General features: G+C 43.3%; 52 protein-coding genes and 1 tRNA gene. 29 read left to right on the forward strand and 24 right to left on the reverse strand.

Annotation, left to right across the window (positions count from 1 at the left end):
* Positions 1 to 664 (reverse strand): transketolase family protein (locus L1D31_RS20945; protein ID WP_275666194.1); only part of this gene is annotated, 664 nt, incomplete at its 3' end.
* 82 nt (positions 665 to 746) lie between these two features.
* On the reverse strand, positions 747 to 1,697 hold the full coding sequence (gene tal / locus L1D31_RS20950) for a transaldolase (protein ID WP_239838917.1): 951 nt from the start codon (positions 1,695 to 1,697) through the stop codon (positions 747 to 749).
* Between the two features lie 453 nt (positions 1,698 to 2,150).
* Between tal and L1D31_RS20955 the strand changes: the two genes are divergently transcribed.
* Entirely contained in the window at positions 2,151 to 3,131 is a 981-nt protein-coding gene (locus L1D31_RS20955) for a sugar-binding transcriptional regulator (protein WP_239838918.1), read from the forward strand.
* Between the two features lie 50 nt (positions 3,132 to 3,181).
* Here L1D31_RS20955 and L1D31_RS20960 read toward each other — a convergent pair whose 3' ends face one another.
* Positions 3,182 to 4,081 (reverse strand): LysR family transcriptional regulator, encoded by a 900-nt coding sequence (locus tag L1D31_RS20960; RefSeq protein WP_239838919.1) that lies wholly within the window; start codon positions 4,079 to 4,081, stop codon positions 3,182 to 3,184.
* A 117-nt stretch (positions 4,082 to 4,198) separates the two neighbouring features.
* On the opposite strand from L1D31_RS20960, the gene L1D31_RS20965 reads away from it, so the two are divergent.
* Both L1D31_RS20965 and L1D31_RS20970 read left to right on the forward strand, forming a co-directional pair.
* Complete coding sequence (locus L1D31_RS20965; protein ID WP_239838920.1) at positions 4,199 to 4,489, forward strand: antibiotic biosynthesis monooxygenase; 291 nt, start codon at positions 4,199 to 4,201, stop codon at positions 4,487 to 4,489.
* Positions 4,489 to 4,908 (forward strand): RidA family protein, encoded by a 420-nt coding sequence (locus L1D31_RS20970; RefSeq protein WP_038164812.1) that lies wholly within the window; start codon positions 4,489 to 4,491, stop codon positions 4,906 to 4,908. The genes L1D31_RS20965 and L1D31_RS20970 overlap by 1 nt, the downstream gene beginning before the upstream one ends.
* Positions 4,909 to 4,971: 63 nt before the next feature.
* Here L1D31_RS20970 and L1D31_RS20975 read toward each other — a convergent pair whose 3' ends face one another.
* Genes L1D31_RS20975 through moeA form a run of 3 tightly spaced genes read right to left on the reverse strand, consistent with a single transcriptional unit; the run spans position 4,972 to position 7,850 of the window.
* Complete coding sequence (locus L1D31_RS20975) at positions 4,972 to 5,799, reverse strand: sulfurtransferase (protein ID WP_239838921.1); 828 nt, start codon at positions 5,797 to 5,799, stop codon at positions 4,972 to 4,974.
* Between the two features lie 54 nt (positions 5,800 to 5,853).
* Positions 5,854 to 6,603: a molybdopterin-synthase adenylyltransferase MoeB gene (gene moeB / locus L1D31_RS20980; protein ID WP_239838922.1), complete on the reverse strand. Its 750-nt coding sequence runs from the start codon at positions 6,601 to 6,603 to the stop codon at positions 5,854 to 5,856.
* A gap of 11 nt (positions 6,604 to 6,614) precedes the next feature.
* A complete protein-coding gene (moeA, locus tag L1D31_RS20985; RefSeq protein WP_239838923.1) occupies positions 6,615 to 7,850 on the reverse strand; it encodes a molybdopterin molybdotransferase MoeA in 1,236 nt (411 codons plus the stop codon).
* A gap of 262 nt (positions 7,851 to 8,112) precedes the next feature.
* Here moeA and folE point away from each other — a divergent pair, with 262 nt between their 5' ends.
* Both folE and dbpA read left to right on the forward strand, forming a co-directional pair.
* On the forward strand, positions 8,113 to 8,766 hold the full coding sequence (gene folE / locus L1D31_RS20990) for a GTP cyclohydrolase I FolE (RefSeq protein WP_239838924.1): 654 nt from the start codon (positions 8,113 to 8,115) through the stop codon (positions 8,764 to 8,766).
* 111 nt (positions 8,767 to 8,877) lie between these two features.
* On the forward strand, positions 8,878 to 10,254 hold the full coding sequence (gene dbpA, locus L1D31_RS20995; protein WP_239838925.1) for an ATP-dependent RNA helicase DbpA: 1,377 nt from the start codon (positions 8,878 to 8,880) through the stop codon (positions 10,252 to 10,254).
* 51 nt (positions 10,255 to 10,305) lie between these two features.
* On the opposite strand, the gene msrB is transcribed toward dbpA, so the two are convergent.
* Positions 10,306 to 11,442, reverse strand: a complete 1,137-nt coding sequence (gene msrB / locus L1D31_RS21000; RefSeq protein WP_239838926.1) for a peptide-methionine (R)-S-oxide reductase MsrB — start codon at positions 11,440 to 11,442, stop codon at positions 10,306 to 10,308.
* 336 nt (positions 11,443 to 11,778) lie between these two features.
* On the opposite strand from msrB, the gene L1D31_RS21005 reads away from it, so the two are divergent.
* The 4 genes from L1D31_RS21005 (at position 11,779) to L1D31_RS21020 (ending at position 13,719) form a co-directional block, all read left to right on the forward strand.
* Positions 11,779 to 12,552 (forward strand): ABC transporter substrate-binding protein, encoded by a 774-nt coding sequence (locus L1D31_RS21005; RefSeq protein WP_239838927.1) that lies wholly within the window; start codon positions 11,779 to 11,781, stop codon positions 12,550 to 12,552.
* A gap of 211 nt (positions 12,553 to 12,763) precedes the next feature.
* Complete coding sequence (locus L1D31_RS21010) at positions 12,764 to 13,108, forward strand: HopJ type III effector protein (protein WP_239838928.1); 345 nt, start codon at positions 12,764 to 12,766, stop codon at positions 13,106 to 13,108.
* 29 nt (positions 13,109 to 13,137) lie between these two features.
* A complete protein-coding gene (locus L1D31_RS21015) occupies positions 13,138 to 13,494 on the forward strand; it encodes an MmcQ/YjbR family DNA-binding protein (protein WP_239838929.1) in 357 nt (118 codons plus the stop codon).
* 151 nt (positions 13,495 to 13,645) lie between these two features.
* A tRNA-Cys gene (locus L1D31_RS21020) sits at positions 13,646 to 13,719 on the forward strand.
* Positions 13,720 to 13,744: 25 nt separating this feature from the next.
* Here L1D31_RS21020 and L1D31_RS21025 read toward each other — a convergent pair.
* The 4 genes from L1D31_RS21025 to torT form a co-directional block, all read right to left on the reverse strand.
* Positions 13,745 to 13,939, reverse strand: coding sequence for a hypothetical protein (locus L1D31_RS21025; protein ID WP_239838930.1), 195 nt, complete (start codon positions 13,937 to 13,939; stop codon positions 13,745 to 13,747).
* Positions 13,940 to 14,203: 264 nt separating this feature from the next.
* Positions 14,204 to 14,830, reverse strand: a complete 627-nt coding sequence (locus L1D31_RS21030; protein ID WP_239838931.1) for a bifunctional 4-hydroxy-2-oxoglutarate aldolase/2-dehydro-3-deoxy-phosphogluconate aldolase — start codon at positions 14,828 to 14,830, stop codon at positions 14,204 to 14,206.
* Between the two features lie 294 nt (positions 14,831 to 15,124).
* The gene (locus tag L1D31_RS21035; protein WP_239838932.1) at positions 15,125 to 15,580 is read right to left on the reverse strand and encodes a methylglyoxal synthase; all 456 of its coding nucleotides are present in this window, start codon (positions 15,578 to 15,580) and stop codon (positions 15,125 to 15,127) included.
* A 22-nt stretch (positions 15,581 to 15,602) separates the two neighbouring features.
* Positions 15,603 to 16,604, reverse strand: coding sequence for a TMAO reductase system periplasmic protein TorT (gene torT, locus L1D31_RS21040; protein ID WP_239838933.1), 1,002 nt, complete (start codon positions 16,602 to 16,604; stop codon positions 15,603 to 15,605).
* A gap of 80 nt (positions 16,605 to 16,684) precedes the next feature.
* On the opposite strand from torT, the gene torS reads away from it, so the two are divergent.
* Entirely contained in the window at positions 16,685 to 19,552 is a 2,868-nt protein-coding gene (gene torS / locus L1D31_RS21045; RefSeq protein WP_239838934.1) for a TMAO reductase system sensor histidine kinase/response regulator TorS, read from the forward strand.
* 8 nt (positions 19,553 to 19,560) lie between these two features.
* Positions 19,561 to 20,085 carry a GNAT family N-acetyltransferase gene (locus L1D31_RS21050; RefSeq protein ID WP_239838935.1) on the forward strand — a complete coding sequence of 175 codons (525 nt, stop codon included), beginning with the start codon at positions 19,561 to 19,563 and terminating at the stop codon, positions 20,083 to 20,085.
* A 73-nt stretch (positions 20,086 to 20,158) separates the two neighbouring features.
* Here L1D31_RS21050 and L1D31_RS21055 read toward each other — a convergent pair whose 3' ends face one another.
* A complete protein-coding gene (locus tag L1D31_RS21055) occupies positions 20,159 to 21,307 on the reverse strand; it encodes an iron-containing alcohol dehydrogenase (protein WP_239838936.1) in 1,149 nt (382 codons plus the stop codon).
* Positions 21,308 to 21,492: 185 nt separating this feature from the next.
* Between L1D31_RS21055 and L1D31_RS21060 the strand changes: the two genes are divergently transcribed.
* The gene (locus tag L1D31_RS21060; protein WP_239838937.1) at positions 21,493 to 22,380 is read left to right on the forward strand and encodes an AraC family transcriptional regulator; all 888 of its coding nucleotides are present in this window, start codon (positions 21,493 to 21,495) and stop codon (positions 22,378 to 22,380) included.
* 170 nt (positions 22,381 to 22,550) lie between these two features.
* Here the strand turns inward: L1D31_RS21060 and glgC are convergent, their stop codons facing one another.
* From glgC to fruB, 5 genes are all read right to left on the reverse strand, one after another.
* Positions 22,551 to 23,813 (reverse strand): glucose-1-phosphate adenylyltransferase, encoded by a 1,263-nt coding sequence (glgC, locus tag L1D31_RS21065; protein ID WP_345772846.1) that lies wholly within the window; start codon positions 23,811 to 23,813, stop codon positions 22,551 to 22,553.
* Between the two features lie 100 nt (positions 23,814 to 23,913).
* Positions 23,914 to 25,815, reverse strand: coding sequence for a sensor domain-containing diguanylate cyclase (locus L1D31_RS21070; protein WP_239838939.1), 1,902 nt, complete (start codon positions 25,813 to 25,815; stop codon positions 23,914 to 23,916).
* Between the two features lie 233 nt (positions 25,816 to 26,048).
* Positions 26,049 to 27,785: a PTS fructose transporter subunit IIBC gene (gene fruA / locus L1D31_RS21075; protein WP_239838940.1), complete on the reverse strand. Its 1,737-nt coding sequence runs from the start codon at positions 27,783 to 27,785 to the stop codon at positions 26,049 to 26,051.
* A gap of 17 nt (positions 27,786 to 27,802) precedes the next feature.
* Complete coding sequence (pfkB, locus tag L1D31_RS21080) at positions 27,803 to 28,753, reverse strand: 1-phosphofructokinase (RefSeq protein ID WP_239838941.1); 951 nt, start codon at positions 28,751 to 28,753, stop codon at positions 27,803 to 27,805.
* A gap of 9 nt (positions 28,754 to 28,762) precedes the next feature.
* Positions 28,763 to 29,899, reverse strand: a complete 1,137-nt coding sequence (gene fruB / locus L1D31_RS21085; protein ID WP_239838942.1) for a fused PTS fructose transporter subunit IIA/HPr protein — start codon at positions 29,897 to 29,899, stop codon at positions 28,763 to 28,765.
* Between the two features lie 263 nt (positions 29,900 to 30,162).
* On the opposite strand from fruB, the gene cra reads away from it, so the two are divergent.
* On the forward strand, positions 30,163 to 31,143 hold the full coding sequence (cra, locus tag L1D31_RS21090; protein WP_239838943.1) for a catabolite repressor/activator: 981 nt from the start codon (positions 30,163 to 30,165) through the stop codon (positions 31,141 to 31,143).
* Positions 31,144 to 31,177: 34 nt separating this feature from the next.
* Here the strand turns inward: cra and L1D31_RS21095 are convergent, their stop codons facing one another.
* Together L1D31_RS21095 and L1D31_RS21100 are read right to left on the reverse strand one after the other, a co-directional pair.
* Positions 31,178 to 31,696, reverse strand: coding sequence for a hypothetical protein (locus L1D31_RS21095; protein WP_239838944.1), 519 nt, complete (start codon positions 31,694 to 31,696; stop codon positions 31,178 to 31,180).
* Positions 31,697 to 31,793: 97 nt separating this feature from the next.
* Positions 31,794 to 32,162, reverse strand: coding sequence for a NirD/YgiW/YdeI family stress tolerance protein (locus tag L1D31_RS21100; RefSeq protein ID WP_239838945.1), 369 nt, complete (start codon positions 32,160 to 32,162; stop codon positions 31,794 to 31,796).
* 167 nt (positions 32,163 to 32,329) lie between these two features.
* On the opposite strand from L1D31_RS21100, the gene L1D31_RS21105 reads away from it, so the two are divergent.
* The 4 genes from L1D31_RS21105 to modC are packed head-to-tail and all read left to right on the forward strand — an operon-like array spanning position 32,330 to position 36,352.
* Entirely contained in the window at positions 32,330 to 33,793 is a 1,464-nt protein-coding gene (locus L1D31_RS21105; protein WP_239838946.1) for a cobyric acid synthase, read from the forward strand.
* A 5-nt stretch (positions 33,794 to 33,798) separates the two neighbouring features.
* Positions 33,799 to 34,545, forward strand: a complete 747-nt coding sequence (gene modA, locus L1D31_RS21110) for a molybdate ABC transporter substrate-binding protein (RefSeq protein WP_345772845.1) — start codon at positions 33,799 to 33,801, stop codon at positions 34,543 to 34,545.
* A gap of 11 nt (positions 34,546 to 34,556) precedes the next feature.
* A complete protein-coding gene (gene modB, locus L1D31_RS21115) occupies positions 34,557 to 35,249 on the forward strand; it encodes a molybdate ABC transporter permease subunit (protein WP_239838947.1) in 693 nt (230 codons plus the stop codon).
* Entirely contained in the window at positions 35,246 to 36,352 is a 1,107-nt protein-coding gene (modC, locus tag L1D31_RS21120) for a molybdenum ABC transporter ATP-binding protein ModC (protein ID WP_239838948.1), read from the forward strand. Before modB ends, modC begins: the two co-directional genes overlap by 4 nt.
* A gap of 38 nt (positions 36,353 to 36,390) precedes the next feature.
* Here modC and L1D31_RS21125 read toward each other — a convergent pair whose 3' ends face one another.
* On the reverse strand, positions 36,391 to 36,828 hold the full coding sequence (locus L1D31_RS21125; protein WP_239838949.1) for a DUF3069 domain-containing protein: 438 nt from the start codon (positions 36,826 to 36,828) through the stop codon (positions 36,391 to 36,393).
* A 175-nt stretch (positions 36,829 to 37,003) separates the two neighbouring features.
* Between L1D31_RS21125 and L1D31_RS21130 the strand changes: the two genes are divergently transcribed.
* The gene (locus tag L1D31_RS21130) at positions 37,004 to 37,936 is read left to right on the forward strand and encodes a diguanylate cyclase (protein ID WP_239838950.1); all 933 of its coding nucleotides are present in this window, start codon (positions 37,004 to 37,006) and stop codon (positions 37,934 to 37,936) included.
* A gap of 54 nt (positions 37,937 to 37,990) precedes the next feature.
* On the opposite strand, the gene L1D31_RS21135 is transcribed toward L1D31_RS21130, so the two are convergent.
* Positions 37,991 to 39,226: a GGDEF domain-containing protein gene (locus tag L1D31_RS21135; protein ID WP_239838951.1), complete on the reverse strand. Its 1,236-nt coding sequence runs from the start codon at positions 39,224 to 39,226 to the stop codon at positions 37,991 to 37,993.
* A gap of 222 nt (positions 39,227 to 39,448) precedes the next feature.
* On the opposite strand from L1D31_RS21135, the gene L1D31_RS21140 reads away from it, so the two are divergent.
* The 9 genes from L1D31_RS21140 to L1D31_RS21180 all read left to right on the forward strand — a co-directional run bounded on the left by L1D31_RS21140 (position 39,449) and on the right by L1D31_RS21180 (position 47,929).
* Positions 39,449 to 39,820, forward strand: a complete 372-nt coding sequence (locus tag L1D31_RS21140; RefSeq protein ID WP_239838952.1) for a late competence development ComFB family protein — start codon at positions 39,449 to 39,451, stop codon at positions 39,818 to 39,820.
* A gap of 10 nt (positions 39,821 to 39,830) precedes the next feature.
* Positions 39,831 to 40,112, forward strand: a complete 282-nt coding sequence (locus L1D31_RS21145) for an HlyU family transcriptional regulator (RefSeq protein WP_239838953.1) — start codon at positions 39,831 to 39,833, stop codon at positions 40,110 to 40,112.
* Between the two features lie 295 nt (positions 40,113 to 40,407).
* Positions 40,408 to 41,943, forward strand: a complete 1,536-nt coding sequence (gene pntA, locus L1D31_RS21150) for a Re/Si-specific NAD(P)(+) transhydrogenase subunit alpha (protein WP_239838954.1) — start codon at positions 40,408 to 40,410, stop codon at positions 41,941 to 41,943.
* 12 nt (positions 41,944 to 41,955) lie between these two features.
* Positions 41,956 to 43,332 (forward strand): Re/Si-specific NAD(P)(+) transhydrogenase subunit beta, encoded by a 1,377-nt coding sequence (gene pntB / locus L1D31_RS21155; protein ID WP_239838955.1) that lies wholly within the window; start codon positions 41,956 to 41,958, stop codon positions 43,330 to 43,332.
* 103 nt (positions 43,333 to 43,435) lie between these two features.
* Positions 43,436 to 44,935: a sensor histidine kinase VxrA gene (vxrA, locus tag L1D31_RS21160; RefSeq protein WP_239838956.1), complete on the forward strand. Its 1,500-nt coding sequence runs from the start codon at positions 43,436 to 43,438 to the stop codon at positions 44,933 to 44,935.
* Entirely contained in the window at positions 44,910 to 45,569 is a 660-nt protein-coding gene (vxrB, locus tag L1D31_RS21165) for a response regulator transcription factor VxrB (RefSeq protein WP_239838957.1), read from the forward strand. Before vxrA ends, vxrB begins: the two co-directional genes overlap by 26 nt.
* Positions 45,569 to 46,441, forward strand: coding sequence for a DUF2861 family protein (locus L1D31_RS21170; protein WP_239838966.1), 873 nt, complete (start codon positions 45,569 to 45,571; stop codon positions 46,439 to 46,441). The genes vxrB and L1D31_RS21170 overlap by 1 nt, the downstream gene beginning before the upstream one ends.
* Positions 46,442 to 46,500: 59 nt before the next feature.
* A complete protein-coding gene (locus L1D31_RS21175) occupies positions 46,501 to 47,715 on the forward strand; it encodes a conjugal transfer protein TraF (RefSeq protein WP_239838958.1) in 1,215 nt (404 codons plus the stop codon).
* A 64-nt stretch (positions 47,716 to 47,779) separates the two neighbouring features.
* Positions 47,780 to 47,929: a YoaH family protein gene (locus L1D31_RS21180; RefSeq protein WP_239838959.1), complete on the forward strand. Its 150-nt coding sequence runs from the start codon at positions 47,780 to 47,782 to the stop codon at positions 47,927 to 47,929.
* Between the two features lie 496 nt (positions 47,930 to 48,425).
* Here L1D31_RS21180 and L1D31_RS21185 read toward each other — a convergent pair whose 3' ends face one another.
* A complete protein-coding gene (locus L1D31_RS21185; RefSeq protein WP_239838960.1) occupies positions 48,426 to 48,962 on the reverse strand; it encodes a hypothetical protein in 537 nt (178 codons plus the stop codon).
* 649 nt (positions 48,963 to 49,611) lie between these two features.
* On the opposite strand from L1D31_RS21185, the gene L1D31_RS21190 reads away from it, so the two are divergent.
* The gene (locus L1D31_RS21190; protein ID WP_239838961.1) at positions 49,612 to 50,319 is read left to right on the forward strand and encodes a hypothetical protein; all 708 of its coding nucleotides are present in this window, start codon (positions 49,612 to 49,614) and stop codon (positions 50,317 to 50,319) included.
* Between the two features lie 196 nt (positions 50,320 to 50,515).
* Here the strand turns inward: L1D31_RS21190 and L1D31_RS21195 are convergent, their stop codons facing one another.
* Complete coding sequence (locus L1D31_RS21195; protein ID WP_239838962.1) at positions 50,516 to 50,983, reverse strand: hypothetical protein; 468 nt, start codon at positions 50,981 to 50,983, stop codon at positions 50,516 to 50,518.
* A 93-nt stretch (positions 50,984 to 51,076) separates the two neighbouring features.
* Here L1D31_RS21195 and L1D31_RS21200 point away from each other — a divergent pair, with 93 nt between their 5' ends.
* Positions 51,077 to 51,283, forward strand: coding sequence for a helix-turn-helix transcriptional regulator (locus L1D31_RS21200; protein ID WP_239838963.1), 207 nt, complete (start codon positions 51,077 to 51,079; stop codon positions 51,281 to 51,283).
* Between the two features lie 86 nt (positions 51,284 to 51,369).
* Here L1D31_RS21200 and L1D31_RS21205 read toward each other — a convergent pair whose 3' ends face one another.
* Positions 51,370 to 51,780, reverse strand: coding sequence for a hypothetical protein (locus tag L1D31_RS21205; RefSeq protein ID WP_239838964.1), 411 nt, complete (start codon positions 51,778 to 51,780; stop codon positions 51,370 to 51,372).
* Positions 51,781 to 53,051 lie beyond the last annotated feature (1,271 nt).

Consider the following 53,051-nt stretch of genomic DNA (forward strand, 5'->3'; position numbering starts at 1 on the left):
CTTCTGGATCGTGACCGTCTACTGCAGGGATTACGTGCCAACCGTAAGCTTCAAAACGCTTAGGTGTATCGTCAGAGAACCAACCTTCAACGTGACCATCGATAGAAATGCCGTTGTCATCCCAGAAAGCGATCAGTTTACCCAGACCTAGCGTGCCAGCTAGAGAACATGCTTCGTGAGAGATACCTTCCATCAGACAGCCGTCACCCATGAATGCATAAGTGAAGTGGTCAACGATGTCGTGGCCTTCTTTGTTGAACTGTGCTGCTAGAGTCTTCTCAGCTAGCGCCATACCCACAGCGTTCGTGATACCTTGACCTAGAGGGCCTGTGGTTGTTTCGATACCCGGTGCGTAACCGTACTCAGGGTGACCCGGAGTCTTAGAGTGCAGTTGACGGAAGTTCTTTAGATCATCGATGGACAGCTCGTAACCTGCTAGGTGAAGCAGAGAGTAAATCAGCATAGAGCCGTGGCCGTTTGAAAGTACAAAGCGGTCGCGGTCAGCCCACTCTGGGTTAGCTGGGTTGTGGTTTAGGTGGTCACGCCAAAGAACTTCAGCGATATCCGCCATCCCCATAGGTGCGCCTGGGTGGCCAGAGTTGGCTTGTTGTACGCCGTCCATGCTAAGAGCACGAATTGCATTTGCTAGATGTTTGCGATCCATAATAAATACCGATTATTAGATTGTTTCTTAGAAAGGATGTGAAGAGGGGAACGCAAACGTTCCCCTCTAGAAATTCGATGGATTAAAGCTTAGCTTCAATCATTGCTTCAAGTTTGCCTTGGTCTACTGCGAAGTTGCGGATACCTTCAGCAAGTTTCTCAACTGCCATTGGATCTTGGTTATGATCCCACAGGAACTCAGCATGAGTCATTGGTGCCGGACGCTCTGCTGCGCCTTTAGAGTCAACTAGCTTCTCTACCACTTCACCTTCCGCTGCTTCGAGCTCAGCAAGAAGAGCAGGAGCGATCGTTAAGCGGTCACAGCCAGCTAGCTCAAGGATTTCACCAATGTTACGGAAGCTTGCGCCCATAACAACTGTGTTGTAACCATACTCTTTGTAGTAGTTGTAGATCTTAGTTACAGATAGCACGCCTGGATCTTCCTGAGCTTCGAAGTCACGACCTTCTTTTGCCTTGTACCAGTCCATGATACGACCAACGAATGGAGAGATTAGGAATACGCCGGCTTCAGCACAAGCACGAGCTTGGGCAAAAGAGAATAGTAGAGTCAGGTTACAGTTGATGCCTTCTTTCTCTAGGATTTCTGCTGCGCGGATGCCTTCCCAAGTTGAAGCCAGTTTGATAAGGATGCGATCATTTGTGATGCCGGCATCGTTGTACATTTTCACTAGCTGACGCGCTTTAGCTACGCTGCCTTCCATGTCGTAAGAAAGACGTGCGTCAACTTCAGTAGAGATACGTCCCGGGATGGTTTTTAGAATTTCTTTACCTATGTTGACTGCAAGCATGTCACAAGTATCTTGAACTTGCTGTGCTTTATCAGAGCTTTGCGCTTTAGCGTATTCAATAGAGGCATCGATTAGAGGTGCATACTCTTCGATTTGAGCGGCTTTTAGAATCAGAGAAGGGTTAGTCGTTGCGTCTTCTGGTTGGTACTTTTTAATCGCATCGATTTCACCAGTGTCTGCTACGACGGTCGTTAGTTTACGAAGTTGCTCTAATTTGTTGCTCATTTCGATCATCCTATTTAATGGGCCTTCACATCAAAACAGTTAATGTGAGTGGTGCAATTGCAATCGAGTTAGCTAATTGTCTTTCAACCCTTTCCGAGTCCATCAAATCAACTAACCGGAATTATTTTCAGCGTGAGAGCATTTGTTGTGAACATTTGCTCTTACGATGAGTAAATGATGGGTCCATATTTATCTCATCTACACAGAATGTCAATTGCTAATTTAAGGTTATAGTGATGTTCATCAAGTATTTCTCCAGTTGCCTTGATGGGTTATTCGAATTAAACGTTTGCCCAGTAATGAGAAGGGTTTGTAAGACTCTAATAGGGTCAAGAAATAGCCTGAGAATTTGTCCTGTCAGTGAGCAAATGTTGCATTTATCTGTAGTGATAACATATGCTACGGCATTGAGCAGATGTTATATGTATATTCCTATACAGGAGCTGTAGCAAAATGAACAAATCGCAACAAGATATGTCTGATGACAGCGCTGATCTCCTTACTGAAATTTCCGTTGCGTATTATCAGGATGGGGCAACTCAAGAAGAAATCTCGAAGAAGTTTTCTGTTTCCCGTGCGAAAGTAGGCCGAATGCTTAAGCAGGCACGTGATGAAGGCATTGTCGAGATCACCGTTAAATATCACCCTGTATTTAGTGCGAAGATCGAGCAAAGGTTAATAGAGCGATTTGGGGTCAAGCGAGCCTTGGTCGCACTTGATCAACCGAATGAAGAGCAACAGCGCCTGCAAGTGGCGGGTTTGGTTTCTAAGTACATGGCTAGCTCTATTCAAAATGGCTCGGTGGTGACGGTTGGTCAGGGGCGTAACGTATCTGCTGTAGCTCATCACGTAGGAGTGATACCTCAGCGTGATGTCAAATTCGTCTGTGGTATCGGTGGTATCCACCCGAGAGGGGGTATGTTTAATGCCGATCATATATGTCGCCAGTTTGCGAAAAGCTATGGTGGTACCTCTGAAACTCTTTATGCACCAGCCTATGCAGAAAATCCTGAACAAAAACATGCGTTCATGCAGAATGCAACCGTGAAGCAAACGTTGGATCTTGCCCGTAAAGCTGATGTTGCACTCGTCGGTATCGGAGACATGAGTGAAAACAGCTATATGGTTGACTTAGGCTGGTTTACTGCGGATGAAGTAGTGCAATCTCGTATGAATCAAGGTGTAGTCGGGGACTTTGCAGGTTATGACTTCTTTGATATTCAGGGAAAGTCGGCTAAGACGGTCATGAGTGATCGTGTTATTGGTCTCAGTATTGAAGAGTTTCGCCCTATTTCGGAGGTAATTGCGATTGCCGCAGAAAATAGCAAACCATTAGCCATGCTTGGTGCATTAAGAACAGGCGTCATTGATGTTATTGCAACTAGTGTGAGCAATGCGCTAACCGTTTTAAACTTGGATGAACAAATGAAATAGCCCCGAGAGATTGCTCGCTAAAAAGCACGAGTCATGTCCTCGTGCTTCTCTTATAGTTTGTCTTTTGCTTTCTCTTTTACGAAATCGATAAATGCCCGAATTCTAGTGGGCATCTGCAAGCCGTAGTTGTGTACAGCCCAGACTGACGCCTTAAGGCTCATCCCATCCGCTGTTAAACGGATCAACCTGCCTTCCTTCAAGTCATCTTCAACGGCGAGAATAGGTAAGCACGCAATTCCTAAGCCTGAGAGTGTCATCATACGGATTGTGGGTACGCTATCTCCAAGACGAGTGGAATGGAATCGATAACTGATGCTTTGCTTCCCCACGGAGAATTTGCGTTCAACGTTTATACCCTCCCACTGATTAGCAATATAGTCATAGTCGATGAGCTCGGTCGAAGTCACTGGAAGGGTAATATTGTTCTTCGTGAGATATTCAGGAGAGCTGCACAGCACTTGCTCTAGTTCGCCTATCTTGGTGGCTCGTGAACTGGAGTCGGGTAACTCACCCACTGTTATTGAAAGGTCGATGTATTTATCAATCAAGTTGAGCCGCATATCATTGGCTAATAATCGTGGCTCAATACCAGAATGGTTCTTTACAAACTCACACATCGAAGGCCCAATCAAATGAGTCATAAGCGTATGAGGTGAGGTGACAGTCACTGTGCCTGCAAGTCCGGTATTGGAATCACGCACTTCTTCTTCCGCCAAGGACATCAGTTTTTTCATTTCAAGGCATCGTTGGTAGTAACGTTGCCCAGCTTCAGTAAGAGACTGACGACGCGTTGTTCTGGTTAACAGTTTTACGCCTAGATGTTGCTCTAAACCTTGAAGATGATGGCTCAGAACAGACTTGGACACGTCCAACTTATCGGCGGCTTTGGTTATCGATCCAGATTCAACAATTTGGGCGAATACCTGCATGCGGTGTAGGTCTGATTTCATAAAATTTTATTGTTCTATTTAGTCTAACTATTTGTGAAATCGTACCTTATTTATCACAAATTATAAACAATTAAACTCTCTCACGAACTCAAAAAACGAGACCAAAGGAGAGGAACAATGAGCATTCTGGTTCAATTTAAACTAAGCCACTCATCGGAAAATACTCAGGTAATCAAAGACTTTTTTACTGAGATTTTGCCAGACACAAGGACTTTTGAAGGGAGTATCTCTGCCCATCTGTTTGAGAAAGTACAAGGACAGCACGAGTTAGTGTTGCTTGAAGAGTGGCAAACTCCTCAGCATTTCGATAAGTACATCGCGTGGCGCAAAGAAATAGGGGACTTTGATCAGCTTGGTACGATGTTATCGGAAGCGCCTAACATTGTGATGTTATCTAAGGAAGTCTAATGAATATTATCTGGAGCCCTGCAACGGTTCCACCGCCAGCGGCTAACTACCACCAATGTGCGATGATTCCATCAGGTTCGACTCGACTTCATATTGCAGGGCAATTGGGTATCAATGAGCTTAGCGAGGTGCCGGAGAGTGCTGAGGATCAGATTGTACTGGCTTGGCAAAATGTACGTGGAGTGTTGCAAGCCAATAGAATGGACATACAGGACCTGATTAGCGTTCGGATTTACATGGTAAATCGCGAAGATCTTGAAGGTTATCAGAGAGCTAAGGAGCGCATTCCATTTGATGTCGGCGCTTTACCTACGACGTTTTTATTCGTAAATGGCCTGTTCGACAAAAATTGGAAAGTAGAGATAGAAGCTGAAGCGGCCAAACGCTTTCAAGGCAGCGATATACTTAGGCATTTTTGATTATATGTTCAGTAGAAAAAAGAAAAGGCAGCCGTTATGGGCTGCCTTTGTGTGAAACAACCTTTAGCTGATCGGTAAACTGTCGTCTGCGCCCCATTCGGTCCAAGAACCATCATACACTGACAAGTTTTGATATCCGGAAAGTTGTGCAGCGAGAAGAACAATAGCCGCCGTCACCCCTGAACCACAGCTGAAAATGTGTTGAGATTTACGGCTATCCATTGAGCTTTCCAAAATCGACTTTAGATCGCTAATAGATCTTAGTTTGTGGCCTTCCATCAACTCAGCGAATGGCTGACATACTGAGTTTGGAATATGTCCAGCTCGCACACCAGGTCTTGGCTCGGCGACTTCCGCATTGAATCGCGCATGAGAGCGTGCATCAACGGTCTGGTTGGACGCGTTCGAGATTTGGTTAAGTACGTATTGCGCATCAACAAAGAAAGAAGGGTCGAGTTTGCCGTTAAAGTTACCTTCAGTATCGGCCTTTTTGTAAGAAGTGACAGTGTCATATCCGGCTAGCTTCCACTCGGTCAAGCCGCCATTCAAGATATACACTTCTTTATGCCCCATCGCTTTTAACATCCACCACGCTCGCGGAGAGGCAAAGGTACCGCTGTTATCGTACACCACGATAATCGAGTCTTGATTAAGGCCTATGCTTCTTGCTAACTGATTGAAGCGGTCTTGTGAAGGCATCATATGTGGCAGTGAAGCGTCTGGGTCACAAAAAACCTTGTCATAATCGAAGCGGATGGTATTGGGGATCAAGTTATGCTGATCTTTTTCTGTTTCGGATGGGATCTGAAATTCAATACTGGTGTCTAAAACTACCAACTTTCCGGATTTTTCCAATTCAGTAAGTTCTGCTGGAGAGATAAGCGGTGACATGATATTTCCTTATAAGTCTATGTGATTTATAGATTTAATCGGCTCAGTTTGCCTCTAACTACACACGGCGCAATCAGGCATTTTCATGAGATTCATTTCTCGCCATGACATGGTCATCGCATCAAGAATAAGAATCTTACCTTCTTTTGCCTGTCCGTAATTGGCGATAACTTTAATCGCTTCCATTGCTTGCACCGCACCGATGATGCCAACAACTGGCGCCATGACTCCAGCTTCTACACAACTTAATGCTGCAGAGCCGAAAAGGGCACTTAAGCATTGGTAGCAAGGTTGTGTTTTATCCTGATAAGTGAAGACACTGACTTGTCCTTCCATTCGTATTGCTGCACCGGAAACCAGCGGTATTTTTAACGCATAGCAGAGGCGATTAAGTTGATTGCGAGTCTCTACATTATCCGATGCATCGAGCACCAGCGTATGCTGCTCAATTTCCTTTTTTAAATCCTCATCACTCAAGCGTTGATCTATGGTACGCACTTGCAGGTGAGGGTTCAGCTGCTGAAGAGATTCAGCAGCTGACAGGACTTTCTTTTTGCCAACGTCGACATCATGATGAAGCACTTGGCGTTGTAGGTTAGACAGTTCAACAACGTCATCATCAATTAAGGTCAGCGAGCCAACCCCAGCGGTCGCTAAGTATTGACTTGAGGCACAACCAAGGCCACCAGCCCCGAGAATCAACACGGAGCTTTGTTTCAATGCTTCTTGACCGTCAAAATCAAATTGCTTGAGTATAATCTGACGGTTATAGCGCAGCATTTCTTGATCGGAAAGGATCTCCAAAGTGTTCACTCCTAGTAAAGGGTTGAATTGAACAATTGGATATTCACAGTTTCACCGACTTCAACACGGCCTCGTTCACGCTCCAAAACGACAAAACAATTGGCTAAACTCATCGAGCGAAACGCGCCAGAACTCTGATTGCCTGTCGTTTCTACTACAAACTTGCCATCTTCGATGGTGTAAATGCCACGCTGGTAATCTGTACGCCCCGGTGATTTCTTAAACGCAGTGCGGGTTGTTGCCGGTATAGATTCAGGCGCTGTCCATTCAGTATGTCCGGCAAGCTTGGCTAGCATAGGCTGAACCAGAACGTACATTGTTAGCACTGCTGAAACGGGGTTACCTGGAAGGCCGCAGAACCACGAGGTCGATAATTTGCCAAAGGCAAATGGTTTGCCAGGCTTGATAGCAAGCTTCCAAAACCCAATTTGGCCCAGTTCTTCAAGAATATCTTTCGTATAATCAGCTTCCCCGACACTCACACCGCCCGAAGTAACGACGACGTCAGCTAAAGTTTGCGCCTTTTCAAAGGTGGATTTTAACTCTTCAGGACAGTCAGGGATAATACCAAGATCAATAGGTTCACAACCAAAGTTCTCGATCAGTGGTTTTATGCCATAACGATTGCTGTCGTATATTTGGCCAGCTTTGAGTGGTTCACCAAGAGGTTTGAGCTCATCACCTGTTGAGAAGAAGGCAACACGAGGCTTACGAACGACAGTGACGTGGCTAATACCCAAAGTTGCGATCATTGGTATATCTCGGGCGGTAAGGCGCGCTCCTTTAGGTAGTACGACGTCACCTTTGCGAATGTCATCACCTGTAGGGCGAATGTTGTTCTTCGGCTTCACATCGGTCTGATTGAACTGCACGCCTTGTTCTGTCTGCTCAGTGTTTTCCTGCATGATGACGGCATCGCAGCCTTCAGGAATTTGAGCGCCAGTCATAATGCGAACGCATGTGCCTTTTGGCCATTTGCCCTCAAAAGGTTGGCCTGCAAAAGATTTACCCGCTAAAGGCAGAACATTATTGTTGTTTAAGTCGGCAATACGAATTGCGTATCCGTCCATGGCTGAGTTATCAAAAGGAGGAACGAAAATAGGGGAAAGTATATCTTCAGCAAGAACATAGCCAATGGCTTCGGCAAGAGGCAGTTGTAAGGTGGTTTGGATTGGTTTAATTGGCGACAGCATTTGCTTCATCGCATCTTCGATTGGCATCAGGCCAGGAGCGTCACAGCAACCCATAATACAGTCCTAAATCATTATTATATTAGCGTTTAATGAACATCACTTTATCACAGAAATCGTAGTCGCAATAATGACCACGGATAAAATATGGGTGTAATTATTCAAAAATCCGAGTATCCTTGTCAGCCATCCGAAAGAGGTAAATCCCTCGATTTCTGGGTGTTTTGAGTTGTTCAGTACTGAGCCAGAGTTTGTCGAGGCTTCAGTCAAATTCAATCGATTGAAGCATGTACGGCAAGTTGATGTAAGAGGAAGTGGAATGTCAGGTCTTAGCGAATCCGCGAAGTTGGTAAAAGATGCGCTAGAAAGCCGCGGTTTGGAGACGCCTATGTCACCAAACCAAATCAGTCGAGAAGAGAAAAAAGAAAAGATTCAGCACCATATGCGTGAAATTCTTTCTCTACTCGAGCTTGACCTTACTGATGACAGTCTCGAAGAAACGCCGCATCGCATTGCTAAGATGTACGTTGACGAAATTTTCTCAGGCCTTGATTACGCCAACTTCCCTAAAATTACAGTGATTGAGAACAAGATGAATGTGAGTGAAATGGTGCGTGTTAAAGACATCACACTCACAAGCACTTGTGAGCATCACCTAGTAACGATTGATGGCCGTGCGACTGTAGCGTATATTCCTCGCGGAAAAATCATTGGCTTGTCTAAGATCAACCGCATCGTCCGTTTCTTTGCTCAGCGCCCTCAGGTGCAAGAGCGCATGACTCAACAAATTCTAGTCGCACTACAAACTCTCTTAGAGTCTGATGATGTTGCAGTAACTATTGATGCCACGCACTATTGCGTGAAATCTCGTGGAGTGATGGATGCAACAAGCGAAACCACCACCACTGCGTTAGGTGGTATTTTTAAGAGCAACCCGGCTACGCGCCACGAGTTCCTTCACGGAATTCGCTAGACAGTCAGTCGATTTACGAATTATTCAAAACCGCTTCCTTGTTGAAGCGGTTTTTACTTTTTTAACTGCTTACGGATCCACATTCGTTAGCCATCCTTGAAGGATACACTTGTGACAACCTCATTTAAGAGTCTGAATCTTAGAAGTGAATTGATAGAGACGCTGAACAGCCTTAACTACACGGAAATGACGCCTATACAACAACAGGCATTGCCGATCGTTCTTGAAGGTAAAGACGTGATTGGACAGGGTAAAACTGGCTCGGGTAAAACTGCGGCGTTTACACTTGGGTTACTAAGCAATCTGAACGTTAAACGCTTCCGTGTTCAGACCTTGGTACTTTGTCCAACTCGCGAACTCGCCGATCAGGTAGCGAAAGAGGTTCGCACACTGGCGCGTGGTATTCACAACATCAAAGTTCTCACATTATGTGGTGGTATGCCGATGGGGCCTCAAATTGGTTCGTTAGAGCACGGTGCGCATATCTTGGTGGGTACGCCTGGACGTATTTTGGATCACCTTTCTAAAGGACGTATCAATTTAGCCGAGATGAACACTTTGGTTCTGGATGAAGCTGATCGAATGCTTGAAATGGGTTTTGAAGAGGCGATTGACGCCATCATTGATAAAGCACCTCAAGACAGACAAACCTTGTTGTTTAGTGCAACGTTCCCGAAAAATATTGAGTCTTTAGCGTCAAAAGTGATGCGTGATCCACAAATGATCAAAGTGGAATCAACGCATCAGACAACGACCATAGAACAGCGGTTCTATAAACTCAATACAGCAGAAGAGCGTGATGAGGCTCTGGAAGCTTTACTGCTGACACACAAACCTGAGTCGTCAGTTGTGTTCTGTAACACCAAGAAAGAAGTCCAGAAGGTGACCGATGAGCTAACCCACCGTGGGTTTAGCGTTGTTGAACTTCATGGTGACATGGAGCAGCGTGAACGTGAGCAGGCATTGACTATGTTTGCTAACAAAAGTGTGTCGATTTTAGTGGCCACCGATGTAGCGGCGCGTGGCCTTGATGTTGATAACCTTGATGCTGTGTTTAACTTTGAGTTATCTCGTGACCCAGAAGTTCATGTTCATCGTATTGGTCGTACTGGCCGTGCCGGGTCGAAAGGGGTGGCATACAGTTTCTATAGTGAGAAAGAGGAATACCGCGTCGCACGAATTGATGAGTACATGGATATTGCCATCTCTCCTGCGATACTGCCTGAAAAGCCAATCGAGAAGCCTTTCTATCCTAAAATGCAAACTATTCAGATCCTTGGCGGTAAGAAGCAGAAAGTACGCGCAGGCGATATCTTGGGTGCTCTCACTAAACAGGCGGGTCTGGACGGAAACAAGATTGGTAAGATAAATATTCTGCCAATGGTTTCTTACGTCGCGGTGGAACATGACATTGTCAAGCCAGCTTTAAAGCAGCTTCAAACGGGTAAAATGAAAGGACGAAACTTTAAAGCTCGAGTTATGAAATAAAGAAAAGCCAGCCATTGACTTGGCTGGCTTTATCTCGACATGTTGGATGGATTAACTGTCGAATAAATACAGATATTCTCCATAGCCTTTTTCTTCAAGCTCATCGATGGGAATGAACTTCATCGCGGCTGAATTCATGCAGTAGCGTAGACCCGTTGGTGCCGGCCCATCTTTGAAGACATGGCCCAAGTGAGAATCCGCAAATCGACTTCTGACCTCGGTTCTTGGGTATACCAAATGATAGTCGGTTTTCGTGATAATGTAGGCTTCATTAATGGGCTTGGTGAAGCTTGGCCAGCCTGTGCCTGATTTGTATTTATCAGTAGAAGAGAATAAAGGCTCACCAGATACTACATCCACATAGATACCACGCTGCTTGTTATCCCAGTACTCGTTGTTAAACGCGCGTTCTGTCCCATCTTCTTGCGTGACGTAATACTGTAGGTCTGTTAGTTTTGCTTTGATGTCTTGCTCAGAAGGTCTCTTATATGACTTTACTTTGGCCACTGCCTTATGTGCATCAATCAGTTGACGCAGTGTCTTCGGGTTTTCTTCTCTATCATCACCGAAGATGTCATCCAAATATTGATCACGGCCAGATGCGTAGCGATAGTAGTTATAACGGATTTTATTCCTCTTGTAGTAGTCCTGATGATAGTTCTCTGCTGGCCAGAATTTAGTGAACTTAATGAGTTCGGTCTTGAGCGGCTTTTTAAAGATCCCTAATTCTTCGATTTCAGTCATAAAGCTTTCTGCGATGCGCTTTTGCTCATCGTTATGATAGAAAATGGCAGGGCGGTATTGCGGACCACGGTCCACAAATGATCCTTTGTTATCAGTAGGATCAATGTGACGGAAGAATTGATCAAGAACCTGCTCGTAGCTAACGGCCTGTGGATCAAACTTCACTTCGATGACTTCAATGTGGCCCGTTTTACCTGATGCAACCTGCTTGTAGGTTGGATTCTCTAATTTACCGCCAGAATAACCCGACACAACATCAAGGACGCCAGGCAGTTTCTCTAGATCAGATTCAGTACACCAGAAACAACCACCTGCTAGCGTTGCTACCTGATACTCTCCATGAGTCGAGCCTTTCGTCATGTCGCTGCCTGCTGTACCAAAAAATGACGCTAATGCAGCAGCCAGAATGATGGCGGAAAAAATTATCTTCGACTTCATTTTCATATCAACCTCTTCGATTGCTTTGTCTTTGATTAATAAGAAAGGTCAGTTGAGGAAAAAATTGCATGAGATCTTATTTTTTTGAAAACTTTGTTCGATGACAGGGATATTTCCACATTCAACGAGTGCCTATATCGCCTTTTCCCCATCATAGGATTCCTTTTTATATGTTTGATTACTGGTTTAACAATTGCTTAATTTTTAATAAGTTAAGTTTAATTTGTTCAAGATAAAGGAATCGATCACTCATAGCAGTAGCTTGACTTAATAGTGTCTTGCACTATTACTTACCGATAACATCAACTTAATACTGATGGAACAGTGTTTGGAGTTATCACTATGAAAAAAACCTTAACTTTGCTCTGTGCGGCTATGGCTTCTGCCTCGGTCTTTGCAAAAAACGATGTCACTGTTTATGGTGACGATTCATACCCTCCTTATTCTTATGTCGAAAGTGGCAGGGTTACAGGTATTTATACAGTTATTCTTGAACGAATTTTTTCTAAAATGCCGGACTATAACGTGACCATAAAAGGTGTGCCTTGGAAGCGTGGGTTATCTGAAGCTGAAGGTGGAAAAATCTTCGCTCTTTATCCTCCGTACAAACGTCCGGAGCAGCGGCCATACATGGAATACGATATGCCAATACTTGATGAAAAGCTTGTCGTTGTGTGTCAGAAGTCCGTATTGAGTAACCCTAGACCAAATTGGCCGGGTGACTATATGGGCCTTACGATAGGTAACAACGCTGGGTTTTCCGCAGGTGGCGATGAATTTAGAGCAGCGGTAAAAGCAGGCAAGATCAAACTCAACGAAACCAAAGGCACGCCTAAAAACCTTCTTAAGCTTATTGCAGGCCGTGTCGATTGCTATATGAATGATGCTCTTTCAATCCAGTGGGAACTCAAAAAACTGCAAAATGAAGGCAAGTATGATGGTCAAAGTATTGTTGAAGGCGCGACTATCAGCTCGGAGCAAGGGTTCTTAGGCTTCGTGACTGATGGTGCCAAGTTCCCCTATAAAGAGGATTTTAAAGCACAATATCATAAGATTTTGTCTGAAATGAAAGAGAGTGGTGAAGTCGATCAAATAGTGAATGACTTTATCAAATGACATCCAAACATGGGTCGACTCGCAAAGGGTCGGCCTGTTATTTTAAAACTTTTTAATTTTCCCTTTTGATATTCCTTCCGATCAAGTGTTGAAAGACCAGTTGCAATTAACTGATGGATTGCTTTGCGAACTTTGCAAACAGAGCAAAGATCATTGTAATTATTAATCAATACCATAGACTACCTCTATATTTACTGTTGAGACTAAGCAAATGGATCTGAATACATTCATTGAACAATTAAGCCGTGCCCCTGAGTCCATTGAATTTGAGCACACGATGGCAGTCATAGACGCACATTATGTTTTTACGCCAACGGCTTTTACGAATGGTGAGAGTGAGAATGAAGCTAATCAGAATAACGGCTCATGCAAGATATTTGCTTTCGCGAAACTTAACCAGTTGTCAGAACAAGCCACCTTAGCCTGCTTTGGCCGTTTTTATAGGGAAGATGTACTGCAAAACCCTGATGGTCATGATCATGCTAACATTCGCAACTTCATGAATTCGGGCTGGCAAGGCATCAAATTTGAGTCAGAAGCGCTTATTCGTCGATGATTATGCTCCTTTTTCATGGGTAAAGGACTATGAACAACAAACAGCTTATTGAATATCTTGATACTTTTATGAGTGTTGAATCGGGCCATCCGTTTGGCCCTGAAGCTTTAGTGTATAAAGTGAAAGGAAAAATGTTTGCAATCTTATCCGAGAGAGAAGGGCGTGAATATGTCACTGTCAAGGTAAAACCGGAAGATGGTGAGGTTCTAACTGGTCAATTTAATGATATTACACCTGGCTACTATACCAATAAAAAGCACTGGGTAACGGTTTACTATCCTGGCGACGTTGAAGATGGCTTGATTCAGGATCTCTGTGAGCGCTCCTATGAATTGGTCGTGAGTAAATTACCTAAAGGGCAAAGAGTCCAACTAGGTTACGATTGAATCTTAAGACTAGTTAATCGATCAAATAAACAACCACTTGGTGTAAATACCAGCAGTCAAATAGAAATGGATATTTTGATTTGACTCTCTCTCTGCAATCCGTAAAGTGTGCGTTGAGCGTGGCGGTGGGTAGCTAAAGCGCGAGAATAAAGGCGCGTTGGCAGAGTGGCTATGCAGCGGATTGCAAATCCGTGGACCTCGGTTCGACTCCGGGACGCGCCTCCATTCGCCCTCTTCTGCTAGAAAACTCTTATATGACTAACTTTGTAATGGCGTAATTGTCTAACTTAGACGTTACGATTGGTTGTGTCACAACAACTTGTTTAATATCCTCAAAAAAAGCCCCGCATTGAGCGCACAACATACTATCTGCTTCTGATAGCAAATACTCTTCACTGCCGCACAGCAGGCAACACAATACTTTGTCGTCTTGATTTGATTCCATGAAAGCTCCAGCAGCAAAAGTAACTAGGTATGTTCTATAGCTAAGGTTTTTTTATTATTGTTTAATAATGAAAATAGCTAGAATATCTGTATACAATGACATTCTAGTTGAATACTCTTTCAAATATGCTTTTTTGGGATGGTTTTCGTTAACTATGAGAGTGAATTCATAAATTTATGGCTTGTTTTATAAACAAACAGATCTAGAAGAGAAGCTATAAGTGAAACGCTGCTCTATGTATATGAGGAGCTTTTCACTTTCAGTTTAGCTTACTAACTTGACCGCTTCACGAGTGAGTTTTGCCAGTTCTGGCCAATTCTGTTCTTCAACAAGGCTTTTCTCAACCATCCATGTGCCGCCACACGCCAAAACGCGAGGAATAGAAAGGTAGTCTTTAATGTTTTTAGGGTTAATTCCACCCGTTGGCATAAGGTGAACATCTGAGTAAGGTGCTAATAATGATTTGACCATTTGTACACCACCAGACGCTTCTGCTGGGAAAAATTTAAGAGTGGTCAAGCCAAGTTCTAAAGCGGCTTCAATCGTGCTTGGATTATTAACTCCGGGGATAATGTCAATACCAATTTCCTGACAAGCTTTAACGGTGTTTGGATTAAACCCTGGTGAAACGATGAACGCCGCGCCAGCTTCTTTGGCTGCTATTGCTTGTTCTTTATTCAAGACTGTCCCAGCACCGATTAACATATCTGGTTGGGATTCTCTTAGTAGGCGAATGGCTTCCACGGCAGCTTCAGATCGGAACGTAATCTCGGCCGCCGGTAATCCGTTTTCTACGAGAACTTTACCAAGAGGGACAATGTCCTTTGCATCGTCAATCGCGATAACAGGGATGACTTTTAGTTTTTGTAGTTGTTCGTTAATAAGTGACATCGATTTACCTTATCTTCATACGCAGCTTGTACTGAGTGATTATCGTCTTGTGACCATAAAGCAGGACGAAAATTGCTTCGCAGGGATTTTAGCAGAGTCAGTAAGTTGGCTCTATCTTCGTCAGATAATATCGCAAGACTATTCCACTGATATAAATCATATCGACTTGGGGAAGGTTAGATTTAATGTCAATAGACTGAGGGTGCTGAAGCAAGTTTAGAATAGTTCTAATTTTAACAGATATAAAATTATAAAGAGTAAACAGAGGGCTTTGAATCAGCCCTCAATAAAGGTTTAGGTACGATCTGCGAGATAAGCTTCGTAATCTGGGATTTCTATGTCTACTTCAGACTCGATTAAATCAGACTCAATTAAGAAATTAGCCGTAGCACGGTTGGTTGCAACAGGGATGTTCCAGACACTTGCAATTCGAAGTAGGGCTTTCACATCAGGATCATGCGGCACGGCATTGAGCGGATCCCAGAAGAAGATAAGCATATCAATTTTCTTTTCTGAAATGAGAGCACCGATTTGTTGGTCACCACCCATAGGGCCTGAAATCATACTCTTAATCGCGAGTCCGGTTTGTTTACTCAGCATTGAGCCTGTGGTTCCTGTTGCATAAAGAAAGTGACGTTGAAGTTTTTCCTTATGCTCAGTGACCCAGCGTAGGAGTTCTGGTTTACAGTTATCATGGGCAACCAGAGCAACATGTTTGTGTGCAGGCAATGTGCGAGTTGTTTTCTGCATTATTGATTTTTCCCTAATATTTTTAATTAGTTACGTAAAACGTAGGTCTGTATTCCGATGGTGATAAGGACTCAGCTATAACTTTTGGTTTTAAGTTTTTGGGTGTCAGTGCTTCGATAATCGGAGCTTCAATAGTTTCATACGATTGACCTTTCAGATAGCTTACCGCTTGTCTGACAGATAAGCGACCTTGTTTAACCATTTTGTCAGTAGGCGCAAATTCTACGCGATTTCTTAGCAGCCCTCGATAGACACCGTGGCTCAAATAAGTAGAGACCAAACCGATACTCTCTGTTTTCCCTGCGTTTCTTAGCTCACTAATCGCGGCTTCAACGGCCACTGCGCTGCCGACTAGATAAGAGATGTCTTCTATTTCAATCGCTTTTTGTACTAGATTACGCTGAAGCTCTTTATCATTATCGGCCCAGTAGGTTTCGACAATTTGAATGTCACTATCTTCGATAGCGCTAAGAAAGCCACGAATCACAGGTTTTGTCCCACCACTGGAATTAGGGCCGGGTAGTAAAACGATTTTTATCTCACCAGAGCCTTTCGGGTGTTTATTTTTTAGATACTGGCCGGTGTAGAACCCCATCCAATACCAGTCTACCCCGACTTCTCCTTTAAGCTGCTTTTGTGATTGGCTACCGAGGATCATCTGATTGACACTGGCGAATACAGGGGTTGCCCCTGCGTATTGACGCAGGCTATTCATGTATAAATCTGGTGCCACAGTACCGAGAATAATGGCATCAGCGTTCCAGCTTAGACATTTACCTAGCTGTTCTTTTTGCTTAAATTGATTTGGATACCCACCAGCTTCAAAGACCTGTAAATTGACGCCAAGGTTTTTGGCTTCATCAACCATACCGTAGTTAACGGACAACCAATACGAATCTTTAAGGTGCGGGTATAAAGCACACAGTCGGTAGGGAGCCTGTTCCGCGTATGTATAAATTGGTGAAAAGGCGTTAATTACAATGGCTGAGATCAATAATCGTTTTGCTGAGAAAGCTGAAAGCATGAGGTATATCGTTGGTAATCGTTACGTAAACACTGCAAAATATAGCGTATTCTCTCAGTGCAAAGAAGTGTCGTTACTTAATGTTACTTGCCAAAGCCAGTATCGGTCGAAAGTTGCTGTTCGCGTTTCTTGCCATGGCTCTGCTGGTATGTATTTCTGCATTAATTGGCGTGTTTGGCTTTTCTTCTGTCGCTAAAACGGAAAGAAACGTTGTAAATTCCGCCATTCCTTCCATGATCGAAGCGCGTCAAGTCTCTGAGCTGAGTGCAAAAATTATTTCCTCCGTACAAACCTTATCGAATGCCAAAACTGAAGTGCAACGCCAGAAATCAGGCAAAGAATTGTTTTCGCAATTGGAAAGTTTGCTCACACATATTAAGCAGCTTGGCTCTGACTCATTTGACTCTGAACTTCTGACTCGATTGGAAGCGGATGTCCAGACAGTGATCAATACTTTAGTGGAGCTAGGTATTGTGGTAGAGAAAAGACTACAGCTCAATCACCAACTGGCTGTGACAACCACAGAATTGCGGGAGTTGGCATCAGAGCTCGAACAGTTGACACGCACTCAGGTGGCGAATACCAGTACTATCGCTGTTGCCAATGTAACTCACATCTATGATTTGCTAGAAGAGAAGCGAACAGAGCAAGCATATCAAGCCTTAGATACCTTGGTTGAGGTCGATTTGGACCTCGCTGAGCGACTGCATGAATTACACCTTCTCGCGTTTAAGATGCTCAACCACATTGAAGAGACGCGAACGATTTCTGATATTGAACGAATTCGAACGGTTCGAGAAGAGTTCATGGATAATCTTGATATCATGAAGCGCCGAGTTCGTGGTGTAGAAGATCCTACCCGTTCTATCCAGATGGAAGAATTGCTTATTCAGCTTAAGCATGGTGAAAGGGTTTTTGACGTTCTTCTACAACGCTATCAAAACGAGAAAACAGCCCAACAATTGATGCAAGACACGTTGACACAGTTTACGGCTTTGAACACCACAGTAAATAAGCTGGTTGATGATTCTAACCAAGCAACAACACGTGCAGTCGAGAAGTTAAAAACAACACTGGATTATGCTCAACTTAGCCTGACACTGATCACTGTGCTTGGGATGTTGATCGTGGTTATGATCGTTTGGAAAGTGGTTTATGTTTCAGTGCTTAAGCGTTTAGCTGAGTATTCATCCGCCTTGCTTTCTATTGCTCAAGGTCAACTTAAGGTCGACATTACGGTAAAAGGGAACGATGAGCTTGCTCATATGGGTCAAGCGATCATCACGGCTAGGAATACCGCTCAAGCATTAAAGGTAGTCGCTGAAAGCGAAACGAAAGCGAAACAGGAACTACAAGAACACAAAGAGCACCTCGAAGAACTCGTGACGGAGCGAACTCATCAGTTACAAGATACCAACAAGCGTCTAAATCATGAGGTGTTAAATCACGCTAAAGCACGTCGACAAGCAGAACAAGCCAACCGAGCTAAATCCGCGTTTCTAGCTACGATGAGTCATGAGATCAGAACGCCTATGAATGGTGTTCTTGGGACTGTTCGATTACTTAAAGAGACGGGATTGAATCAACAGCAAGCACACTACGTAGATGTCATTAATCGCAGTGGTAATACACTGCTCGCCATACTTAATGATGTCCTTGATTATTCCAAAATTGAAGCAGGGCACCTTGAAATTCGAGCCGTGGATTTTAATCTTTATGACATGGTTGATGATGTCAAGCAGCTGCTAGAAGGACGAGCAAAGGAAAAGCAAATAGAGCTCAATGTGTTGATAGAAAGCGATGTGGATCAATTTTTCTTTGGAGATGCAACTCGTATTAATCAAGTATTGACCAACCTTGTAGGCAATGCGGTCAAGTTCACTGAGCAAGGCCATGTCGATATCTATGTGACCAACGATCCAGACAACCCCGAGAATGTGTTGTTTGAAGTGTCCGATACCGGGATTGGGATCAGTCAGGATGAACAAGGCACGTTATTTGAAGCATTCACCCAAGCGTCTGGTGGGCTTCACTCTAAAGGTGGTACAGGCCTCGGGTTAGCGATCAGTAAGCGTATTGTCGAAGCCATGGGAGGTTCATTGATGCTCGAGTCTGAGCTTGACCAAGGCAGTCAGTTCAGCTTTAGTATACCGCTGAGCCAAGGTGCGGAAGTTCAGCCAAAAGAACAGAGCGTTCGTCCATCACTTAAAGCAAGCGTTCTGCTGGTGGAGGATAACCCTGTAAACTGTATGGTAGCCGAGGGATTCCTGAAAAGCTTAGGGCACGAGGTCATGATTGCTACGGATGGGGTAACGGCTCAAAAGCTTTATTCGGATTACCATTTTGATATTGCTCTCCTCGATATTAACTTACCCGACTGTAATGGTGTCGAATTATTGAACGAGCTAAAGTGTTTAAATAGTGACGCTGTCACACCTATGGTTGCTATTTCTGCTCATGTTTATAATGAGGAAGTTCAAAGTTACCTCTCTGCTGGTTTTGATGGCTATCTCCCGAAGCCACTGGATAAAGATGCGCTTAGTGATGTGATCCAAGATAGCCTAGAAGGGCAAGCTTTGAGTTTGGTTTCAACTGAGCACGAGAAAACTTCCCCTCTAGTTCTGATTGATCCGAATGTAGTTGAAGAAGATTCCCTCGTTTTAGGTAGTGAAAAAATGAGAGAAATCATTAACCTGTTTATTGCAGGGGCTAATGAAGCATTGAATTTTATGCAAATAGCCGCTGAGCAAGATGACCCGAATCAAATAAAACAACTCGCGCATAAGTTGAAAGGTTCAGCAGGAAGCTTGGGTCTGCTAGCATTGTTCGACGCTTGTTTAAGCATTGAGAAGTCTCAGCAGCCAGTAAAGGATTATTTGGCTTTCCGAGCTCAGCTTCAAACACTCATTGATGAATCAAAACAAGCGCTCAATAAATTGGTTGACTAGGTATCACTATGATAGAAATTGCTTCTCCTCGACTCTCAATGCGTCAGATTACAGAAACCGACTGGCCCTTGTTTCTTCGTTTGCACCAAGAAGAAGACGTCATTCGTTACGCATTTGATCAGCCCGAGCTGAATGACATTCGTCAGCGCTTTGAATCTCGACTTCCTACTTGGCAATGGGGAAGTGCACATTGGTTATGTTTAGTGATCCGAGATAACACCAATAACAAGGCGGTGGGTGTGACGGGGCTATGCATTGAAGATGAATCGGATGATTCTGTTGAGATTGGTTATCTGTTGCTGCCGGAATTTCACGGTAAAGGGATTGGCACGGAATCACTGCTAGCATTGATTGATCACGTCAAACAATCCTTGCCAGCGGTTAAGAACATTAATGCGATCGTGACGGACGGAAATATTGCTTCATGTAAGGTTCTGGAGAAAGCCGGGTTTGAGCTAATAGAGCGCGAAGAAAATGCTTATCAGATTGGCGGTAAACTTTATGACGATTTAATCTATCGCTTTCATGTTTGATTTGATCAATCGAATAGATTCCCCAAGAAAAAAGCAGCAAAATTGCTGCTTTTTGTTTTATTTAGGGGGGGAGCTAAGCGATCGCTTGTGTGAGTATTTCTCGGCTTTCTTTGAGAGTGATCGTTTGATTCTCGCCTAGCGCTTTCATGCCGTGTTGCTCAAGTTGGTCAATCACAGAATCGATAGCACTTTGCTTATTGCTACCATGCTCAGTTAACTGAGTAGAGACTTTCATGGTTTGGTAAAAGCTTTCAATCGCGTCTACAGTGCGCTCAGCTAAATCCTCCCCTGACTCTAGACCAAACACGTTAAGCCCCATTTGCTCAAGCTTGGCACGTTTATGTGCCATTTGGTTGCGCAGCAGTGATGGCTGAACGATAGCGAGTGAGCGTGCATGATCTACACCCCAAAGTGCTGTCAGTTCATGACCAATCATGTGAGTTGCCCAGTCTTGTGGCACTCCGCTACCAATCAAACCGTTTAATGCTTGGTTTGCAGACCACATTAGATTTGCTCGCCAAGCATCGTCATCACGATTGTCAAAATCTTCACCCAGCGATTTTAATGTACGAAGTAGAGTTTCCGCATAGCCATCCTGTACCATAGCACCATGGTTGGTTGTTAAGTACTGCTCACAAACGTGTACCCAAGCATCCACAATACCGTTGATCAGTTGCTTTTCTGGCAGCGTCTTCATGACGTCTGGATCCATTACCGCGAATTTCGGTTGAACGAATGGACTCATGAATGCGAGTTTGTCTTGTGTTTCCGCTTTAGTGATCACCGCGCCCATGTTGGATTCAGAACCTGTTGCCGGAAGCGTCAACACTGCTCCTAGTGGTGTTGCTTCAGAAACCTGATGTTTGCCAGTGAGAATATCCCAGCCATCACCATCGTACTTCGCTGCAGCTGCTACATATTTCGAGCCGTCAATCACTGAGCCTCCACCAACTGCTAGAATAAAATCGATGCCTTGCTGTTTTACGATAGACACGGCTTTATCAAGGGTTTCTTTTGTTGGGTTAGGTTCGACGCCAGAAAACTCAACCCATTGGTAGCTTTTTAGAGCGTCAATAACTTGGTCGTAAACACCGTTACGTTTTATCGAACCGCCCCCATAGATGATCAATACTTTATCTTTTGGCTGAACAGATGATTGGATAGAACTGATTTGACCTTGACCAAAAAGAATCTGGGTAGGGTTAGCGTAAGTAAATTGCATTGTCATTCCTCTTGCTTCAGTTTATTGCCTGCTAGGCTGACTGATTTAGCATTCCGTGATTCGAGATGCTTCATTGTTTTATGCATATTAGTGTTGAAAAGAGGTTTTAAAAATATCGATTCCTCTGTTTTTATTGCCTAATCCTACTTTTTGTATATTCTGATAGAAAAGGTGTAGGAGGTAAGATGACACTTGCTCAATTAATGCAACAGTATGTTGATACTCATAACTTAAATGACCTTGAGGGGGTAAAGGAGACCGAATTAGACGGCATATGGTTCTATCGCAGCAGTAAAGGTAACTCTCGTAAGCCTTTTGTTTATCAGTCAGGGGTGATTGTTCTAGGCCAAGGTCATAAGAATATCCATATTGGTAATCAACCTGTTCAGTATGGGCCTAACGATTATCTTGTTGTTGGAGTGCCTATGCCACTTGAATGTGAAGCCATTCCTACTGATGGTGAACCGTTAATGGGCTTAACGATAGATATTGACTCTCAATTGCTCCACCGCCAGGTGAATAAGCTAGAAGAATTGGGCTTTGCTCCGAGAAAAGATAATATGCATCAAACCTGCGGGTTGAGATCGGTCAGCATGGAAGCCTCTATGTTGGACGTATGCATACGAATCATGAAAGCACTTTGTAACCCGGTAGAGTTAGCACTACTCGGTGATGCGCTTAAAGAGGAGCTTACCTACCGTGCATTAACCAGTAGTGGAGGGCATGTGCTGTTTGATTTAGCTCATCATGAGGGGCAATATGCCAGAGTCGCGAAAGCTCTGGATAAAGTTCACCGGAATTACAGTGAAGCGCTTTCAGTGCAACATTTGGCAGAAGAAGCCAATATGAGCATGTCTGCTTTTCACAGCGCATTTCGCCAGATTACGTTAGAGTCACCGATTCAATACATCAAAAAAGTGCGCCTGAACAAGGCGAAAGAGTTAATTCAGCTCGAAGGAAAGAAAGTCAATGATGCGGCGAGGCTCGTTGGTTATAACAGTGCTTCCCAGTTTTCTCGCGAGTATAAACGTCACTTCAACGAAACACCGACAGGTTTGAAGCTGGCCAGCTAGTAAGAAAAGAGGAAATCAGAGGTTAAAAAATTACTGTTTTTTTAAAGCGTTAGTGTTGGCATACTTTGCTATGTAAAAAGAACAAAGCACCTTACTCTTTTTATATACCCCTATAGGAGATCTAGTCAATCTCTTAGATTAGCCCTCTTAAGAAATTAAGAGGGCTATTTTTATGCAAACTGATAGCTCTCAGGAACAACAACAATCCCTTTCTCAGAAATATGAAAACGCTTAGCGTCTTCAATTTTATTTAAGCCAATTTGTGTGTTTGGTGGGATTTTTACATGCTTGTCAATGATGCAATTGACTAATTGACAGCCTTCTCCTACCTCGACATCATCAAAAAGAATACTGTCGACAACCGTTGCGCTGTCATTGATACGCACATTTGGTGAAACAACGGAATGTTGCACTGAGCCACCTGAATTAATCACGCCATTAGCGATAATAGAGTTAATGAAAATCCCTTCATTTCCGGTAGCAGATGAGACTGTTCGAGCAGGAGGACATTGAGCTTCATAGGTTCTTATGGCCCAATCGGGTTGATATAAGTTCATCGGAGGGACTGGCTCGAGTAAATCCATATTCGCTTCATAGAAAGAATCCAATGTGCCAACATCTCGCCAGTAACAATCTTTTGCCACTCGTCCTTTGTCGTTACAGAAGTCGTAAGCATATACGCCTTGTGTATCTATAAGATTAGGGATGATGTCTTTACCAAAATCATGGCTCGACTCTGCACAATCAGCATCGTCATCCAAAGCATTGCGCAGCACATCCATATCGAAGATATAGATGCCCATCGAGGCAAGACTGCGATCAGGCCGACCCGGTATAGATGGAGGATCCTGAGGTTTTTCGATAAAAGAAGTGATCATGCCTATATCGTCAATATCCATGACTCCAAACTGGGTGGCTTCCTCGCGACTTACGTCCATACAAGCAATGGTGAGCTTAGCATTATTTTGCTTGTGTTCTTCGAGCATGGCGGCGTAGTCCATGCGATAGATATGATCACCTGATAGTACAACCACATATTGAGCATCACTTCGCGATAACAACCATAAATTGTGATAAATCGCATCTGCAGTGCCTTCATACCATTTGCCACCACCTCGCATTTGTGGAGGCACAACGGAGATAAACTCGCCAAGTTCTGGGTTAAAAATAGACCAACCATCACGTAAATGTTTTTGCAGGGAGTGGGATTTATATTGAGTTAATACAAGAATTTTTCTTAACCCAGAGTGCAAGCAATTCGTGAGCGTGAAATCAATGATTCGATACTTGCCTCCGAATGGTACTGCGGGTTTGGCTCGATCATCCGTTAGAGGACTTAGTCGTGACCCCATACCACCGGCGAGGACTACCGTTAGTGTATCTTGCATGCCTTTCTCCCTGAATGAGTGCGCTTTATGGCTTCCTAAGGGAATAGCTACAAGTTTCGAGCCAATATACAACTTGTTGATTATATACGGAATGTAAGAATTTTAACTCACGGCCATTGCACCAAGAGAAGGCGTTGCACCAAAATCAGGCAACCGTGTCCATTTCGTCTGATGCTAGGATCGAGACGCTATTTCGACCTAAAGACTTTGACTCATAAAGTGCGACATCAGCACGTTTGTAAGTGTTTTCAATGGAGCCATCCATATCGGTAACTCCAACACTGACGGTAATTTTCTCGCTGTGTTCGAGCGATACTGAAGTACGAAGTCGGTTGGTGACAATTTCAGCTTCCTGAAGACGTGTATGCGGCATGATGATCGCGAACTCCTCGCCACCAATACGAGCAATAAAGTCAGTTTCTCGAAGGTGAGCGCTGAGTACAACTCCAACAGATTTTATTATTTTATCGCCTTCATCATGACCCAATTGATCGTTAACGCGCTTGAAGTGATCAATGTCGACAATCGCAAAACAAGTGGGCTCTGCATCGTGATATCGTTTAGTGCGTAGGCATTGCGCAGCCATTTCCTGATCAAATTTACGTCGATTCCACAAGCCGGTCATGGCGTCTTTCTCACTCATTTCTCGCAAACGATTTTCAAGCTCCTTGCGGTGGGAGATGTCAACGAATGAGGCGACGTAGAATTGAATCACACCATTTTTATCAGTTACCGTCTGGATGCGTAATATTTCAGTTATATGTGAACCATCGCGACGCTTATTGACCACTTCACCTTCCCATAAGCCATCTTTTTCAAGGATCTTCCACATATTAATGTAGAACTCTTGTTCATGCTTATTGGCCGCAAAAAATGAAGGCTGTTTTCCTTTAACTTCCTCAAAGGTATAACCGCTCACCCGAGTGAATTCTTCATTGGTTTTAATGATTCTGTTTTGCCGGTCGGTGATTAACATGGCAGACATACCATTCATGGCCGCTCGAGCAATTTGACTCTCCATACTGTTTTTAGTGTGGTTATAGTTCCAAACTATAAAACTAAAGGTAATGAGTAAAATAATGATGTAAACCGATATGGCTTTGATTGCGAGTTCATCTTTACGCGAGAGGTACAACTGATCTGCGTCATGCTGGGAAACTTCTGCCACGAGAATGAAGTGAAGTGGTCTGTCGAGCGTGTTGAGAGCCGTCTTAACATAGGAGAGCCATTTTCCTTGCTCGAAAATCGTGCCATGTTGATTCAACTGAATTTCACGCCATAAATTAGGGTAGAGTTTGCTTAGTTTGTATTGGGAATTTTCCTTCGCGATATGACCCATTATGTTGGTCATATTTTTAGACATCACATAATAGCCTTGAGTATTGTAGACATCAGGCAATTCATTATTAAATTTGTCGTAAGTTAGTCGTTGGTATAGAAATTTAAAGTCAAGATTAGCAATAAAATATCCATGACGTTTGGCATTGATATCAACTGGCACAATGATACGCAGACTTGGCGTTAAGGGTTTTACTATTTCATTGTTCTCTTTTTTTAAATCAATCCCGAAGGTACCAATAGTATTGGTAGGAAGCTGCCTAGCGAAAGTGAAATAGTCTCGATGCGCTTTGTTTTGCAGAAGCTTTGGAGAAGTGACAGCGCTGGTTTTTTGATTGTGGGTGATACGTACAATTTCTTGTCCATCGTTATCTAAATAGCGCAGTTGAGAAAAGTAGCCTTGCGTGCGGGCAACTAATAACCAAAAGTCTTGTAATGCACTTGTATTTATTGGGGTTGGCTCAAGAATAGCGCGGCGGAAGATGCTGTTACTAGAGAGTGTTTTGACGGATTTTAAGATTTTGGTCGAATGGGACTTTAACTCTAATCGAGCGTATTCAAGCTTAGCTTGCGTTAGACGATCCACTTGTTGGCGAGCCTCTTCCTCTGCTTTTGATAGTTCGCTGGCAAAGTAAAGTGTTGGCACAAAGGCTAGGGCGATAAACACGAGAGCGAATTGTAGAAGAATGCGGAAATTTAGTTTGAACATTTCGCCCCAACGAAGTCACAAATTTATCTAATAATTTTGTGAATAATTATATGGGCTTTTATGAATTTTACTGTGAGCCGTGTGGAATATCCTATGATATCGACTTTGATGCTGAGCAATATGATGCATTTGGTTATTGTAAGTACTTAAAAAGCAAAACTAAAAAAGCCCTACTCATAGAGTAGGGCTAGCGCCAAGTCAGATATTGGGGGGACTGGCTAAACAGTTTCTGTTTAAGCGGTCGCGGTTTCGGCTTTCTTTTCGCTATTGCGATTTTTCAAGAATGCGTAGCCAAATCCTGTTAACGCAGTACCGGCAGCGATGGCGAGTAAGTACATAAGAACCGGGCTTATAGCGTTAGGGATAAGCAGTACAAATAATCCACCATGTGGTGCCATGAGTTTTGCTCCAAACAGCATTGAAAGAGCACCGGTTAATGCGCCACCGGCCATACATGCAGGAATAACGCGCATTGGGTCTTTTGCCGCAAATGGAATGGCACCTTCTGAGATAAAGCATAACCCAAGGACAAATGATGCTTTTCCTGCTTCACGTTCACTAGCTTCAAACTTATCTCTTGCAAGGAATGTGGCCAGCCCCATACCCAGTGCGGGAACCATACCGGCTGCCATAATCGCTGCCATAGGTGCGTAAGTTTGGGAAGCCAGTAGACCAACGCCGAAGGTGTAAGCCGCTTTGTTGATAGGGCCACCAAGGTCAAAACACATCATTGCGCCAAGGATAACACCGAGTAAGACCGCGTTTGCCGACCCCATGTTATTCAAGAATTCAGTCATCGCAGCCATAATGCCAGCAACCGGTCCGCCTACGATGTAGATCATTACCAAGCCAGTAAAGAGGCTAGCAATGAAGGGAATGATCAGAATCGGTTTCAAGGCTTCCATTGACTGAGGCAAGTGTACTTTATCCGCAATCAATTTTGCTGAGTACCCCGCAATGAAACCCGCAGCGATCCCACCAAGGAACCCTGCACCCGTTGAACTAGCAAGCATGCCTCCAATTAGACCAGGTGCTAAACCCGGACGATCCGCAATGGAAAAGGCAATAAAGCCAGCAAGCACAGGGATCATAAGCGCAAAGGCTGAGCCACCGCCTATCGTCATCAAGGCTGCAGCCAGTGTACCTTCCTCTTTGAACGCTTCAATACCAAAGACAAATGACAGAGCAATGATCAGGCCTCCAGCCACTACAACAGGTAACATGTGAGAAACACCGGTCATCAAATGCTTATAGACGCCTTTCTTTTCCTCTATCTGATTACTATCGCTTGAACCTGTATGCTGGTACACCGTTGCTTCAGCAAATGCTTTGTTGATCTCTTGTTCGGTTTTCTTTAGTGCAGGGCCTGTCTTCGTTCGATACATCAACTTGCCGTTAAATCGGTCAAGCGGAACTTCGATATCGGCTGCGACAATAACAAGATCGGCTGCTGAGATATCTGCGTCGGTTAGTTGGTTTTTGGCACCTACTGAACCGCGTGTCTCGACTTTGATCTGGTGTCCCTGACGCTTAGCTTCGTCTTCAAGTGCTTCTGCTGCCATGAAAGTGTGTGCGACACCGGTAGGGCATGCTGTAATGGCGACAATCTTTTTCGATTCTTTTCTCGTAGAGGTGTTGATTGACACTATGTCCTCAGCGCTGAGGAGCACGGCTTTATTTGCTGCTGATTGTAGAAAAGCGACGGCGTTTTCAGTCACGTCATTAATTGACGCTTGGTATACTTTTTTACCGACAAAGCGTGATGTATCAACCTGTGTATTGGCCGCAATGACTATTATTTCAGCGGAGTTTATCTCCTCAGAAGTTAACATTTGAGTTTCAATAACATTTGATTGGCACTCAATTTTCGCATTCCACTTGAGTTTATCAGCGGCTTTCTCTAATAGCCCTGCAGCAATGATGCTGTTTGCGACACCACTAGGGCAGGCGGTAATGATTGCAATATTCATAATCTCGACCTTTGTCCTTAAGCTTTCGGTTTAGAAAGCGGGTTGATTTTGATTTGTTTTTGTAGGGTATGTACTTGCTCGATGTCTGGCACACCAACACCGACTTGGCTCACAGCCAAGGCGGATAGTGCAGTAGCAAAAGACAGTAATTCTGTTTTCTCTAGCGATGTCATATGTCCCCAGCACAAACCGGCAACAAGCGTGTCTCCTGCACCCACAGTACTAACAACGTCCATGTGAGGAGGTTGCGCTTGGAGCCATTTATCTTGGTTTAACCACATCACACCGTCAGCGCCCATCGACACGACGACATTCTCGATTCCAAGCTTGTTCAGTTCTTCTGCCACAGATTGGCATTCTTGTGTGGAGGTCAAAACGCGCCCGACATAATCAGATAGCTCTTCATCGTTAGGTTTTATTAACCATGGAGAGGACGCTATTCCAGCCTTAAGCGCTTCACGGCTTGAGTCAAATAGGACTTTTTTGCCTTTTCCTTGTAAGTAGGAAATCCAAGAAGCACAACGTTCAGGAGTGACCCCTTTGGGTAGGCTGCCCGATAGTACAAAATAATCGTGATGTTCTGTAAGCTCCTCCAGTTTTGCTTCAAATTGACTCAATGCCAATTCATCGATAGCTATTCCCGGGAAGTTGATATCGCTGACGTCACCGCTTTGTTCTACGAGTTTGACGTTAATTCGTGTTGCACCGTTGACACGAATAAATTGATCATCAGCTCCTATATCTTGGAATAACTGACAAAACATCTCTTGGTTATCTCTTCCGAGGAAACCAGTGACCGTGACGTCAGCTCCTAAATCTGACAATACTCTTGCAACGTTGACACCTTTACCTGCTGCATGGAATGAGCTTTCGTGAACAAGGTTTACTGAACCTTGCTTAAGGCCCGAAAGGCTGCCAGTGAGGTCAAGAGCTGGGTTGAGAGTGATAGTAACAACTTTATTTGTCATGACGTTTCCTTAACTCTCGCCTAAGCCGGATTCAATGGCTGCACCGATTGAAGCTAAAGCTTGCTTTGCATCACTACCTTCTGCGGTGAATTGAAGGTGATGGCCTTTCTTTACTCCTAACGCAATGACTTTCATCAGGCTCTTCGCATTCACGGCTGAACCATCACCATCTAGATTTGAAACCTTAATGGCGGATTCAAACTTTTTCGCTTCGGCCACAAGCATAGCGCCTGGCCTTGCGTGTAATCCGTGAGCATTCTTAATCACAAAGACGGCGCTATTATCACTATCCGCTACAGGCTGGGAGTCTATGTCGTTCGATTTGAATAAAGCGAGTAATTGGTCTGCCGTCGCTTCTGTTAACGTATTTTGCTTACCTTCAAACACGATGTGGCTAATAGTGTTTAATTGAGGTTTATGACTATCGTTGCAAGCTGCAAATGCGATTAATGCTTTTACATTCTTACCTTCGTACTCGCAGTGGTTGGCAGTGGAAACAAAAGCCATACCTGTGCGGAGAACTGAGCGGTCTGAGCTGACTAGCCAAAGGCCATTGCCAAGATGAGTAGGGGGAGTCGTCACTAAGCTCGCCACGAACTCACTATTGGCACAACCGGTATTTTTCAGCAGTCCACCTGCAACCGCAGACATTTGAACCATATCGCTCGCTGGGAAGTTAAGCTGAATCAATGAAGGAGCAAAATCAATGTCTAACTGCGCTTCCCCATTGAGAAGGGCAATGATTTCTTCTTCACTCTTAGCATGTTTTATCTTTTCCTCTATGCCATCGGCTGATAACACCTTGGTAAGTTGTTTTAAGATGCCTAGATGTTCATCAGATTTAGCCGCAATGCCAATCGCCACGTAGGCCGTATTGCCGTCTCCCCAGTCAACACCTTGTGGGAAGTGTGCAATGGTTACCCCTGTTGTTTTTACAAGAGAGCGAGTGTCAGTTGTACCGTGGGGGATGGCAATGCCGTTACCGAGAAATGTGGAATTCTGGTTTTCGCGGTTGAGCATTCCTTCAACGTAACCATTGTCGACTAGACCCTTATTAGTCAGTGACTCAGCCAGAAAACTAATGGCACTTTTTTTATCCGAGAACGATTGCTGTAGTGCGATATCGTGTTTTGTTAGTTTAAGCATATGCGCCTCAATTCGTTTGTTAATACGATTCAGTTGCCTTTAACTTCAAGCTGAATCGTTTCAGCAAATTGGTAAAAAAATTCAGCAAATCAAAAAGCGTTGCTTTATCTTGCTGTGATATTCAAAACTCGAATCTTTATCAAGTTTTCGATTTTGCTGAATCCTTTCAGCTTTCATGCTGAATCGTTTCAGTTTATAATGCAAATATTGTTGGGATCATCATTTAGGATTTTTGATCCAATGCACAGAATAAGTAGGCTCATATGACACTTGATCAAATAGCCAAATTGGCTGGGGTATCGAAAACGACGGCCAGTTATGTCATTAATGGCAAGGCGCAGAAGTATCGAATCAGTGAGAAGACACAAAAGAAGGTCATGGCTGTTGTCGATGAACACAATTATCGACCAGATCTCGCTGCAAGCACCTTGAGAGCAGGGCAGAGTCGCTCATTTGGCTTGATTATTCCTGATTTAGAGAACACCAGTTATGCCCGCTTGGCTAAGCTATTAGAACAAAACTCGCGTGCGGCGGGATACCAAATACTTATTGCTTGTTCGGACGATGATCCGGTGACGGAAAAAAGCGTTGTTCAGGCATTGGTTAGCCGTAAAGTAGATGCTCTTTTTGTAGCTAGTGCTATTCCAGAAGCCAGTGACTTTTATCTCGAATTGCAAAATAAAGGCACGCCAGTGATTGCAATAGACCGACCTTTGGATGATGAACATTTTTCATGTGTCATTAGTGAAGATTTTAGTGCAGCTTATGAGTTGACCTCGTCCGTTTTAAGTGACAGCGTAACTAAGGTGGGATTGATCGGGGCACTACCTGAGCTGAATATTTCTCGAGAGCGTGAACTCGGTTTTCAATCCGTGGCTCAGAAAGCACAAATAGATACCGTTGTTGGGTATGGTCAACATTTTTATCGTCAAGATGGTCGAAAAGTTCTCGAAGGTTGGATTGCCGAAGGTAACGTGCCTCAGGCTATCATCACAACCTCATACACGCTTCTAGAAGGAGTGTTAGATGTTCTTCTGGAAAGACCTAACGTAATGGTGAATGTGAAACTATCGACGTTTGGTGATAATAGGCTATTGGATTTCTTGCCGTTCAAAGTCAATTCCTTACCGCAGCAGTTTGAACTGATCGCTGATAGCGCTCTTGCCTTGGCATTGAATGCCACAGCCAAACGTTATCAACCTGGGATTGAACTGGTGCCGAGAAAAATCATCGTGAGACAATAGGTAAGCCCGGTAAATGACCGAGCTTAGTTTTGCGCTAATACTGGAAGCGGACTGACATAGTGATCTGAGGTCCGTAGAGGCCATTATTGCGAGTTTCCGCGGAAAGAGACAACTGCTCCGTGGAATGAAAACGTACACCGGCGTGGAATACAGAACTGTCATCATTGCGCCCAATGCGGCCTGTTGCTTCAATTTGCTCGGCAAGCCACATGCGAAAGCCAATATTGACTTCCGCAACAGTATCGGTGTCACCGCCAGCTTCTTCTGTAAATTTAGTTTGGTGTACAAGTAATTGACCATATACGTCAGCAAACTGACTGATTGGTCCATTAAAGCCAATACCGCCAGCCAAATCGTAGTCGTTGTCGAACTGTGTATCCGCTCTCAGGATAAAATGAGAGTTGTCAGTGAAGAGTGTGCTGAATTCAACACCGCTCATTTCAGGGTTCACCGCTGTGCGTACTTCAAAGAAGTTATAGTTAAAGTTGTTCGCATTTACCGCGCCAGCGAAACCAGCACAGATGAACGCACTGGTTAGGATGATCTTTTTCAAGGGTAGTACTCCGACTCGCATCAAGTTTTTGACTATAAAAAAGGCTTGCAATAAGCAAGCCAAATCTTAACGCAGTGGGAGAGAAATTACTTTATCTTTAAAGCAGTTGAATACGATCGACTTCAATTTCTGGAGTATTTCCACCTTCAAATTCACCAAAAATACGCAGGTTTGTTGTCGCATCTATCGCCTGGTTAAGTCGGACATCATCATCGATCTCAATTTGAATTTCACTCTTTCCATCAGAAAACACAAACGTATCGCCTTTAACTTGACGAACAATGTTTCCATCGACGACCACGTTCTTCTCTGTAAACATGTTGCTGTCTGCGAGTAAAGAGTCCACAGTTGACAGATCAACGGGACCATTAAATTGAATGCCAGATGAAGTATGATCTGCTTTTGCGAGTACCAGAGTAGGTGAAAGAATTAGAGCAGTAGCGGTAGCCAAAATAACTTTTTTCATATGATTTCCTTTTAGAAAAGTTTCGTTGTTGATGGTGCTATTAAGCCATAGCTATTTTGAATAACCTCTGAGGAGAGTATTCATATTCGATTCATTTATTGAGTCAACAAAGCCAAAGAGGCTATGATTAAAGAATACCGAAAAAAGACTCGTAAAATTAATAGATTATGCAATCAGCATTACAAGCACTAATGGTTCAAGGCACCACATCTGACGCCGGGAAAAGTGTACTCGTGGCCGCGTTATGTCGTGTTTTGGCAAGAAAGGGGGTAAAAGTTGCTCCTTTTAAGCCACAAAATATGGCACTGAATAGTGCTGTTACGTCCGATGGCGGTGAGATAGGTCGAGCTCAAGCGGTTCAAGCTAAGGCTGCTAAAGTAGCTCCTACTGTGCACATGAATCCTGTTCTTCTCAAGCCTAACTCAGACACAGGCGCACAGGTCATATTACAAGGTAAGGCTCTAAGTAATATGGAGGCGATTGGCTATCAGAATTATAAGCAAATGGCCTTGCCGACTGTGCTTGAATCGTTTTCAGTGCTTCAAGAACAATTTGAGGCTGTTATGATCGAAGGGGCTGGCAGCCCCGCAGAAATTAATCTTCGTGAAAACGATATCGCTAATATGGGGTTTGCTGAAGAAGCCGATGTACCTGTTATTATCATCGCCGATATTGATCGTGGCGGCGTGTTTGCGCACTTAGTTGGCACATTAGATCTTCTTTCTGAATCTGAGCAGAACCGAGTTGTAGGTTTTGTAATCAATCGATTTAGAGGTGATATATCTTTGCTTCAATCGGGGTTAGATTGGTTAGAACAACGAACCAATAAGCCAGTACTTGGCGTGCTGCCTTATCTGCATGGTTTCGACCTAGAGGCGGAGGATGCGATAAATAATGAGCAGTCTTCTAGTGAATCGGCAAAGTTGAATGTGGTTGTCCCTGTGTTAACCAGAATCAGCAATCATACCGATTTTGATGTACTAAGGCAGAATCCGGATATTCACTTTCGTTATGTGGGTAAAGGCGAGAAGCTTGATAAAGCCGATCTCATTATTTTACCGGGGAGTAAATCTGTGAGAGCGGATCTGGAGTATCTACGCAGCCAAGGTTGGGACAAAGACATTGCAAGACATGTTAGGCTAGGCGGCAAGCTTATGGGAATTTGTGGTGGTTACCAAATGCTAGGACAGGCGATTCACGATCCTTTCGGTGTTGAAGGTAAAGCGGGGCGCGCAGATGCTTTAGGCTATTTACCTGTTGAAACTGAATTGACGAAAGAAAAAGCGCTGACCAATGTGAGAGGAATACTCGAACTATGTGACGAATCGGTTCCTGTGAGCGGGTATGAAATTCATGTTGGCAGGACATCCGGTGAAGGCTTATCTCCGATTTCTTTAGATAATGGTTTATCAGATGGCGTAATCAGTGATTGCAATCAAATCTTCGGTACCTATCTACATGGTATTTTGGATACCCCTGAAGCAATGGAACTGGTGTGCCGGTGGGCAGGTGCTGCGGATATTCGCGCAATTGACCATCATAAAAATCAGGATCTCGCTATAGATCGTATTGCCGATGCTGTTGAACAACATATGAAGCTCGATGTAATCTGGCCAGAACTTTATAACTGAAATAGATGATGATTTTTTTTAAGCGACTGACTGTCGTTATTTTTACGCTGTTTTCTTCCGTTGTGGTTCATGCGTCTGTTAATGTTTATGCGGCATCTTCAATGACCAATGTGATTAAGAAGCTTGCAGAAGAATTTCAAACAGAAACAGGTACGAAAGTGATCCCTGTATTTGCAGGCTCTTCGTCACTTGCTAGGCAGATCCTTAACGGGGCTCCCGCAGACATCTTTATCTCTGCCAACCTTAGGTGGAGTGACTACCTTATTCAAAAGGGCATGATGCAGAGTGACAATGTCACTAATTTGGCTGAAAATCAGTTAGTAGTTGTTGCTCCGTTAAATAAGCCTACCAATTTTGATGTGCGAAGTAGTGAACAGTGGTTGAAGAAACTGTCTGAGCAAAGAATTGCGATAGGGCAAACTAATGCTGTTCCAGCAGGAATGTATGCCAAAGAGTCATTAGAGACGTTAGGTGTATGGGAATCTTTGAGAGATCATCTAGCGCCGGTCAATAATGTGAGGGCCGCACTAACACTTGTTGAGCGAGGAGAAACGCCTTTAGGGATAGTGTATATAACTGATGCGATGGTGAGCGATAAAGTGAAGGTTGTCGCTACCTTGCCATCTTCGACTTACTCACTAATTACGTATCCAATGGCTAGATTAAACGAAAAACCAGCCACTTTAGAGTTTGAGGCTTTTCTCCAAAGTGAAAAAGCGCAAGCGATACTAAAACAATACGGATTTAACTAGGATTATCTTCATTGCTTTCTGATTACGAATATCAGGCGCTAATGCTTAGCCTAAAAGTTGCGCTTTATACTATCTGTTGGCTGATTCCTATCGGGATTGGATTTGGTTGGCTGCTGGCTAAAAAGCAGTTTATCGGTAAAAGCTGGCTCGACAGCTTAATTCACCTTCCTTTGGTACTTCCTCCTGTCGTTATTGGTTATTTACTCCTGATTTCAATGGGACGCCAAGGTTTTATTGGCCAATGGTTGTACGAATATTTCGGGCTAGTCTTCTCTTTCAGCTGGAAAGGGGCGGTACTTGCGTGTGTGATCGTTGCTCTACCTCTGATGGTTCGTTCAATTCGCCTGAGCTTAGAGAGTGTAGATCCTAAACTTGAGCAAGCAGCCGCAACACTTGGTGCCTCTCCACTTAAAATCTTCTTTACCATCACGTTACCACTGACAATTCCCGGAATCATCACAGGGACAATGCTTTCATTTGCACGTAGCCTCGGGGAGTTTGGCGCAACGATCAGTTTCGTATCTAATATTCCCGGAGAAACCCAGACGATTCCTTTAGCTATGTTTACTTTCATTGAAACGCCTGGAGCAGAATTAGAAACGATGCGCTTGTGCGCAATCTCTGTAGTCATTGCTTTAGCTTCTTTAATCGGCTCGGAAATGTTGAATCGTCAGTGCGCCAAAAGATTAGGAACACAACGATGAGTAATATCCTAATCCAATTTAAGCATACTCTCGGTGAGCAGTTATTCGATGTTGATGTGTCTATACCGGGAAAAGGGATAACGGCTATTTTCGGCCGCTCTGGGGCAGGTAAAACATCAATTATTGATGTTATAGCGGGTTTAAGAGGCCCTGATGAAGGAGAGATTGTTGTTTCGAACAAGACACTATATAGCTTTCAGGCCAAACTGAATATTCCTGCGTATAAGCGTCAGGTTGGTTACGTGTTTCAGGAATCGAGGCTTTTTCCGCACTATCGTGTAAAGGGGAACCTTCTTTATGGTGTGAAAGATTTTGACCAAAACCACTATGATAAAATAATTAAGCTGCTTGCTCTTGAGCCACTTCTGAAACGATTCCCTATCCAACTTTCAGGTGGAGAAAAGCAAAGAGTTGCCATTGGTCGAGCGTTATTATCTAAACCCCAAATACTTCTTATGGATGAACCTCTGGCTTCGCTTGATATCCCTCGCAAACGAGAAGTTTTACCATTTTTGGAACAGCTGGCGAGCGAAATAGAAATTCCGATCCTTTATGTCTCTCATAGTTTGAATGAAGTTGTACGCCTAGCAAATCACATTGTCGTGATTGATGATGGCAAAGTGGTGACTTCAGGAAACCTCGAGGAGGTATGGTCTTCAAGCGCGATGAGACCTTGGCAATCTTTCTCTGATCAAAGCTCGCTATTTGAGGCTAAAATCCTTCACCATAACTCAGACTATGCATTGACTAAAGTTAAGCTGGCTGAAAATGTTTGCCTCTGGGTTCAGCGTTTAGAAATGGAGAATAATGCCAAAGTCAGACTTCAAGTAAGAGCCAGTGATGTGTCTATTGCATTGGATAGACCGGATAAAAGCTCGATACGAAACATACTCAAGGCCACGATTGATCAAATACAAACTCACTCAAACGGTGCAAAGCGTCAAAGTGTTTCAGTTAAGCTAAAACTGGATAAAGAGTGTTATTTATGGGCGACGATTACCGCTTGGGCCAAAGATGAGCTTGAACTCGAAGAAGGGCTTGAAGTGTTTGCACAAATTAAAGGGGTGAGTGTGACCCAAAAAGATGTTGTATTGAGCCATTAAAATCGCCGCACTGTATCATGCGGCGATTTTTGGTGTTGTTACTTGGCGAAAACGTCAGTGAAATCACGCTTCAAAATGGGGTCACGACGTGCTTTCTTAATCTGTTTAACCATATCTTTTACACAGTTATGAAGAACTTGATCAAGAAGCTGAGCACGATACTCTTCTTTCTGCTCATCAGTCATATCTTCAGGTAGCTTTAACGTTGGGAACTCTTCCATTACATTAACACCTGCAAACGCCTGACTCACAGAGATTAGAGCATGAAATTGCTCGAAGTTATCTAGAACATTTTGAGCACTCTTTGGTAGCTCATCCCAAGCTTCCCGAACCGCTTCTTCAGAGACTTCGTGAATGGATGTCACCATGAAGTGCATCGCTTCAGGTACATCGTCAAATTCGATGACTTGACGAAGCTCTGCTGAAACTGTCGAAAGGTCAACTTTAGGTTGTTCTGTTTGATTTGCGTCAGACATTAATTTTTATCTCATAAATTTTACGTATACAGCGGCGTTATCCTAAAAAATCCACATTAAATGTCAACCATAGTGGAGGAATTGGTGACCTTAGAGTATTATTTTTTATAACCAGCTGATTTTTCGGCCAGTTTATAAATAACAGGTAGCGCGAGTGGAATTATCGGGATCTTCGATGAAAATACTTTTAGTCGATGATGTGCAAATGGAGCGCATGCAATTGGCTATTCGTCTAAAACAGCTGGGCCATACCGTCGAAATGGCCGAATCAGGGGAACTGGCATTAGAAATGTACCCCACATTTGAACCAGAACTCATCTTACTCGATATTTCAATGCCTGAAATGGATGGTTTTGAAGTTTCTAAGCGTATTCGTTCCATCTACAAAGAGTGGATACCCATCATTTTTCTTAGTAGTCACGATGAACCAACGATGATCGCTAATGCAATAGAAGCGGGTGGGGATGACTACCTAACCAAGCCCGTCGATAAATTGGTTCTTGCTTCCAAATTAATTGCGATGCAACGCATTGCCTTTATGCGTCGTGAACTTAACCAAAAAACGGCCGAATTGGCTAAGGTGAACCAAGAGCTGGAAAAATTAGCCAGTGAGGATGGCCTGACTAAAGTAAAGAATCGTCGCTACATTGATGAAAAAATCAAAGAAATGATTGCTGTCCATGGTCGTCACAGCCTACCGCTGAGCTTGATTTTGCTCGACGTTGATCACTTTAAGCTCTACAACGATAACTATGGTCATATTGAAGGGGATAAGTGTTTGATAGAGATTGCTCAAGCCTTGGACTCCTTATTTTCACGCAGCGGTGAGATTGTTGGGAGATATGGTGGGGAGGAGTTTGTTATTGTATTAGGCCATACGGACGCCGAACATGCTCAGCAGCATGCAAAACGTATTCAATCTACACTCGAAACCTTAGCAATCAAGCATGAATATAGTTTAGTCTCTGAATGTGTGACGGTGTCACAAGGGGTGTGCAGTTTCACTCCCAAAGGTAGCGAAATACCAGATGTGATGTATTCAAAGGCAGATGAGGGGCTCTACAAGTCAAAAAGTGAAGGTCGTAATCGATTCAGTTATATCGAGTAAGCGATTTTATCCTAACAGTTTAAAGGCTCAATAAATTGAACCTTTATATGTAAATTATGCGATTTCGACACGATTTCGTCCTGCACTCTTGGCTTTATATAAAGCCGCATCAGCACTCTTCATTACTTCACCGACATTATCAGCATCACTATAATCTGCGACCCCAATACTAATTGTCACATTAACGTGATCATGAGAGCTCGATCTTTTACGCTTTTTGGCGCCTGTCTTGTCATTTTTGGGTCTGGATTTCTCGTTTCTGACAACCATTTCATATTCTTCTATGGAAGCTCGTAACAGTTCTAAGTGATCCAAGGCCTCATCAACGTTTTTATTTTTGAACAAAACCGTAAACTCCTCACCCCCATAACGATAGACCTTTGCTCGCCCCCCGACTTGCTTCATTTTACTGGCGACAAGTTTAAGGACATCATCTCCGGTTTCGTGGCCATAAGTATCGTTAAATGATTTGAAATGGTCGATATCAAGCATAGCTATAGTGTAGCGTTTACCTAGGTGACGCAAATCAGACTCTAATGCCAGACGACCAGGAATATCGGTTAATCTATCTTTGAAGGCAAGCTCGTAACTCGCTGAAAACATGTAAATGAGCAAGAGAAAACCCGATAGGGTGAACATAGTGCTGGACACATATTGAATGTGGAAGAAGATAAACGTAACAGTTGAAAGCGTTATAGCTGAGTATACCACCGCGTCAATAATACGATTGGCTTTTAAAACGAATATCGCACTTAATAATACGGCGCCGATCGAATACAGAACCAGTATCAGAGGTAACCTAGAGACACTTGGCTCAGAGTAGAGAAAGGTTTTATCAAAGCTTTTGAAGCCACCTTCATAGAAATGCGTGAGGATAAGGTAACACCACAAACCTATAAGTGACAGTGTAACAATGTAGATTATAAATGACCGACTTAGTACGCCTCTTTCTTTGTATGGATACACCAACGCACAAGCAATAGGGACAACAAATGCTAATAGAGAGAGCTCAAGTAAAGTAGAGCCTGTAGAGAGTGAGCTTTGTAGGTGTTCTTGTATGTACCAATAGACGACAAGCATGGTCAGTGCCACCATAGCAATTCGACACTGTTTGAAGGCATGACCTAATCCGATAACACTCAAGAATAAAAAATAGGGGAGATTTGCAGTAATGCCTAAGTTGGCTTGAGTGAGAAGAATCACATTATTCATGCCCAAACCAATCATCGCTAACAGCAGCACCGGAAACGTTAAACGAAACCAATTTGTTGTTACCAAAGAAAACGACATGTACCTAGCCTTAGCCTTACTTATTAACTTCTTAATATACAAGCCTTAGAATACTTTGATTTGATGATTTTCCAAGCTTTTTACTAAACTAATGAATGAAAAGTGAGTGTTAGTATAAACAATGGTCAAAAAGTGACGGCAAAATACCCCGAATCCCACTTTGTGCCTTATAGTTAACTGATACTCATAAGAAAATTCCAAATCTTAAAGGAGTTAAAGTTTATGCAAATTAGTGTTGATGTTCACAACTACATGGAAACTCTTGTAGGCCAGGTTTTAGCTCACAGTAAATACACTGACCAGTTTGATCATGAACAACTCGCAGATTTGGCTTGTTTGGCCCTAAGTCAACTTAGACCCGTTTATATTCGTCATGATATCGACTTCTTATCTGCGCTGTCAGAGGAAAGACTCGTTGTTCTTAAGAGGTATTCAGTCACAGCTGTTGAAGCTGCGTTGACAATGATAGTTGACGATAGAAGAAGAAATCGTAAAGATGAAGTTCCAATTATGTTTAGCCAACCAAGATTCGATGATGATACGGAACTTGAATGGTTTGAAAAACCTCTGATTATGCATAAGCAAGATACCTAAGGAGTACTAGGTGGGACTATTTTCTCGTTTGTTTGGTGGCGCTAGTAAAGAGCAAGCTAAAGCCGAAGTTGAACCAATAGACTATAAAGGCTTTCTGATTTACCAAGAAGCTCAGCCTGAAGGTGGTCAGTATCGAATCGCAGGTCGTATTACAAAAGAATTTGAAGGACAAATTAAAGAGCATCGATTTATACGCTCAGATGTTCTGTCTTCTGAATCGGATGCTAATGAATTTATGCTAAAAAAAGCGCAAATGTTTATCGATCAGATGGGCGATAATATTTTTAATTAGTCTTTCCAACTTGATGAATGTCATAAATTTAAGAGCCATTAGTCGTTATGCTGATGGCTCTTTTATTTTGTGTATTACCGCTATTTATCTGATTTAATTAATAATTAAATGTAGCTGGTACGACCTCTCAATTTTTAGTGAAAGCGTTGTTTCATCATCACGTAATACTCGAAGTGCTTCATTACCAACGGTTATATGTAATGATATTTTGTATTTTTGTTACAAAGTGCTTGAAGTTAATGAAACCGTTAGATAAAAACAGTTAATCATTGTTGCCAGTAGTCAAGGAATAGCTATGCAAATTGGTGTGCCAAAAGAAATACTCGCGGGTGAAACGCGAGTGGCTGCCTCGCCCAAGTCGGTTGAGCAGCTGTTGAAGTTAGGGTTTGATGTTAATGTCGAATCTAGTGCAGGGGAACTTGCAAGTTTTGATGATTCCTCTTTTGAATCATCTGGTGCCAAAATTGTCACCACGGAAGAGGTATGGCAGTCAGACCTCATTCTTAAAGTTAACGCACCAAGCGACGATGAAATCGCCTTGATTAAAGAGGGTGTTACACTCATCAGTTTTATTTGGCCAGCTCAAAACCCAGAGTTGATGGAAAAGCTTTCGAGCAAGAACATTAACGTAATGGCAATGGATTCAGTGCCTCGAATTTCAAGGGCACAAGCGCTAGATGCATTGTCTTCAATGGCCAATATTGCCGGCTACCGTGCAGTGGTTGAAGCTGCCCATGAATTTGGTCGCTTCTTCACAGGCCAAATTACAGCGGCAGGTAAAGTTCCACCAGCCAAAGTGCTTGTGGCTGGGGCTGGTGTTGCTGGCCTTGCTGCAATTGGGGCTGCTGGTAGCTTAGGGGCAATTGTTCGAGCGTTTGACGTTCGTCCGGAAGTCAAAGAGCAAGTTCAATCGATGGGAGCTGAGTTCCTAGAAGTCGATTTCAAAGAAGATTCTGGTGCGGGCGATGGCTACGCAAAAGAGATGTCAGATGAATTCAACAAAAAAGCGGAAGAGCTCTATGCTGAACAGGCTAAAGATGTTGATATCATTATTACAACGGCACTCATTCCAGGCCGGCCTGCGCCTAAGCTAATCACCAAAGAAATGGTGGATAGCATGAAAGCGGGAAGTGTCATTGTCGACCTAGCAGCTGCTAACGGCGGTAACTGCGAATACACTCAAGCAGATAAAGTCATTACGACTGACAATGGTGTTAAAATTGTCGGTTACACCGATATGGTTGGCCGATTACCGACTCAATCATCTCAACTTTATGCGACTAACTTAGTCAACCTGCTTAAACTACTTTGCAAAGAAAAAGACGGTAGTATTGATATCGACTTTGAAGATGTTGTTCTTCGCGGTGTTACGGTTGTTAAAGAAGGAGAAGTGACATGGCCTGCTCCTCCGATAAAAGTATCAGCTCAGCCGCAACAGAAACCTGCTGAGCCAGTGAAAGTTGAAGAAAAAGTCGCAGAGCCAGTTTCTCCGGTCAAGAAACTTGCCGCTTTAGCTATTGGTGTTGGAGCTTTTGCTTGGATTGCGTCTGTTGCGCCTGCAGCATTTCTCTCTCACTTTACTGTGTTCGTCCTCGCGTGTGTTGTAGGTTATTACGTTGTCTGGAACGTAACGCACGCACTCCATACTCCTCTTATGTCTGTGACTAATGCAATTTCAGGCATCATTGTTGTTGGTGCTTTATTGCAGATAGGTCAGGGGAATGGGGTTGTATCTTTCTTGGCATTTATTGCCGTTTTAATTGCAAGTATCAACATTTTTGGTGGCTTCACCGTCACTAAACGTATGCTTGAAATGTTCCGTAAAGACTAAGGAGTAACGAGAATGTCTGCAGGATTAGTACAAGCAGCTTATATTGTTGCTGCATTATTCTTTATTTTGAGCCTAGCTGGTTTATCCAAACAAGAATCAGCGAAATCAGGTAATTACTATGGTATTGTCGGGATGACGATCGCCTTGATCGCCACGATCTTTGGTCCTGAATCTCAAGGCTTTGTTTGGATCATTATCGCAATGGCAATTGGTGGCACCATTGGTATTCACTACGCTAAGAAAGTAGAAATGACCGAAATGCCGGAGTTGGTTGCAATCCTTCATAGCTTTGTTGGTATGGCTGCGGTTTTGGTGGGCTACAACAGCTACCTAGATGCACCAGAAGCTGCGACACACGCTGAACATGTGATTCATTTAGTTGAAGTCTTCTTGGGTGTGTTCATCGGTGCGGTAACTTTTACGGGCTCTGTTGTCGCATTTGGTAAGCTTCGAGGTATTGTTTCATCTTCTCCTTTGAACCTTCCGCACAAACATAAAATGAACTTGGCAGCAGTTGTTGTTTCGACTTTGCTTATGATGCATTTTGTGAACGCTGATGGCAGCATGTTCGCACTTATTGTAATGACATTGATTGCATTCGCGTTTGGTTATCATCTTGTCGCTTCTATCGGCGGTGCTGATATGCCAGTCGTCGTTTCAATGCTTAACTCTTACTCTGGTTGGGCTGCCGCAGCGGCAGGCTTCATGCTTGCAAACGATCTTCTCATCGTAACGGGGGCTTTGGTTGGTTCTTCAGGCGCCATCCTTTCGTACATTATGTGCAAAGCAATGAACCGTTCGTTTGTCAGTGTTATCGCAGGCGGTTTTGGTCAGGAAATTTCTATTTCAACCGATGTTGAGCATGGAGAGCACCGTGAATCCACTGCGGATGAAGTCGCTGAAATGCTGAAAAACTCTAAGTCAGTGATTATTACTCCAGGATACGGAATGGCTGTTGCTCAAGCACAATACCCTGTTCATGAAATTACTGAGAAGCTAAGAGCTAAGGGTATAAAAGTACGCTTTGGTATTCACCCAGTTGCTGGCCGGTTACCGGGTCACATGAACGTACTTTTGGCAGAAGCGAAAGTTCCGTACGATATCGTTCTGGAAATGGATGAAATTAACGACGATTTTGATGAAACCGACACAGTTCTCGTGATTGGTGCAAACGATACTGTTAATCCAGCAGCGCAAGAAGATCCAAACAGTCCGATTGCTGGCATGCCGGTTCTAGAAGTTTGGAATGCGAAAAACGTTATTGTGTTTAAGCGCTCTATGAACACAGGTTATGCAGGCGTGCAAAACCCGCTGTTCTTTAAAGACAATACACAGATGCTATTTGGTGATGCGAAAGAGAGTGTAGACGCCATTTCTAAAGCTCTGTAACATAGTCTAACTAAGTAAGAAGCCAGCAACTGCTGGCTTCTTTTGTTTTCTGAGTAGCATTATTGACACCAATATTACATTTGAAATTTATATTTTTGCCATAATGTTTTACTCTAAATCTAACCCACTGATTTATAGAATTTTTGCATTGATTAGAACGGCTTTCAATATATTAACAGTATGTACAGCAGCATTGAGTTTCAGTGCTAATGCTGATTCGCTGCCTGAACGCATCGATCAATTTGTCGATTCTTTCAGCCAGGATCAATTCAGTGCATCTTACGATATTCGTATCATACAATCTGATTATCCAACCCGTTTGATCACCCCAGATTCAATGCTTCCTCAGACCTCGTCTTATCCATTGAAAGATATTCAACGTTTGTATCAACTGGCACAAAACTGTACAGGGAAACTGCCGTTAAGCCCGTTGATTACTGAACCGTTGGTATTTACTCGAGCGGTTTGTAAAGGGACAAAGCTGAGTGAAAAATGGTTTGCACGCAGTGGGTTAATTCACCCGGGTGGCGGTACTTATGCCAAACGTTATGTTTCGTTACACCCTGAAAGACAAGAGCAGCTCCAACAGTATATGCATATTAAGGAGAGGCCATTAGCGCCAAGGGAAACACTGCTTGGCCGCTTGCAAAGAATGAACGAAGAAACAATACTCGCGTTGCTTTCAGGATCGAGTATGTTTCTTGAGCAGGGTGAGATGTGGCTACGTCAAAATGATAGCTACTTAGTTTTCCCAGAAAGTATTTGGAAACAAAATGCAGATGACGCAGGATTAAGTGTTCAGCTAAAAAGCGAGTCGAATAGCTGTTTTGTCCAAAGGGGGAATCTCTGTTGGGATGTTGAAGATCACTCTCAGATACTTCGAGTCAGCATGGTCGTATTGGTTATTGCCAATATTCTGTTGGTTTTAGGATGGTCTGTTTACCGTTGGAACACTAAACGCCAAGAAATGAAGAGTCGAATGTTGATTCTTCAGATACTAACACATGAACTTAGAACCCCGATCGCGAGTCTATCTCTAACGGTTGAAGGTTTTCGGCGTGAGTTCGAAAAGCTACCTGAGTCAGTTTATGATGAGTTTCGTCGGCTGTGTGAAGACTCTCGGCGCTTAAGACAGCTGGCTGAAGCCAGTAAAGATTACTTACAATCAGACAATAAACCTTTGGCCACCGAGTGGGTGCCATCAGTGAAAGAATGGTTAGAGTTTAAAGTTGATGAAGAATTTAATGGCAAGATCCAATTAGTAGTCAATCATGATATAGCAGCAAAGCTGAATGTTTATTGGCTAGGAACTTGTATTGATAACCTGATACGCAACGCGACCAAATATGGTGTTGCGCCGATAGTGCTGGATGTCAGCACTGATGATAATTTAATTACCGTTAAAGTGATAGACCAAGGCGAGTTAACTCAAAAAGATTGGCGACAATTACGTAAGCCATTTGTTAGTAAAGCTGGTCTTGGTTTAGGCTTAACAATCGTTGAATCTATGGTAGGCAGAATGGGGGGTAAAATGACCCTGATTGGACCGCCAACAACGTTTATATTGGAGATACCTTGTGAAACAGACACTGCTTCTTGTTGAAGACGATAAAAACCTAGCCGATGGCCTGTTAGTCAGCCTAGAACAAGCAGGGTATGAATGTTTTCACTCTGAAACTATTGCTGATGTAGAGCAATATTGGGATAAGGCGGATCTTGTTATTTTGGACCGTCAATTGCCGGATGGTGATTCCGTAGAGCATCTGGTTGGCTGGAAGGCGATAAAAGATGTTCCTGTCATTTTGTTAACCGCACTGGTAACAGTAAAAGACAAGGTTACGGGGTTAGATGCGGGAGCAAACGACTATCTAACGAAGCCTTTTGCGGAAGCTGAGCTTTTTGCTCGTATTCGTGCTCAGCTGAGAGCGCCTGAGTCTGATGCTCAAGATGACAGCAAAGTAAAAACTCAACATTTAGTGATAGATAAAGCAACTCGTGAAGTCTTTTATAAAGATGAGTCCATTACATTAACCCGAACTGAATTCGATTTGCTTTTATTCTTAGCAAGTAACTTAGGCCGCGTATTTACTCGTGACGAGCTACTCGATCATGTTTGGGGGTACAATCATTTCCCAACGACTCGAACAGTCGATACTCATGTTCTTCAGTTACGACAGAAGCTGCCTGGATTGGAAATTGAAACCCTTCGTGGGGTTGGCTACAAAATGAAGGCATGATGAAATTTAAAGCGTTACTTCTAGGCGTGCTAGCTAGCACGCCTACCTCTGCGGCTAATATCCCATGGTTTGAGAGTAATTCTCCGCTAACTCAAGCCCACCGTTATTTGCTGAATAATGATCTCCCAGCGATGTTTACATCGTTAGTTGAAGTTTGGCAACAGGAGAAGAATAGAGCAATCTCACCACACCTTAATGAGCTGTTTCAGCAGTCACTTCAAGTTGATTGCGGCAAAGGTCTAGATTCAAAACCCTTCCCTGACTGGATAAAAGGGGTTACGGTTCGTGCAATCGAAACCCAAAGCCCAGGACGAGATTCATATCGTGCGCTAATTGAAATTGCGTCTCGAAAAGATGTCACTGATATTTCACTCTCTCGCTGGGTGCAGAAAAGCATTTCTACAGATAATTCCTTTGTTAAGCTAGCTGAAAATGAAGAACAGATTAAATCATACGTTAAGCGTTACAATCTAAACAGCAAAATCCCTATGGGCTTATATCGCTTAGATGTTACAGCTAAAGATCAGACTTCATGGAGCTCTTGGATAGTATTCGGCGAGCCGAAGGCAAAAGTCACGGTACGCTGGCAATCCAAAGATCAATGGAGGGTCGAAAGAAATGCGTTATTGAATTCTCATTGCCCTTTGCCAAAGTTAGATACGGCTCTATATAACTATGTTGATGGACAATATAATAAAGTGTGGGGAGACACCTATGAGTCCGATTATCCAAACGCTTTAGAACCGAATATTGTTGAACCCGGTCGATACGTCTTAGCCGTATCCATGACTCATCAAAGATGGCAAGGCCCAATAATTGTTGAACAGTCCCAAATAATTAGTAAAACATATGACGTTTCTATAGAGGAATAATTAAAGTTAAGACACAATAGGACGATATAAACATAAGGAAATAGAAAGTTTATATCGATATGAAAAATTCAATAAAAATCTTATCGTTGTCTATCGCTTTGGCTTCAACAAGTTCCTATGCAGCCACCTATGCAGTAGAAGCACGAGGCGATGCAATGGGGGGAGTCGGGGTTGTTTCTGCAAACTTCTTAACAGCACCTTTCTACAACCCAGCCATCACAGCAATCTATAGACGCAACGACGATGTTGGTATGATCATCCCCTCATTTGGTTTAGCCTATAATGATGAGCACGAGATGGTTGATGGATTAGACCAAGCTGCTGACATCATTAATAGTGCTGTCAGTAGCAATAGTATTACTTCTGAAGATGCTGCTCGACTTCAAACTACCCTCAATGGTTTAGAAAATGATATTGCAAAGCTCGAAATTGGGGGGGTAGTCGCTTTCGCAATACCAAATAGTTTTATTGCGGCGAATCTTTTCGGTAAGGCCTATGCGGAATCATTTGCACAAACAGATATATACTCTGGTGCCAACACCGGCAATAGTGACTTAGATACCGCAGTTAACGCAGAGCTAAGTGCGGTTAACGCTGTCGCTATAGGTGTGACAGAAGTTGGTCTCTCTCTTGCCAAGTATCAAACATTCCTTGGTCAGCATATTTCATTCGGTGTTTCGCCAAAAATTCAGCGCGTTTACACTTATGTGTACAGTGCAAACCTAAACAATTACGATATCAAAGACGTGCGTGACAATGGAACCGGTGAGACCATGTTTAACATGGATGCAGGTTTCTTATGGTTTCATGGTCCATTACGTGTTGGCGTCTCGGCAATGAACTTGGTATCTCGTGATATCATGACGCAAGAGCTTCCGGAGCAGACATTAACTTCAAGCATAGATGGAAGCCAATCGAGAACTATTCCTGCATCTTCATACGCTTATCAAATGAAACCTCAATACACTGTTGGTGTTGGCCTAGTCGCGGATTACGCAACATTAAGTGTCGATTACGACATTAATGAAGATGAGCGTTACACAAATTTTAATGATAACACTCAATATCTGAGAGTCGGCGGTGAAATCGACATCATGCGCCAACTTAAGCTAAGGGCAGGGTGGCGACGCAATCTCGCCTATGACAATCTAGACGATACTATTACTGCTGGTATAGGTCTATCACCATTGAACCTGTTCCAAATGGATATCGGTGCAAGTTACACCAACGAAAACTCAATGGGTGCCTATATCAACTTCTTAGGAAGTTATTAGAAGTTCTGGTGATAATAAAGAAATCATAATATAGTCGGCTCCTAAGTAAATAGGAGCCTTTTTTATGCTAGATGATTTCCCACCTCTATCTCACCATGAACAACAAAAAGCTGTTGAAAAAATCCAAGAGCTAATGGCACAGGGGATAAGTACAGCAGAAGCCATCAAAATTGTCGCTGAGGAAATCAGACAGCAAGCAAAGCCAAAAGAGTAGAGCCGTTTATTTATATAGGAGAGAGCAGGAAACTGCTCTCTTTTTATTTACACTGCAAACATATTTTTCAGAGGAAATTATCTTTGAACCAAAATGAATCACACGGTTAAGCAATGCAAATTCTACATTAAGTTTTTTAAATACAATGAGTTAGGATGGGATATTCATCTCCCCAGCAAAGTGGCGCACCCCCTTGTTGTAATTTAATTACAAAGAGTAACCTTTTGTCTGTAAGCGCTCGCTATCCCATAGCATTTTGTTCTTATGAGTTATGGTGTCACAGATGGCTTTTGGAATGTTTGGATTAGAAAGAAATGTTAGAGTCCGATCTCTGAGCGTAGAAATGATAAGTTGTAATATGAAAGGAAGCTCTAGTTTGACTTCACTATAAAAAGATACAGCGTCACTTATTGGCTGTGATTATACGAGGTGAATACGAGATAAAAGGCAGATAATTTAATATCTAAACATTGTGGGGGCGGACATCAAACGCTCGCTATAAATTGAAATCAACGAACGTAGATTCAACTAACTTATCATTAGAGTATCTTTTTAATGGATATGCGACTGATTCTGGGCGATAAACAGCCTTATACTGGGCAAGTTTCTTCATAATGGGCTCGAGAACTTTCTTACCGTCGATATACTTTGGTTGAAACCCTAACAACAGGTTCAGTTCGTAGGAAAGGAGATATTTATCATTCTCGAGTGGGTGGATTGCAACCCACGAGTCACAATTAACGGTGAGCTTTGAAACTACACTGATATCTGCATCACTCAAACCATCATATTGGCCATTGTTTTCACAAAGCTTAAAACGCATTACGACTGGTTCAAAATCGATATTTAAAGCCACAGTTCGATCTTTCTTGCCTTCGCGGCTATAGGTAAATATCACGTTTCTTTTGTTAGTACTTGGTACGCCAATAACATGCTCATACTCAACGTTCTCAATAAATGATAAACCATCCTTAGTAGTGGTAGAACAGCCAGATAAAAGAAGAAGAGAAAGAGAGAGAGCGAGTAATTTCATTGATTAATCGGTTTAGCTTTACATGAACACATAGCATTTTCGCATGAGCTGTATGATAAGTACCAGTAGTTGTAGAGGGAAATTTTTTTAATGGCTCAAACCGGACATTACTAAATTGCACCTACACCCTTAGTGCGCATTATGTACGTTATGTTAAATAGTCTGGGTTTCTATTTAGCTTCATGACTTGGTCAATTTCAACAACTTAGCTCCCAGTTACCTACTTGTCATAATTTAGTGTTGGGCTTACGATAATTTCATAGTAGTTAATTGTGAGGTTCATGACTTACTCAACTTTGGAAGTTTCAAGGAATAAACAACTAGCTCATATTTTAGTGGATGATGAGACCACCTTACCGTCTCTGTTCGTCACCGTTTATGGTTTGAAAAAACTGAATCGGAAAAAACTGATCACTCAGAGGAATATCCATCGTTCGTTGAAGTTCTTCTATATCTATACTTCAAGAAATACAAGCGAACGTTCGATAACGATTTCTACGAAGCAGGATACAATATTTATTCTGGGTCTTGGGTTTATGCAGCTAACCATTTCCCAGTCAAACAAAATAACTTATGGCGGACACATCAGACATGTCAGTGGTTTCTTTCGATACCTCAATTTCCGATAATGAATGTGTCATACCAAGACATGTCACCTATCGACGCTCACGAAGTTTTCAAGGTAAATAGTAGTAGCCTTGACGCAGCGATAAAGAGCTTCAACCAGATTGAGGTGTCGCAGAACGAACCTTCATACAGATACAAAAGTATCACTGATAAGCAAAGTATTGAACTGATGAACATGTTGCTCCCCTCCACTCCTGCTTTCACTGATGTTGATTCTGGTGAACGTGTAGAGTCAGTGATTAACCCTGTTAATCCATTTGAAGAAGGTTTTCAGCAATACCGTAATTACCTCATACATAGATTGATGTACAACTATGGTTTGCGTGTCGGTGAGGTGCAGTTGCTCATGACAGACAGCATTGGTGAAACACTACCGGATTCACGAGGTAAAACCAAATTCGTGATGGTTGTACAGAATCTACCGGATGATGTTGACGACCCAAGGAGGCATAAACCGTCAATTAAAACACAGCACTCATATCGTAGAATCGAATTGACTGAAGACGACTTCATCATGGTTGAGTTCTTTAAGAATCGTTACCGTGCGCCGCTGTTTGAAGAAAAAGGCACCCCCATTAAGGCGGAAATGGTCAGAATCGTAAAAATAATACGCGAATGGGTGACGTACGCCAGCTCTATTGAAGAGTTAACACAAAGCCTTGATAACGCCAGGTACGGAGTCACGACCGATATGCCTTTCGCTTGGAAAAAACAAACGGACGGCTTTTAACGTGGCACGACAAGGCGTACAGAGTCGCACATGATCCGCACTCTACGGGTAAGCAAGCTTTAGACGTACTGTTGGAGATTTTCTAGTGCTAAAAATGAAGCCTTCAACGGTTCAATTTTGCATGCAATTTTTTTGTTTAGACAAGGAAGCGCCTTGCCTAGAGGCACCACTGCCCTCAAAGCGATTAGCTGTATTCCTATTTTTTGGCTGCATTCGAATGCGGTTCATCGAGTAACCTACAGAGTTCCCTCGAACGCTTCTTTAGTATTTTGTACTCTTTGAGCTCTTCTAGGGTGATTGTTAGTTCAGCTTCAATGTCAGACTTTTCTTGCTGTAGCGTTGAATGAATAGATCGCAACGGACTCTTTGCAGTGGCTACTTTTGAACTTATCAAACGTTTTTCTTTAAGGTCAAACCTCATTTCATTAAAGGCACTTGTTTTTGAGTAAGTTTTGTTATGCCTAGTTCCTTGGCCAACAGCAAGCCCAGCCTTTTCGAGTTTATCAAGCTCCCTTGCGACAAGTTGACGAGCGTTAGACACGCTGCCATACGAATCAGAATGGCTCTGAATATGTTTACGAACATCTGTCACGCGAAAACTACTCATTGAAGGGTGAGTGATAGCTTTATAGACATCACGGTTAATTCGATAGACTTCGGTCATAGCGACACCATCAAAATGGAAAGTTACGGATTATAGTCCGTGGATATGGACGCATCAAGAGCGGATAGTCTTTGATTTTAAGAACGACATAAAATGAAAGACTTAGCAAAGCAGTTTGGAGATAATCTGCGTAAGATGCGTTTAAGCAAATCCATTGCACAAGAAAAGCTGGCCCTAATGGCGCAAATAGATAGAAGCTATATTGGACGGATAGAGCGAGGAGAAGTAAATATAACTTTGGAAAAAGCCTATATGTTGGCTTCAGTGTTAGAGTGTGATGTCAGAGAATTATTACCCTAATCTTGAATAACACCCAATTTGTATTGGCTTGTTGCCCTATCTTTGGTAATCATCTCGGCCATTTTCCTGACCGAGATGCATACTCATTAAGACTCTACAAACTGGAGCCCCGTTTCCCAGTCAGACACTTTAACAAGGTTCAAAGTATCTACATTGTGTTTCTTGAACACTTTCACAACTTTCTCATGAACGATAATATGAGGATAGTCGCTGAATTTAGGCATAAAGACTAAACGATCTTTCTCTGGCATCGCAGACAACTTGTCATCATCCAAATAGTACTGCTCAACGGTGTGTCGAGTGTCTTCAGGGTCAAAATCATCAAATACTACACTTCTCGAGATTAAGGACGTCCATTTTTCAAAAACATTAAAGACCCAAAAGAGCTGTTCAGCAGCCAGTGCTGTTGATTTGGGTGTAACGCCAGATTGCTCCTGCTTGTATTGAAGACAAACCGACACCCATTGCAGCGGCCGCGTCCTTATGTTTGTAACCATGAATGATCACGAGTTCAGCACACTCACGTTTAAATTCGGGAGAAATGTTTCTTGGCATATATAACCTCATTTAATCGAACGAAATCATACCTCTAAACAGGTCTCCCGTTACAAGGCGATACAGTAGGATGAGTCTCCCAATAGATAGAAGAGCTTGTTTTACCTACGTATAAATTATAAAACACCAATTATATCAATAACTTTCTGATATCCCGTTGTGGACTGATAAAATCCATGGGGACAGGCTGTTGCTCTGGAGCCGGGATCGCCGTGTCTGACACCGCGCTATCGGACGCTTGTGGATCCGCAACATAGTTGGTGTTTATTCGTAGTCCCACATTGCCCATGGTTCTCGCACTGTTAATAAAGTTTTTGCTCGCGGTCGACGCCACATTCAGCTTGGTTGTACCTGAGGTCTTTCCGGTGTATTGACCAGGGGTCTTGCTGGTGACTTGACTGCCTATTTGCACGTCTCCTACCCCATCGACCATGTACTCTTTGCTGACATGCAAATTGCCGGGCATATCCGAGGCGAAGGCTCCNTTCAGCTTGGTTGTACCTGAGGTCTTTCCGGTGTATTGACCAGGGGTCTTGCTGGTGACTTGACTGCCTATTTGCACGTCTCCTACCCCATCGACCATGTACTCTTTGCTGACATGCAAATTGCCGGGCATATCCGAGGCGAAGGCTCCTAGGCTTCCAACCCGACCGATCAATCCAAGGCTATAGCCAACCTTTGAGAGCACTTCTTGTGCGGTGGGATCGGTGACGTACATGGCACTAGTCTCGGTCGTCATTCCGACCAGTCCAACTGCATCAAACACGACCCCAAACTTGCTCGCTTTACTRGCTTTTGTGAACGTTTTTAGACTGGTTGAGGCGCCAGTAGCCGCAGCGCCACTACTCATTGCTCCGCCAACACCCGCCACAAGCCCGACCGCCGCTGATGCAACTCCTAACCATTTGGAGGCTTGAGTGAGGTTGTTGTAGTGTGTGTTGGTAGGATCATCAATCACAGCCGCTGCGATACTCGTCGCTGCACTGGCGGTAGCCAGCACTCCAGATGCCACCCCCATGACCGTCACTGCAACCGGTGTCGCGGCGCCCGCGGTAGCAACCGTGGCCACGATACTGACCACACTCACTACCGCGAGCACAATCCCTCCGACCAGCATCCCGATATCGAGTCGACCATCAGGATCGAAACGGTTAAAAACATCATGGCTGCAGAAGATGAAACCATTCCCTCCTGAGCGGCCAAATGCCCCAAT

Source organism: Vibrio sp. Isolate23 (assembly GCF_022398095.1).
GTDB lineage: Bacteria > Pseudomonadota > Gammaproteobacteria > Enterobacterales > Vibrionaceae > Vibrio > Vibrio coralliilyticus_A.

Bases quoted from the DNA above. Each gene is read 5' to 3' on its own strand.
- L1D31_RS21030 (WP_239838931.1), bottom strand. From the start codon at position 14,830: ATGTCACTTATTAACGAACAACTACAAAAACTAAAAGTCATCCCTGTT.
- L1D31_RS21180 (WP_239838959.1), top strand. From the start codon at position 47,780: ATGCTAGATGATTTCCCACCTCTATCTCACCATGAACAACAAAAAGCT.
- L1D31_RS21010 (WP_239838928.1), top strand. From the start codon at position 12,764: ATGGATCTGAATACATTCATTGAACAATTAAGCCGTGCCCCTGAGTCC.
- L1D31_RS20970 (WP_038164812.1), top strand. From the start codon at position 4,489: ATGAATATTATCTGGAGCCCTGCAACGGTTCCACCGCCAGCGGCTAAC.
- L1D31_RS21035 (WP_239838932.1), bottom strand. From the start codon at position 15,580: ATGCAGAAAACAACTCGCACATTGCCTGCACACAAACATGTTGCTCTG.
- L1D31_RS20960 (WP_239838919.1), bottom strand. From the start codon at position 4,081: ATGAAATCAGACCTACACCGCATGCAGGTATTCGCCCAAATTGTTGAA.
- L1D31_RS21130 (WP_239838950.1), top strand. From the start codon at position 37,004: ATGAAAATACTTTTAGTCGATGATGTGCAAATGGAGCGCATGCAATTG.
- fruB (WP_239838942.1), bottom strand. From the start codon at position 29,899: ATGCTTAAACTAACAAAACACGATATCGCACTACAGCAATCGTTCTCG.
- fruA (WP_239838940.1), bottom strand. From the start codon at position 27,785: ATGAATATTGCAATCATTACCGCCTGCCCTAGTGGTGTCGCAAACAGC.
- L1D31_RS21015 (WP_239838929.1), top strand. From the start codon at position 13,138: ATGAACAACAAACAGCTTATTGAATATCTTGATACTTTTATGAGTGTT.
- modA (WP_345772845.1), top strand. From the start codon at position 33,799: ATGATGATTTTTTTTAAGCGACTGACTGTCGTTATTTTTACGCTGTTT.
- L1D31_RS20975 (WP_239838921.1), bottom strand. From the start codon at position 5,799: ATGTCACCGCTTATCTCTCCAGCAGAACTTACTGAATTGGAAAAATCC.
- L1D31_RS21170 (WP_239838966.1), top strand. From the start codon at position 45,569: ATGAAATTTAAAGCGTTACTTCTAGGCGTGCTAGCTAGCACGCCTACC.
- pfkB (WP_239838941.1), bottom strand. From the start codon at position 28,753: ATGACAAATAAAGTTGTTACTATCACTCTCAACCCAGCTCTTGACCTC.
- L1D31_RS21140 (WP_239838952.1), top strand. From the start codon at position 39,449: ATGCAAATTAGTGTTGATGTTCACAACTACATGGAAACTCTTGTAGGC.
- L1D31_RS21025 (WP_239838930.1), bottom strand. From the start codon at position 13,939: ATGGAATCAAATCAAGACGACAAAGTATTGTGTTGCCTGCTGTGCGGC.
- L1D31_RS20955 (WP_239838918.1), top strand. From the start codon at position 2,151: ATGAACAAATCGCAACAAGATATGTCTGATGACAGCGCTGATCTCCTT.
- pntB (WP_239838955.1), top strand. From the start codon at position 41,956: ATGTCTGCAGGATTAGTACAAGCAGCTTATATTGTTGCTGCATTATTC.
- L1D31_RS21135 (WP_239838951.1), bottom strand. From the start codon at position 39,226: ATGTCGTTTTCTTTGGTAACAACAAATTGGTTTCGTTTAACGTTTCCG.
- msrB (WP_239838926.1), bottom strand. From the start codon at position 11,442: ATGAAAATGAAGTCGAAGATAATTTTTTCCGCCATCATTCTGGCTGCT.
- L1D31_RS21205 (WP_239838964.1), bottom strand. From the start codon at position 51,780: ATGGTTACAAACATAAGGACGCGGCCGCTGCAATGGGTGTCGGTTTGT.
- cra (WP_239838943.1), top strand. From the start codon at position 30,163: ATGACACTTGATCAAATAGCCAAATTGGCTGGGGTATCGAAAACGACG.
- torT (WP_239838933.1), bottom strand. From the start codon at position 16,604: ATGCTTTCAGCTTTCTCAGCAAAACGATTATTGATCTCAGCCATTGTA.
- L1D31_RS21055 (WP_239838936.1), bottom strand. From the start codon at position 21,307: ATGCAATTTACTTACGCTAACCCTACCCAGATTCTTTTTGGTCAAGGT.
- L1D31_RS21175 (WP_239838958.1), top strand. From the start codon at position 46,501: ATGAAAAATTCAATAAAAATCTTATCGTTGTCTATCGCTTTGGCTTCA.
- moeA (WP_239838923.1), bottom strand. From the start codon at position 7,850: ATGGGTTGCTGTGACGCTCCTGGCCTGATGCCAATCGAAGATGCGATG.
- L1D31_RS21070 (WP_239838939.1), bottom strand. From the start codon at position 25,815: ATGTTCAAACTAAATTTCCGCATTCTTCTACAATTCGCTCTCGTGTTT.
- L1D31_RS21105 (WP_239838946.1), top strand. From the start codon at position 32,330: ATGCAATCAGCATTACAAGCACTAATGGTTCAAGGCACCACATCTGAC.
- L1D31_RS21185 (WP_239838960.1), bottom strand. From the start codon at position 48,962: ATGAAATTACTCGCTCTCTCTCTTTCTCTTCTTCTTTTATCTGGCTGT.
- L1D31_RS21050 (WP_239838935.1), top strand. From the start codon at position 19,561: ATGATAGAAATTGCTTCTCCTCGACTCTCAATGCGTCAGATTACAGAA.
- pntA (WP_239838954.1), top strand. From the start codon at position 40,408: ATGCAAATTGGTGTGCCAAAAGAAATACTCGCGGGTGAAACGCGAGTG.
- torS (WP_239838934.1), top strand. From the start codon at position 16,685: ATGTTACTTGCCAAAGCCAGTATCGGTCGAAAGTTGCTGTTCGCGTTT.
- L1D31_RS21195 (WP_239838962.1), bottom strand. From the start codon at position 50,983: ATGACCGAAGTCTATCGAATTAACCGTGATGTCTATAAAGCTATCACT.
- L1D31_RS21005 (WP_239838927.1), top strand. From the start codon at position 11,779: ATGAAAAAAACCTTAACTTTGCTCTGTGCGGCTATGGCTTCTGCCTCG.
- L1D31_RS21060 (WP_239838937.1), top strand. From the start codon at position 21,493: ATGACACTTGCTCAATTAATGCAACAGTATGTTGATACTCATAACTTA.
- L1D31_RS21100 (WP_239838945.1), bottom strand. From the start codon at position 32,162: ATGAAAAAAGTTATTTTGGCTACCGCTACTGCTCTAATTCTTTCACCT.
- tal (WP_239838917.1), bottom strand. From the start codon at position 1,697: ATGAGCAACAAATTAGAGCAACTTCGTAAACTAACGACCGTCGTAGCA.
- L1D31_RS20965 (WP_239838920.1), top strand. From the start codon at position 4,199: ATGAGCATTCTGGTTCAATTTAAACTAAGCCACTCATCGGAAAATACT.
- L1D31_RS21190 (WP_239838961.1), top strand. From the start codon at position 49,612: ATGTCACCTATCGACGCTCACGAAGTTTTCAAGGTAAATAGTAGTAGC.
- folE (WP_239838924.1), top strand. From the start codon at position 8,113: ATGTCAGGTCTTAGCGAATCCGCGAAGTTGGTAAAAGATGCGCTAGAA.
- modC (WP_239838948.1), top strand. From the start codon at position 35,246: ATGAGTAATATCCTAATCCAATTTAAGCATACTCTCGGTGAGCAGTTA.
- vxrA (WP_239838956.1), top strand. From the start codon at position 43,436: ATGTTTTACTCTAAATCTAACCCACTGATTTATAGAATTTTTGCATTG.
- L1D31_RS21200 (WP_239838963.1), top strand. From the start codon at position 51,077: ATGAAAGACTTAGCAAAGCAGTTTGGAGATAATCTGCGTAAGATGCGT.
- L1D31_RS21125 (WP_239838949.1), bottom strand. From the start codon at position 36,828: ATGTCTGACGCAAATCAAACAGAACAACCTAAAGTTGACCTTTCGACA.